At 38.2% G+C, this 41,228-nt stretch carries 35 protein-coding genes and 1 tRNA gene; all 36 read left to right on the top strand.

The window, feature by feature from the left end; all coding sequences use genetic code 11:
- The first annotated feature begins 316 nt into the window (after window positions 1-316).
- The 36 genes from ACO6HM_RS11135 to ACO6HM_RS10960 all read left to right on the top strand — a co-directional run bounded on the left by ACO6HM_RS11135 (window position 317) and on the right by ACO6HM_RS10960 (window position 41,120).
- The gene (locus tag ACO6HM_RS11135; RefSeq protein ID WP_485391115.1) at window positions 317-1,297 is read left to right on the top strand and encodes a hypothetical protein; all 981 of its coding nucleotides are present in this window, start codon (window positions 317-319) and stop codon (window positions 1,295-1,297) included.
- A gap of 642 nt (window positions 1,298-1,939) precedes the next feature.
- A complete protein-coding gene (locus tag ACO6HM_RS11130; protein WP_485391114.1) occupies window positions 1,940-2,086 on the top strand; it encodes a hypothetical protein in 147 nt (48 codons plus the stop codon).
- Between the two features lie 173 nt (window positions 2,087-2,259).
- The gene (locus tag ACO6HM_RS11125; protein WP_485391113.1) at window positions 2,260-3,411 is read left to right on the top strand and encodes a metal ABC transporter substrate-binding protein; all 1,152 of its coding nucleotides are present in this window, start codon (window positions 2,260-2,262) and stop codon (window positions 3,409-3,411) included.
- Window positions 3,412-3,522: 111 nt separating this feature from the next.
- Window positions 3,523-4,218, top strand: coding sequence for a metal ABC transporter ATP-binding protein (locus tag ACO6HM_RS11120; RefSeq protein WP_485380970.1), 696 nt, complete (start codon window positions 3,523-3,525; stop codon window positions 4,216-4,218).
- Window positions 4,219-4,230: 12 nt separating this feature from the next.
- Complete coding sequence (locus tag ACO6HM_RS11115; protein WP_485391112.1) at window positions 4,231-5,073, top strand: metal ABC transporter permease; 843 nt, start codon at window positions 4,231-4,233, stop codon at window positions 5,071-5,073.
- Window positions 5,074-5,130: 57 nt separating this feature from the next.
- The gene (locus tag ACO6HM_RS11110) at window positions 5,131-5,805 is read left to right on the top strand and encodes a hypothetical protein (RefSeq protein ID WP_485391111.1); all 675 of its coding nucleotides are present in this window, start codon (window positions 5,131-5,133) and stop codon (window positions 5,803-5,805) included.
- A gap of 310 nt (window positions 5,806-6,115) precedes the next feature.
- Window positions 6,116-7,333, top strand: a complete 1,218-nt coding sequence (locus ACO6HM_RS11105; protein ID WP_485391110.1) for an ATP-binding protein — start codon at window positions 6,116-6,118, stop codon at window positions 7,331-7,333.
- 210 nt (window positions 7,334-7,543) lie between these two features.
- Complete coding sequence (locus ACO6HM_RS11100) at window positions 7,544-7,924, top strand: BlaI/MecI/CopY family transcriptional regulator (RefSeq protein ID WP_485391109.1); 381 nt, start codon at window positions 7,544-7,546, stop codon at window positions 7,922-7,924.
- 1 nt (window position 7,925) lies between these two features.
- On the top strand, window positions 7,926-9,290 hold the full coding sequence (locus tag ACO6HM_RS11095; protein ID WP_485391108.1) for a M56 family metallopeptidase: 1,365 nt from the start codon (window positions 7,926-7,928) through the stop codon (window positions 9,288-9,290).
- A 301-nt stretch (window positions 9,291-9,591) separates the two neighbouring features.
- A complete protein-coding gene (locus ACO6HM_RS11090; RefSeq protein ID WP_485391107.1) occupies window positions 9,592-10,488 on the top strand; it encodes a hypothetical protein in 897 nt (298 codons plus the stop codon).
- Window positions 10,489-11,578: 1,090 nt separating this feature from the next.
- Entirely contained in the window at window positions 11,579-12,010 is a 432-nt protein-coding gene (locus ACO6HM_RS11085) for a hypothetical protein (protein ID WP_485391106.1), read from the top strand.
- A gap of 373 nt (window positions 12,011-12,383) precedes the next feature.
- A complete protein-coding gene (locus ACO6HM_RS11080; protein ID WP_485391105.1) occupies window positions 12,384-12,659 on the top strand; it encodes a BrnT family toxin in 276 nt (91 codons plus the stop codon).
- On the top strand, window positions 12,652-12,957 hold the full coding sequence (locus tag ACO6HM_RS11075) for an antitoxin (protein WP_236013737.1): 306 nt from the start codon (window positions 12,652-12,654) through the stop codon (window positions 12,955-12,957). The genes ACO6HM_RS11080 and ACO6HM_RS11075 overlap by 8 nt, the downstream gene beginning before the upstream one ends.
- A gap of 72 nt (window positions 12,958-13,029) precedes the next feature.
- Complete coding sequence (locus tag ACO6HM_RS11070) at window positions 13,030-13,662, top strand: DUF421 domain-containing protein (RefSeq protein ID WP_485391104.1); 633 nt, start codon at window positions 13,030-13,032, stop codon at window positions 13,660-13,662.
- A gap of 147 nt (window positions 13,663-13,809) precedes the next feature.
- Window positions 13,810-15,465 (top strand): DUF4091 domain-containing protein, encoded by a 1,656-nt coding sequence (locus tag ACO6HM_RS11065; protein WP_485391103.1) that lies wholly within the window; start codon window positions 13,810-13,812, stop codon window positions 15,463-15,465.
- Between the two features lie 167 nt (window positions 15,466-15,632).
- Window positions 15,633-16,565 carry a metallophosphoesterase family protein gene (locus ACO6HM_RS11060; protein ID WP_485391102.1) on the top strand — a complete coding sequence of 311 codons (933 nt, stop codon included), beginning with the start codon at window positions 15,633-15,635 and terminating at the stop codon, window positions 16,563-16,565.
- Window position 16,566: 1 nt separating this feature from the next.
- Window positions 16,567-17,346, top strand: a complete 780-nt coding sequence (locus ACO6HM_RS11055; RefSeq protein ID WP_485391101.1) for an endonuclease/exonuclease/phosphatase family protein — start codon at window positions 16,567-16,569, stop codon at window positions 17,344-17,346.
- Complete coding sequence (locus ACO6HM_RS11050) at window positions 17,339-18,274, top strand: ABC transporter permease (RefSeq protein WP_485391100.1); 936 nt, start codon at window positions 17,339-17,341, stop codon at window positions 18,272-18,274. Before ACO6HM_RS11055 ends, ACO6HM_RS11050 begins: the two co-directional genes overlap by 8 nt.
- Before the next feature lie 175 nt (window positions 18,275-18,449).
- Window positions 18,450-20,240 (top strand): extracellular solute-binding protein, encoded by a 1,791-nt coding sequence (locus ACO6HM_RS11045; protein WP_485391099.1) that lies wholly within the window; start codon window positions 18,450-18,452, stop codon window positions 20,238-20,240.
- A gap of 28 nt (window positions 20,241-20,268) precedes the next feature.
- Window positions 20,269-21,201: a carbohydrate ABC transporter permease gene (locus ACO6HM_RS11040; protein ID WP_485391098.1), complete on the top strand. Its 933-nt coding sequence runs from the start codon at window positions 20,269-20,271 to the stop codon at window positions 21,199-21,201.
- Between the two features lie 260 nt (window positions 21,202-21,461).
- The gene (locus ACO6HM_RS11035) at window positions 21,462-22,388 is read left to right on the top strand and encodes a carbohydrate kinase family protein (RefSeq protein WP_485391097.1); all 927 of its coding nucleotides are present in this window, start codon (window positions 21,462-21,464) and stop codon (window positions 22,386-22,388) included.
- A gap of 3 nt (window positions 22,389-22,391) precedes the next feature.
- A complete protein-coding gene (locus ACO6HM_RS11030) occupies window positions 22,392-23,753 on the top strand; it encodes a family 4 glycosyl hydrolase (protein ID WP_485391096.1) in 1,362 nt (453 codons plus the stop codon).
- Between the two features lie 11 nt (window positions 23,754-23,764).
- Window positions 23,765-26,857 carry an alpha-mannosidase gene (locus ACO6HM_RS11025; RefSeq protein WP_485391095.1) on the top strand — a complete coding sequence of 1,031 codons (3,093 nt, stop codon included), beginning with the start codon at window positions 23,765-23,767 and terminating at the stop codon, window positions 26,855-26,857.
- Between the two features lies 1 nt (window position 26,858).
- Window positions 26,859-28,625: a cache domain-containing sensor histidine kinase gene (locus ACO6HM_RS11020; protein ID WP_485391094.1), complete on the top strand. Its 1,767-nt coding sequence runs from the start codon at window positions 26,859-26,861 to the stop codon at window positions 28,623-28,625.
- A gap of 1 nt (window position 28,626) precedes the next feature.
- The gene (locus ACO6HM_RS11015) at window positions 28,627-30,249 is read left to right on the top strand and encodes a response regulator transcription factor (RefSeq protein WP_485391093.1); all 1,623 of its coding nucleotides are present in this window, start codon (window positions 28,627-28,629) and stop codon (window positions 30,247-30,249) included.
- Between the two features lie 77 nt (window positions 30,250-30,326).
- Window positions 30,327-30,803, top strand: coding sequence for a DUF6669 family protein (locus ACO6HM_RS11010; protein ID WP_485391092.1), 477 nt, complete (start codon window positions 30,327-30,329; stop codon window positions 30,801-30,803).
- Window positions 30,796-31,722, top strand: coding sequence for a CehA/McbA family metallohydrolase (locus ACO6HM_RS11005; protein WP_485391091.1), 927 nt, complete (start codon window positions 30,796-30,798; stop codon window positions 31,720-31,722). Before ACO6HM_RS11010 ends, ACO6HM_RS11005 begins: the two co-directional genes overlap by 8 nt.
- A gap of 835 nt (window positions 31,723-32,557) precedes the next feature.
- Window positions 32,558-33,814 (top strand): ATP-binding protein, encoded by a 1,257-nt coding sequence (locus tag ACO6HM_RS11000; RefSeq protein WP_485391090.1) that lies wholly within the window; start codon window positions 32,558-32,560, stop codon window positions 33,812-33,814.
- Between the two features lie 237 nt (window positions 33,815-34,051).
- Window positions 34,052-35,413 carry a trigger factor gene (gene tig, locus ACO6HM_RS10995; RefSeq protein WP_485391089.1) on the top strand — a complete coding sequence of 454 codons (1,362 nt, stop codon included), beginning with the start codon at window positions 34,052-34,054 and terminating at the stop codon, window positions 35,411-35,413.
- Between the two features lie 24 nt (window positions 35,414-35,437).
- Window positions 35,438-36,022, top strand: a complete 585-nt coding sequence (clpP, locus tag ACO6HM_RS10990; RefSeq protein WP_485381531.1) for an ATP-dependent Clp endopeptidase proteolytic subunit ClpP — start codon at window positions 35,438-35,440, stop codon at window positions 36,020-36,022.
- An 18-nt stretch (window positions 36,023-36,040) separates the two neighbouring features.
- The gene (gene clpX, locus ACO6HM_RS10985) at window positions 36,041-37,330 is read left to right on the top strand and encodes an ATP-dependent Clp protease ATP-binding subunit ClpX (protein WP_485391088.1); all 1,290 of its coding nucleotides are present in this window, start codon (window positions 36,041-36,043) and stop codon (window positions 37,328-37,330) included.
- Window positions 37,330-38,643: a replication-associated recombination protein A gene (locus tag ACO6HM_RS10980; RefSeq protein ID WP_485391087.1), complete on the top strand. Its 1,314-nt coding sequence runs from the start codon at window positions 37,330-37,332 to the stop codon at window positions 38,641-38,643. Before clpX ends, ACO6HM_RS10980 begins: the two co-directional genes overlap by 1 nt.
- 1 nt (window position 38,644) lies before the next feature.
- Window positions 38,645-39,781, top strand: coding sequence for an aminotransferase class V-fold PLP-dependent enzyme (locus tag ACO6HM_RS10975; protein WP_485391086.1), 1,137 nt, complete (start codon window positions 38,645-38,647; stop codon window positions 39,779-39,781).
- 353 nt (window positions 39,782-40,134) lie between these two features.
- On the top strand, window positions 40,135-40,731 hold the full coding sequence (gene yedF / locus ACO6HM_RS10970) for a sulfurtransferase-like selenium metabolism protein YedF (protein ID WP_485391085.1): 597 nt from the start codon (window positions 40,135-40,137) through the stop codon (window positions 40,729-40,731).
- 9 nt (window positions 40,732-40,740) lie between these two features.
- Entirely contained in the window at window positions 40,741-40,977 is a 237-nt protein-coding gene (locus ACO6HM_RS10965; protein WP_485391084.1) for a putative Se/S carrier protein, read from the top strand.
- Window positions 40,978-41,023: 46 nt separating this feature from the next.
- Window positions 41,024-41,120: transfer RNA gene (locus ACO6HM_RS10960), tRNA-Sec, on the top strand.
- Window positions 41,121-41,228: the final 108 nt, after the last annotated feature.

Below are 41,228 nucleotides of genomic sequence, written 5' to 3'. Positions count from 1 at the left end.
AATGCAACAGAGGCACCTGTCAAAGTAGGTGCAACACCATGTTGCATTTAAGTTGAAAAACTACATTCAAATAACAAAGAGCATTTTAGTAATATTTTTGGCTTGACATATATAAGTAAAAATTATAAAATTTAAAGTTTAAAGTATAATTAAATTTTTATGCTTATATGCACACAATTTGATTGCATATAAGTGTAAATAATTAAAATCGGGGTAAATGAGAGGAGGCTAAGGCATGTGTTAAACAAAACAAGAAATTTAAAAGAAAATGAATTATTAAATATCCTCACCGTGAGGACAAGGAAAGGAAAGTAAAATGAAAAAATTATTATCATTTTTATTGATTTTTACTATGCTGATAACATTTACAGCACCGGTTTATGCAGATGAAGCTCAAATAAATAAAATAGCTGAAGCTTTAACTGCTGATAACAGTAGCGAAAAAAATGAACAGGTAAACAAGGTTGCAGCAGGTAACAATGACATATCTTTGTCTAATGAAGATGCAAAGAAGGTGTATGATGAGTTTTATAATGATGTAAAGTATACAGAGAATAACGAAGAATGGGATAATGCTGTTTTTATACAATATAAATTGTTTGAATCGGATTATATTGAGTGGTTTGAAAAATATGTAAAAGGCGGTACAAAAGAAATTTTTCATCCTATGAGCCTATTTGACAAGTTTATATGGTCTGAATCATACCTCAGATTTGCTTGGGCTGTAAATGTAGGTAAATTTGACACCTACTATGGTAATGAAAAGAATTTTGAAACTCATATAACAAGTAATGTTGTAAATATAATGAAAAATGCAAAAGATTCAGAGAAAGCGGTGAAAGCATATCTTAAGCTTGCAAAGTGGCAGTATGAGTATGTAAGACAGAACGGTGGACCATTTAACTTTATTAATAACAGGACTTATTTTGAAGAGATAAGTACGGATGAAGATTCAAATACTGATAATGCTGTTTCATCATCTAAAACCTCTGAAGTGCCTGAAGTAAACGAGAAATCTGAAGTGCTTGACAGTAACGGCTTAAGTGAAAAGGATAAAAAAGAAATGGAAGAAGCTGCTAATGAACTGCTTAAAAGTGCTGATGATAAAACAAAGGAAGAGGTAAAGAAAAAGGGGATATGGGATGATTTCCTTACCGCACTCTCAGGGAATATAATTACAATTGTCATTATAATTGTACTGGCTGTTGCGCTTGCTATTGTTGTATGGAAGAGAAAGGCACTTGGTGTAGAAGATGATTCTAGTGACAGCGGCGTTGAGGACACACACAATAAATAAACATATAAGGAGGATTAACTCTTTGTACAATGGATGTTTTATAGTATTGAAAATTATAGGCTTGACAGATAAATGCCACATTTAAGTAGTACAATATAGCTGAGAAATAAGCTCGGGGGTAACACTTACCTCTTCCCTGAAACAGGGGGGTTAGAAATTGACTGTGTCAGCGAAAGGTGTTGCCGTTAGGGTTGCGGCAGGCCAAAGCGTGGGAGGTGTCAGAATTGACGAAAACACGTTAAGAACCCGATTTAAAGGGATGTTGATTAGTGAAAAAAATTATATGCCTTAGCTTATTGTAAATTACAATTTTATTGGCATTTCCAGTAAAGTCTGTATCTGTAGCAGGTAATCATTACATTTATGGTGATGGAAAGAAATCAGAATATAGTATAGGATTAGATTCTCCACACTTTGTTGGAGATGTTGAATATAAAAAAAGCTGGAAGGAGATGTTACTATAAGTAGTAACAAAGGACTTTGATGAAGCAAATATTATCACGGTGTGAGAGAGAAAACAAGTATGAGGTGTGGTATAGCTATATTTCTGAAAATAGTACTATCCGAGTAAATATAATATTTCTTTTTTTTTTTGGGGAAAAAGAAATACAGTTTATTCTACTTACTAACAGGGAAGGAGATTTGAGGGACACAGAATATTTAAATGAAGTAATTCAATTAGTGCATGATTTACCGATGGATTTTGAGGTAAAAACAGAATTTATTGCAGGGAATATAGATGACCTTGAGAATAAAATTGATGAATATAAAAAACAATATTTACGATAGGGGAGACTGGCTAAAACTACTATTACTTTCTCTAAAGAAATATCGAAAAAAGATATTTTGCAACCAATTTGCAAAAGTCTCTTGACAAATCTCTTAAAGAGTAGTATTTTATCCTTTGTAATATTGCGACTGAGTTGCAAAATCTTTATGTAAACTTATAAAAAGGAGAAGATATGAAGAAAAGAGTTATTATGCTTACAGCTTTGGCTGTGGCAGTATGCGGAATATTTGCAGGCTGCTCTAAGACTGGAACTGAGACTAAATCAAGTACAAAGTCAGTAACATCTGCTACAAGCAGTGTGGCTTCAAGTACAGCAAGTACCAAAAGTGAGGCCAAGACTGATGATGCCAAAAAGAAGTTCAGTGTAGTGTGTACCATTTTCCCGGAGTATGACTGGATTAGACAGCTGGTTGGAGATAAGAAGGACAATTACGAGATTACATACCTCTTAGATAAGGGTGTTGACCTTCATAGCTACCAGCCTACTGCTGAAGACATTGCAAAGATTGCTAACTGTGACCTCTTTGTATATGTAGGTGGTGAGTCTGACGGCTGGGTTAATGATGCGCTTAAAGAGAGCAAAAATGATAAGATGCAGGTGGTAAATCTTCTTGAAACCCTAGGTAAAAATGTAAAGCCTGAAGAAGTAGTGGAAGGTATGCAGGAAGAGGATGAGCATGACCACGACCATGATGACAAAGACCACGACCATGATGATAAAGACCATGATGACAAAGACCACGACCACGAAGATGCGGACCACGATCATGACCACGAAGAAGAGACAGAGTATGACGAGCATGTATGGCTTTCACTGAGAAACGCTACAGCTCTTGTAAATACTCTTGCAGAGAAGCTTCAGACTATAGATCCTGAGAACAAGGATTATTATGCGACGACAGCTGCTGATTATACAGCCAAGCTTGGAGATCTTGATTCAAGATATCTTGCAACCATTAAAAAGGCTAAGGTAAAGACAGTACTTTTTGGTGACAGATTCCCATTCCGTTATCTTGTGGATGATTATGGACTCAAGTACTACGCAGCCTTTGTAGGCTGTAGTGCAGAGACTGAGGCAAGCTTTGAGACAGTAGCCTTCCTTGCAAAAAAGACAGACGATCTTAAGCTAAAAAGTGTTCTTGTTATAGAGAATTCTGACCAGAAGATAGCAAAGAAGATAGTTGAGACTACTAAGGATAAAAGCCAGAATATAGTTGTACTTAACTCAATGCAGTCTATTACCAATGAAGATATAGCAAATGGTGCGACCTATCTTTCCATTATGGAGAGTAACTTAAAGGCTCTTGCGTCAGCACTTAAGTAGTAAGAAGACGCTGCTTAGGCTTGCGGTTATTACAAAGTATAGTGTATAGTTTTTAGGTGGGTGTCAAAATTGTTTGACACCCACATCATATTATAGATTTGGAGAAATAAAATGGCATTTATCACTTGTAAAAATCTTGAACTGGGCTATAAGGATCAGCTCGTAGCTACAGGCATCAATTTTACGGTTGAGAAGGGTGATTATTTATATGTAATAGGGGAAAACGGAGCAGGCAAATCCACCCTTATGAAGACTCTTTTGAGGCTGATGAAGCCGGTATCGGGAGAAATTACCTACGGTGATGGTCTTCTTCCCTATGAAATTGGCTATCTTCCGCAGCAAAGTCTTGCACAAAAGGACTTCCCTGCATCTGTCTGGGAAATTGTATTGTCAGGCAATCTTTCAAGGATAGGCAGCAGAGTATTTTACAGAAAAGAAGACAAGCTAAGGGCTGAGGAAAATCTTGACAGGCTTCATATTATGGACCTTAAGAAAAAATGCTACCGCAATCTTTCGGGTGGGCAACAGCAGAGGGTGCTGCTTGCGAGGGCACTGTGTGCGACAGATAAGCTGCTTCTGCTTGATGAGCCTGTGAGCGGTCTTGACCCAAAGGTGACAGCGGAGTTTTACGGACTTATAAGTGATTTAAATAAATCAGGAGTGACCATAATTATGGTTTCACATGACTTGGCAGCAATAGAGAATGAGGCAGGAAACGTTCTTCACATAGGAAGCCGTGGACAGCTTTTCTTTGGAAGTAAGAAGGATTATCTAAAAAGCGATGCCAGAGAAAGTCTCGGAGTATAGAAGGGAGAAATTATGGCAGAAATTTTAGAAAAATTGCAGTATTATCTTCAATTTCCATTTGTAATCTACGCATTTATAGTAGGAGTGCTTATAGCACTGTGTTCCTCGCTGCTAGGCGTAACCTTGGTTCTTAAAAGGTTTTCATACATAGGGGATGGACTTTCACACGTAGCCTTTGGTGCTATGGCAGTAGCAAGTGTCATAGGGCTTACGGATAAAATGATTATCATCCTTCCTGTCACAGTAATTACAGCTATCTTCCTCCTAAAGACAGGGCAGAACAGCTCCATAAAGGGAGATGCGGTTATAGCTATGCTTAGTGTAGGAGCCCTTGCAATAGGATACATGCTTATGAACATATTTAACACTAAGGGTAATGTGTCAGGAGATGTCTGTACTACCCTGTTTGGCTCAACCTCTATACTTACACTCAGTAAGGAAGAAGTTCTTATCTGTATAGTATTTTCCATACTTGTAATGGTCTTCTTCGTGTTATTTTACAACAGACTCTTTGCTGTGACCTTTGATGAGAATTTCTCAAAGGCAACAGGAGTGAAGACAGACAGGTATAATCTCCTTATAGCGATGATCATAGCTGTGATTATAGTGCTTGGGATGAATCTTGTAGGCTCACTTCTTATATCCGCACTTATTATCTTCCCTGCACTCTCTGCGATGAGACTTATAAAGAACTTCAAGGGAGTAGTTATTTTTTCAGCATCCTTATCTGTGGTTTGTGCGGTTATAGGAATGCTTATTTCGATATTGGCATCTACACCCGTAGGCTCAACCATAGTGGCCGCTGATATGGTGGCGTTTTTTATCTGTGTTATAATAGGGAAGATAAAAGGTTGATTTGCACACTTTTTAAACACAAAGTTATGCTTTAATTAGCTGAGGAGGTTTTTATTTATGAGAAAGAGAATATTAACACTGCTTGCCCTTAGCACAGTTATTACGGTGACAGCCTGTGGCAGCAATCAGGCCTCTACCAAGATGCAGCAGCAAAATACTGTGGAGAAGGCTATAAGCAATCAGATAAATAAGGAAATAGATGACCAGGTTAAGAAGCTTGAGGATGAAGAAAAGTCTGGAACAGGAGGCTCTGGTTCTTCCGGTTCGAGTACAGGAAGTCAGATAGTAACTCAAAATGGTCAGGTCTTAGGGGCGACCTCTGATTTTGAGGCAAAACTAAAAGAAGCCAGAGAGCAGAAGCCTGTTGACGGCATAGACTATGACCTTACGACAATGGGAAGTGATATGATATATGCTACGGTTTATCTTATGATGACTGACCCTGACCAGTTTGAAGGAAAGATGATTAAGATGAAGGGGCAGTACCTGTCTGCTTACTATGAGCCTAGAAAAGAGTATTACAACTATTGTTTTATCTCTGATGCTGCGGGGTGCTGTAGTCAAGGTATAGAGTTTGCTACAAAGGATAAGCTAAAGCAGAGGAACCTTCGTCCCGAGGACAATACAGATATAGAAGTCGTAGGCAAGTTTGAAACCTATATGGAAGACGGCAAGATGTACTGCCATCTGAAGGACTCTAAAATGACAATATTAAAAGATGATGGAAACTAAGAATGTGATGTGAGATACCTCTAGGGGTATCTCTTTTTTTATCGAGTAAAGTTGAAATAATTACTAGATATACTGGTTTTATCGACTATAGTCGAAATGATTACTGGTTTTTATGTTTTTATTTAGTATAGTCGAAACAATTGCAGGTTTTTTTGTTTTTATCGAGTATATTCGAAATAATTACTGATTTATATTTTTATCGAGTATAGTCGAAATAGATGTTGATTTTTATATTTTTATCGACTATAATCGAAATTGATGCTGAATTTATATTTTTATCGATTATAGTCGATAGAGGAGGTTGAGCGAGATGGAAAATAAGAACTATATCAGTCGAAAAAGGTATATAGATAAACTAAAGTTATTTATAGATAAGCCTGTAATCAAGGTGCTGACAGGGATGAGAAGAGTGGGAAAGTCTACTCTATTAACTATGATTAGGGACGAAATATTAAAAAATATACCAGATGAAAATAAGATTTATTTGAACTTTGAAAGTATTGAGCTTTTTAAGATTAACGAAGCAGGAAAACTAATAGAGTATTTAAAACCTTTGCTTAAAAAAGATGAGAGGCAGTATATTTTCTTTGATGAAATACAGCTTGTGAAGAATTGGGAACAGGTTGTAAATGGCTTAAGGCTCAATGATAACTACGATATATATATAACCGGTTCCAACTCTACACTTATTTCCGGAGACTTGGCAACATTGCTTGCGGGGAGGTATGTAGAGTTTGAAATACAGCCATTTACATTTGGAGAATTTAGGAAAGTATTTGAGAGATTGGGTTTATCCGACGATGAGTTATTTGTACATTTTGTAACCCTTGGAGGTATGCCGTTTTTAAGGTATTTTGATCTGGATGAAGCACCCAGCTTAAAATATCTTGCAGACGTATATAATACAGTATTAATGAAAGATGTTTTGCGTTATAACAATGTAAGGGATGTTGACCTTTTTGAGAGAATACTTGCCTATGTATTAGAGAACATAGGTAATACCTTTTCTGCAAACAGTATTAAAAATTATTTTAAGAATGAAAACAGAAAGGTATCCGTTGACACCATACTCAATTATCTGGAATATTGTAGAAGTGCATTCATAATAAAAAGGGTATCCAGGTATGATACAGTCGGGAAAAAGATACTTAGCGTTGACGAAAAGTATTATTTAACAGACCATGGTTTCAGGGCTGCAAAAGGCTTTTCTAACACAAGGAATATTGAAAGAACGCTGGAGAATATAGTTTGTATAGAGCTTATTTCAAGGGGATATACTCTAAAGATAGGAAAGGCTGGTGACAAAGAAATTGATTTCATAGCTGAAAAAGATGGCGAATTGTGCTATTTCCAGGTTTCTTATCTTATGGGGGATGAAGCCGCCAGAGACAGAGAATTTGGAATATATAAGAATATAAAAGATAACTTCCCTAAATATGTGATTTCAATGGATAAGGTGGATTTTAGCAGGGATGGCGTGACTCACAAAAATATAATTGATTTTTTGTTGGAGGATACAAATAAGTAAAAATACAATATGTATTGTAAAATATAATAGGTAATTATCGAGTATCTTCTCGAGAAGACAGTAAAATTAGCAGAGCAGTGTAACAAATTTGCTATATTGCTAAAAAAATAAATAATTACTTGACAAAATTGTTTTAAAGTGTTATTCTCAAATTGAGAATAGTAATCGATGCGAGACTATTATATTCAAGGAAAATAGTGAGGTGATAAAATGGATTTTTCAAACGGAGAACTTACAGTAATGGAAATGCTGTGGAAGGGAGAATGTCTGGATGAAAACGGAGAGATTCAGGCATTAGAATTATCTAAGTTATTAAATGAACAATATGGCTTCGGTAAGACTTCCTGCTACACATTTTTTGGAAGGCTGCTTGAAAAGGGGGCAATAACAAGGAGGTATCCGAAGTACACCATAAAACCACTTATTTCAAGAGAGGACGCACTTAGAAAGCAGCAGCAGGAAGTGATAGAGAGATTATTTAAAGGTTCGATTATAAATGTTTGTCAGGCGTTTTTCAGTGAGAAAAAAGTAAGTAAAAAAGAGCTGGAAGAAATGAAAAAATTAATCGACAGTTTTGATGAAGAGGAATAATATGGTTAATTTGATTCTGTCTACGGCCTTAAACAGGAGTATAAAGAGCATTTTCATACTTGCAATTATACTTTTTATAAGGAAAATGCTTAACATAAAAAGCATTAGATGGGCAAATATTATCTTATGGATGGTATTTTTTGTGTACCTGCTGTTTCCGTGCTCAATTTTAATTACAGTTACAGATTTTGGAAAGTGTGAATGGCCGCAGGATTTATTACAGTCAATGTCTGTTATAAGCGGACACATAAAGAAAATTGAAAAAGAGGCAGGTTATATATTATCTCCAATTAACCAGATGTTTGTTACCGGACTGGTTCTTATATATGTAGTAGTACAGATAATAAAAAGAAACAGGACAATGAGAGACTCTGTAATAATCGAAAGAGGCAGCAAAGCGGATGAGTATTTAAGCTTATTTAATCTAAGAAGGAAAGTAGATATTTTCATAAATGATAAAATAGCAAGTCCGGTTACTTATGGGATAATTCACCCTAAGATAGTGCTGCAAAGTTATATATTTGAAGATGATGAACTGTTAAAGTATGTGCTTATCCACGAGCTGACACATATTAAGAAATTTGACATAGCTTTCAGCCATTTGAAAAATTTGATTATGTGTATAAATTGGTATAACCCATTTATATTAGGAGCTGCAAAATACATTGAAGATGATATTGAAATACTGTGTGACAAACTGGTTATAAAAAGGGCTGGTGATACCAGAGAACACAGAAAAGAGTATAGCATGGCAATGTTGAAGCTGACCGAACGAAATGAAAACAGCAGATTTGTATTAAAACTGCACCCTACAAAAGAAAGGATAATAGTTATGAAAAAATGGAGAAGAACAGTATTGGGAATAGTTGCTTTTGCAGTAGCTGTCGGAGCGTCGATGACATCATTTGTAAAAGTCAGGGCAATTGAAACAAATCAGGTAGTAGCAAACGTAGAGTCTTCCTACACTCCTATAAACAAAGATAATAGGGTAGAGGAAATCATTGAAAAAGAATATATAGAATTAGTGGAAAATCAGGAGGAAATAGTACCATATATTGCTGATATAAATGGAAAAGAGACTTTAGAAGAATTAAGCCACAAAAAATATAAATTTGACATGTCATCATGGACAAGTGCCAATCATGATGGGTTTACAGTAAAAATGAGTAATATGTCATCAAAAGGCAATATAGATTATGAAATAATTATAAAAGAAAATGGCAATTTAATTTATAAAAACAGATTTGAAAAAGAGGCTACATTAAATGTCAAAGCTCAGGATGGAAGCAGCTATGAGGTTATTATAGATAATAACTCAGTAAATACATTGAAGTATAATATCAAGATAAAAAGTTATATAAGGTAACTTTTGGGAAGGAGGCTATCTATGAAAAGTATAAATCCAATGAGGTATAAGAACGGAGATTGAAAATTAATCAAAATTCTCATACGCTATATGAAATGTTATTAAATTTATGCCTTAAAAAATACGTTTTAATGGCGTTAGCTTTCTATAGGGCTTATTGCTGTTACTGTTTATTACGGCAACAGCAAGCAGGTTTATATTTGCCATGGTATTAAGGGTTGTAAACGATGTATTAGTAGTAGTCAACATTTTTTTGTTATATTGATTTGCACATGACTATTTTGTAAAAAAGGAGGTTTCTATGAAAAGATTATTGATAAGTACTATTTTATCTATATTGATAATGCTTAATTCTGTAATGCCGACAATGGCCAATACAACTACTGTAAATGATAACACAATTGTTTCTTTATCAAGCTCAAATCATATGGAAATTTCTGTTATTTCAACTAATGGATATCGAGCAGCAAGGGGTGGAGAAATATTTCTTATTAAACACTATGATAATGGTAATGTCATTCAAACGGTACAGGGGACAATAGGTGGTGATCAAATTTTATCTACATCATATGAAAATGGTAGAGTAAAAAGCAAAAAAGTGATCAATGTATCAGACAGAATACAAAAAGTAAATAATGCAGATATTGTCCTTGGAAGTAGTGCAAGAGCTGTTACAAATTCTTGGGGTGTTTTGGGACATATAATATACAACAAGGAATATGGCAGCAATGTGGAACAAAAAGTTGCTGTGCATAGTAAACTTATAAAAGATGATAACGAAGGATATATAATTAATGGTGCTCTTAAAGATTCTATATCCGATATAACTGGATTAGTGTTGTCTGTTATGGGAATATTCCTTCCAGGTGCTTCTGTTGCCGCTCAAATTGCAAAGGCGATAGTATTACATTACGGTGGGAAAATTATTGGTGATGCAATAGGAGTGAACTTTACTGAAAATGTATCTGTAAGAGCAAAATATTATACTTTAAGAGGATATCATATAGCATCTAATTATTATACCGCTGGATTCGATGGAGTAGAAAGGCACGTGAAAACTGTTTCAAGTAAAGCCTATAACAAGTGGCTGTATGAAGGATTTACACCACATACTTGGAAAGATGGTGATCACCTGGCATCAAATATCTGGACAGCAATTTTTGGAAGAGCTTTTCCTTATGTAAAGGAATATCGTTAGTTTTAGAAAAATTAAAAAGGTGTGTGATATTATAATGAATATGAAAAAAAAGTCATTTATCAAATCTGTTCGGATCTCATGGATTTTATATATCATAGACATACTTTATTTTCTAATAGCAGCTGAATTTTTTTCGAAATATGGAACAGTAGGACTGTTACTAATGGCGGGAATTGGATTGTTTTTTATTATGGGAACATTAATATTTATGTTTAAAAACTGTAGATGCCCTCATTGTGGTAAGTATATAGTCTACTGGAGTGATGGTCGTTGTCCGTTCTGCCAAAGACCACTTGATTGAAATTTTTCTATATCATATGTCTGAGTATAGTGATAAAGACAAAAGAAAGACTGATAGCAATTATTTTTTTTAATACTTCAGTCTATTTTGAAATTTACTGTGACTACTGAATAGAGTAGATAAAGACTGCTGGTTTTAGTTCTATACTGGTTACAGGGGCAAGGCAGGTGGGCAAGACCGCAATGCTTAAGTGCCTTGCCGAGGGAACATACAGAATTTAAGTCAAAAAAGTGATGGAAATTTCCAAATAGAGATTTCCATCACTTTTTATAATTATACAACTCTCAACTTAAATTTCATTAGCTCTTTTTCATCATCTACAGGAATCTTCGCAATATCAGCACCAAGTTCCTGTAGTTTTTCTCCAAAGATGTGTATTTTCCGTAAGGAAGCAGAACACAAAAATTGAACATAAATGGTTCTAATAGGTTCAAAATAATGGTTTTTTACAAAAAAAGAGATATAGTCCCATTTTCAACACTTAGAAAAGAATAAAGTGGCGTTAAGCTTTGTATATACAGGGTTTGTGCCACTTTTTATATATAAAAAAACGTTGTATGGAAATGCTGCTTCAAATAAAATTTGATGTTTTTATTGTGTTTTCTACTGCAAAAAATATGCAATAATTATCAAGTATATTCTTAAGAAGACTGTAAAATTAGTAAAGTTGTATAACAAATTTGCTATATTATTAAAAAAATAAATAATTACTTGACAAAATTGATTTAAAGTGCTAATTTCGAGTTGAGAATAATAAGCAAAAGGTAACTTTTGGGAAGGAGGCTATTTATGAAAAGTATAATTCCAATGACGTATAAGAACACAGATGAATACAGTTTGAATAATGTTTCAAAAAATTTTAGAATAACTAAAAGAAAAGTATTCTATCTCCTGCTTATACTTTCTTTGCTAATGTTATTGATAGGAGTAATCCTTCCTGGCAAAATAGTAGATTCGGGTATTTTTTCCATTACATTAGGTGATTATACATTTGACCTTAGAGCTAGATTACTGACAGGGGCCTTTGGTTTATGGGCATGGATAATAATATATGGCTTTTTTATAAAAAAGAAGCCTTTGGAATGGGTAATCATGATTGTTTTGTTTATACCCCACTTAATATTAATTTTAGTTATGAAAGAGTATTCTCATGGTATAGGGTTTATGTTGAGGATGTACTTGGGGATTCTTAGCTTTTGGAGTATAGTAATAAGAGGTTAATGTCAATGGAGAGTTAAAAACGATCAGATAATTTTGTAAACGAATGGAGTAAAAATGAGAAATATCAATACAATTTGGTAGTAAAATGGGGATTGAAATAAATTCAAATAATTACAATTTTGTGAAGAAATATCATTATCGGATATAGCAAGATTGAACTGATAATAGTATCAAAAATGGAATAAAGATAAGGCTAATTGGCTCAAAGCCGGTTAGCCTTTTCTTTGTCATGAATTCGTGAAGTTAATATCTAACTTTTATGAAAATGCCTGCAATACTGCGACTTATTAAAGGCTTTGTATTTTATAAAAAAACAAAATGTATTGTAAAATGTAATACATTATTGTATAATTAAATAAGGGGGGGGTATACGATGATATTTGAGTGGGATGATAGAAAAGAACAGATAAATATATCTAAGCATGGAATTGATTTTAGTACAGCCGCTCTTGTTTTCGGTGATGATAATCGTATTGAAAAATATGATGATTTACATTCTATAAGTGAAGATAGATATATTACCATCGGAGAAATAAATGGAATAGCTGTCATAGTTGTTGTAGTTTATACAGAGAGAGAAGATTCTATTAGAATTATATCTGCAAGATTAGCTACAAAGATTGAAAAGGAGGCATATTATAATGGTTAAAAATATTGATGTTAAAAGTAAGCCGACTCCAGAGCAGATACAGATGCTTGAAAATGCAAAAAAAATTGCAATCTCAAAAGATGATGAGTATCCGGAATTTACCAAGGAAGAATTGTCAAAATTTAAGAAGATTTCTGAGGAAAAGAAAATTGACAGGCAAAAACAGATAGTGACCTTACGACTGTCAGGTAAGGCTTTGAAAAAGGCTAAATCTTTAGGGAAGGGATACACATCAATTCTTAGCAGAATTATTGAGGGAGCATTAGAAGATCCTGAAATAATTAAACATTACATTTAATTTCCATTTGATTAATTGATTTTTTGTGATAAGATGTAGAAGTAAAAATTAACCCAAAAGGAGAATGAGAAAATGAATGATTTTGTTCTGGTTTTTATCAAGCTTATGATAGGATTTCTATCTGCAATAGCCGTTATCAATTTTACAGGTAAGGGCAACCTTGCACCAAATTCTGCCAGTGACCAGATACAGAACTATGTCCTTGGTGGAATTGTCGGTGGTGTGATATATAACAAGAATATAGGTATATTTGAGTGTCTCCTTGTTATGTTTGCCTGGTTCCTGCTTGTGACAGGATTTAGGCTATTAAAAAAGCATAATGTTAGAGTTAAACAGATTATAGACGGTAAAGCACTTATTATTATAAATAATGGTAAGGTAGATATTGAGAATTGCAAGAAAGCAGGACTATCAGCACATGATGTGGCATTTAAGCTAAGAGCGCAGAATGTATATTCAGTTAAAAAGGTTAAAAGAGCTGTAGTCGAGCAAGACGGTAAGATTATTATAGTGCTTGATGGAGAAGAAAATCCTAAGTTCCCTATAATCACTGATGGACATCTTCAGACAGATATCCTTGAAGTAATCGGAAAAGACGAAGACTGGATCAAAGAAAAAATGAGAGAGAAGGGCTTTGAGGAATATAATCAGATTTTCCTTGGAGAATATGTGGACGGCAAGGCTATATTTGTGTCTTATGAATAGAACTGCTTGAACTCTACCTCCCAAGTACAGCTGTAGCAATCTTGTATTAATTGGTGTCAAATACTTTTGACACCCACATCATATCATATAAGCAGACTTATTTGAGAAGTCTGAAAGTTAAGAATAAGTAGAGGAGATATTGTGGGGATGGAAGCAATTACAAAGTTAATCTGGCTTAGCTCTATGGCTAAGGTGTTTCACGATGAAGAACCTGTGGAAAGCATAGAGGGCGAATGTCCCTCTTTTTTTGCAAATGAGGTCTTTAGTATTCAACTGGGCATAAAATCGACAGATGAGAGCGACAATGACCTGGCTGAAATCGAGATAGGCGGCTTACTTGCACCATTTACAAGACTTAGAGAGGTAGTGGCTGTTCCTGTAAGGTACGCAGGAAAGGCTAGGCATACAGGGGAATATCTAAGAAAGGCACCAGGGCTTTTCCCTGATTTACTAAAAGATATTAAAGACGGTAAGCTAAGGCTTGCAAGCGGCTACTGGCAGGCACTTCATTTTACCATTGATTTTAAAAATGCCGATAAAGCTATGCTTATGTTTGGTAAAAATAATCTCATCGTTACCATTAAAACAGAAGAAAATGAATATAAAAAAGAAATAGAGCTTGAGGTGTTAAGTGAGGAGCTTCCAAGGCTTAGCATTTATCATACTGAGTGGTTTCACACCGACTGTCTTGCAGATTACTACGGGGTAGAGAGCCTTTCAGAAAGACACTGGGAGATAATGGCTAATTTTATAAGACATTACGGAAAGTCAGGAATGAATACCATACTTGTACCGACTTTTACACCGCCACTTGATACCGAAGTAGGTGGAGAGCGGACTACGGTGCAGTTGGTTGAGGTTCATAAAAACGGCTCATCCTATAGCTTTAACTTTGATAAGGTAAAGAGATTTATTGATATCTGCCTTGAAAGTGGCATAGAATACTTTGAAATAGCCCATCTTTTTACCCAGTGGGGCGCAAATGCCGCACCTAAGATACTTGCAAATGTGGACGGAGAAGTAAAGAAAATATTTGGTTGGGAAACAGACTCGGAAGGAGAGGAGTATATGACCTTTCTTTCATCCTATCTTCCGGCCCTTACTAAAAAGCTTGATGAATGGGGACTAAAGGGAAGGGTGTTCTTTCATCTCTCAGATGAGCCTGATGATAACTGCATAGAAAAGTATAGCAGTCTAAGGAAAAAGATTGCTCCTTTTTTAAGTGACTATCCTATACTTGATGCTGTTTCAAGGTATAGCTTCGTTGAAAGAGGGATAGTTGACAGACCTGTGCCTGGCAATAATCATCTGGAACCATTCTTAGAAAATAAAGTTAAGGGGCTTTGGACTTACTATTGCTGTGCTCAGGGTGATAAGGTTCCGAACAGGTTTATGTCCATGCCGTCAGCCAGAAACAGGATAATGGGAATCCTCATTTACTATTTCGATATAAAGGGCTTCCTGCACTGGGGATATAATTTTTACAATTCTCAGTATTCCCTAGAACATATCAATCCCTATGCAGTTACAGATGCGGGTGGAGCTTTTCAGGCGGGTGACCCCTTCCTTGTATATCCGGGAAGAGGTGGAGAGCCTGAGGATTCATTAAGGATGATGGCCTTAAATGAGGGCTTTCAGGACTACAGGGCACTTGTAAAATATGAAGAAAAGGTCGGTAGAGCAGAAGTGATAGCCCTAATTGAGAGGCTTTATGGTGGGAAGCTGTCTATGGAAAACTATCCTACAAGCTTTAACTATATAGAAGATTTAAGAAAAACAATAAATCAAAATTTTCCACTTTAAATACTAAAAAAGTCCATTGTGTATAAATAAAAATCCATTTAAACTGTTACTGATACAGCTTGAGTGGATTTTTTATGTGATATACATATAAGGCAGGGCAGCCTGTCTTAGGGTACCACACATCTCAAAGTGTGTGGTAAGAAGGAATATAAGAGAGAGGTATGCACATGGCTCACGAACTTAGATTTAACGAAGATGGCAATATAAAGATAATGCAGCTAACTGACCTGCATTTTACCAATGATGATGAGGCAGACCATAAGACGGTAGAGCTCGTAAGGCAGGCGCTTAGAGATGAAAAGCCTGACTTTGTTATAGTTACGGGAGATATGGTATACGGCGAGCATAATCTAGAATTTCTGCCTAAGGTTTTCGCCCCTCTCACTGAGGGAGACTGCCCTTGGACCTTTGTATTTGGCAATCACGACTCTGAATGGGGACATAGTAGGAAGGAACTACTTGAAGCAGGAATGAAGCTTAAAGGCTGCGTAGTCTGTCATGACGAGGCTTCTGTAGATGGAGTAGGTAATCACGTAATAGAAATCAAGAATAAAAACAATGAAACCAAGTGGGCTATATTTGCTATTGATTCAGGCGATTATTTCCCTTGTGAAAAGATAGGCGGCTACGCCTGCATCACAAGAAATCAAATTGACTGGTATCAGGCAAAGATTCGTGAGCTTGAAAGTAGTCATAAGGACTTCTCAGCCCTTGCCTTTCAGCATATAGCTGTGCCTGAGCATCAGGAAGTATTCAAATATGAGAAATGCTATGGAGTAAAAAGAGAAGGAAGCGGGGCACCAAGGTTAAATTCAGGCTTCTTCTACGCCTTAATTGAGGCAGGACATACAAAGGGGCTTTTCGTAGGACATGACCATGCCAATGATTATTACGGCAATCTCTACGGCATTACCCTTGGTTACGGAAGAGCAGGAGGCTATGGCACCTACGGCGCACCTGACCACATGAAGGGAGCAAGGCTATTTGTATTAAATGAAAATAATACAGAGAGTTTTGAAACCTATGTCTACCTTGAAAATGGCACAGTGATTAAAGAACCTTGGTGTTACGAGCCATTGTGCAGAAGAGATGAGGCTTAATATGGAAGGTATAAAACTTGTTACATTTAATATCCGCTGTGATTATGAGCAGGATGGAATCAATAATTTCGCTTTCAGAAAGCCTATGATAGTAGAAAAGATAAGCTCTGAAAAGCCTGATATAATCTGCTTTCAGGAGGTTCTTCCACACGTTGCAGTATGGATTAAGGAAACCTTATCTGACTACTATGTAGTAGGTTGTGGGAGAAGTGAGGACTTTACGGATGAGCAGGAGAGTATTGCCTTTAAGAAAGATAGGTTCAATCTTGTAAGTATGGAGACTTATTGGATGTCGGAAACTCCTTATGTGCCTGCAAGCAGGTATAAAAAACAGAGTACCTGTCCTAGGGTTACTACAGAAGTAGTCTTGTATGACTTGACTGAAAAGAAGATGTTTAGACTGCTTAATACCCACCTTGACCACGAAGGAAGCGAAGCAAGACTCTTGGGGCTTAATCAGTTATTAGGAAAGATTGAGGCAGAAAAAGCCTTCTCCAACATACCTGTGATTATTACAGGAGACTTTAACGCGGAGCCTGACTCTGGTGAAATGAAGTCTATAATCACATCCGGTAAGTATCAGGATTTAACAAAGGATATTGACTTTACCTTCCACGACTACGGGAAAGAAAAGGAAAAGATAGACTATATATTTACTACCAAGGATATTTTTTGCAAGAGTATTGAAAAATGGGCAGAGGAAAGGGACGGAGTTTTTTTATCCGACCATTATCCTATACAGGCTGTAATATATCTAAGTGAAGGAGGTAACCATGGATAATAAGGCTGTAAAGCTAAACAAAAAAAGTCTGAAAAGCAAGCTCCTTCATTATTGGCCACTTTATGTAATGCTCTTACCTGCAATAATATATTATATATTAATCTGTTATGTGCCAATGGCAGGCAATGTACTGGCATTTAAGGAATATTCCTTTAAGAAGGGAATCTGGGGCAGCGATTTTGTAGGGCTTAGGTATTTTGAATCATTTTTTAAGAGCTATGATGCCTTGAGGCTGATTAAAAATACTCTGACTGTAGGATTTATCAAGTGTATTCTTGAGTTTCCATTTGCCATCATCCTTGCTCTTCTTCTAAATGAGCTTAGGAACTTGAAGTTTAAGAAGGCGAGTCAGACCATTACTTATTTGCCTCACTTCCTCTCAAGCGTAATCATAGTTACTATGATTCAGCGATTGCTCGCACCTAACAATGGTGTAATCAATCAGATTATAGCAGGACTTGGAGGAGATGGAAGTACCTTCTTCCTTATGGATGCAAAGTATTTCCTTGGAATTCTCTTCTCGATGGACCTGTGGAGAAATATAGGCTGGGATTCCATTATCTATCTGGCTGCGATAAGCAGTGTGGACACCTCACTTTATGAGGCGGCTCAGATGGATGGCTGTGGCAAGCTAAAGAGGATGTGGCATATAACACTTCCGGGCATTAGAGGAACCATAGGTCTTCTTTTCATTATGGGAGTGGGAGGTCTTCTCTCATCAGGCTTTGAACAGATATATCTGCTTAGAACACCCGGGAATATGCAGCTTGCGGACACCCTTGATACCTACGTGGTAAGAGTAGGTTTGCAGGGAGGTCAGTTTGGATATGCAACTGCTATAGGACTTATTCAAGGTCTTGTAGGTCTTGTCCTTGTGATAGGAACCAACAAGATATGTAAGAAGCTAACAGAGGTCAGTCTTTGGTAATGTATTCTCCCTGATTATTGCTATATAACAAAATGAAGGTGATACGAGTGTCAAAAGTATAAAATTCGATTAGGAACTGCCTGTAAGAGAAACTTTAGCAATTTTGTATCAGATAAGTTAGTTTTGGGAATGACAGGGAATAAAAACATACATAAAAAGAAAGGGGTAGTAGTTTATGAAAACAAAAAATCTCAAAAAGGTGCTTTCACTTGCACTGCTTGGCAGCATGATGGTGAGTATGCTCGGTGCCTGTGGTAATTCTTCAGGTAATAGTGGAAGCAGTGCAGGGAAGGCAAGTACTGCATCAACAGGAAAGTCATCCGCGGCGTCTACAGCAGATGGTAAGCCATCTACCTGGATAGCAGACAGAACAATCAACATCCAGGCATACGTAGATGACATCGGCTACAGTCTTCCAAAGGACTTTAACAACACACCTGTGATGCAGGAGCTTACAAAGCGTACGGGAATCAAGTTAAACATCCAGTATACACCTGGAGACAGTGATGCTAAGGTACTTGCGTCACAGCTTGCGGCAGGAACCATTCCTGATGTAATCATTTCCTATCTGGATGACTCCACAAGACCGGAGTTCCCACTCCTCTTAAAGGCAGCGAAAGAGGGAATGTTTGCTGATGTTTCAGCTATGATGAAGGACTCTCAGGTTTATAAGAAATACTATGAAGAGGGCTATCTTCCTAGGGACAGCTACAAGAACATAGTATTCAGAGAGGAGTTTGGAGATGCAGTTTACCTTCTTCCAATGAAGATTGAAGAAGTAGATCGTTCTGCCCAGTACATTCCTGAGGATGCCTATCTTGGAGGACCTTATATTCAGAAGTCAATTATAGACAAGTTAGGAATCGATCCTACTTCAATCAGAACTTCAGAGGATTTCTACAACCTTCTTGTGAAGATTAAGAAGGGCGGATTTAAGGATGACAACGGAAATGATGTATGGCCTTTAGGACCTAAATACTGGGGCGGCTCCTATGATTCACTTGCCTTTAATATAGGTGAGCTGAACTGGGGAGTAAGCGGTAAGGGCTCTCTTGGTGGATACAACATAGATAAAAAAGACGGCAAGATTAAGCATGAGGCGGAGACAGACTATGTATATGACAAGATTAACTATGTAAGAAAGCTTATCAAAGAAGGACTTATGAATCCTGAGTATTTTACAATGGATCAGACTCGTGCGGAAGAAGTAAGCAAGAGCCACAACTCTGCTATAATCGCAGATGTACACAACTATGAGAACATTATTTTCCAGACAAATGACTGGGTTCCTTTAGGACCTCTTAACAATGTATCAGGAGATAATAAGGGAGTGGTTTCAGGCAAGACACAGCGTGGCTGCTGGGCTATATCTTCACAGGCTGAGAAGCCTGAAGAAATCTTTAAGTTCTTTGATTATTTATCTACCTATGAAGGACAGCTTTTAGCTGAGTACGGAGTGGAAGGCTTATCATATAACTTAAAGGACGGAAAGCCTGTTATCACAGAGGAAGTTTCAAAGAAGCTTAATGATGGTGATGTAGATTGGCTTATCAACAGTGTTGGTGCTGCTTTTGGCGGTACTGCAAACTACTTCTTTGAGTTTATGCTTACCAATGTAAACCACATCGACAATTTCGGTGAGTCAAGACCGGGCTCAGGAAGCGGCTCAGCATTTAAGAGAAGTGTGGAGATAGCTAAGGAGTATCCTCGTGAATACAAGGTTGTACCGGGACTTAAGGCTACAGCATACTTAACTTCAACAGGACTTGAAGATGTAAAGGCTCAGATGGATTTACTTAACTATCAGGAAACTCTTATCCAGGCATTCTTTGCAAAGGATGACGCTGAGGTTAAGTCCATAATAGAAGCTTTTAGAAATCAGCTTCAGTCAGCAGGAAATGACCAGTTTAAGGCTAAACTTGAAGAACTTTACAAAGAAGATCCACAGTCAATTCAGTTCTATTAGATTATAGTTAAAAGGAGCAGGTATAGTTATGGAAGCAACTGACAGAATAATTACACCAAAGAAAAATAAAATAAAACAAAGCTTGGGAGACAGAATAATACAGGGCTTTATTATACTTGTAATACTCGCACTCTGCCTTGTGATTATTTTGCCTTGCATAAATGTACTTGCTCTTTCATTAAATGACGGTGCTGATGCGGCAAAGGGAGGGGTATATTTCTTCCCTAGAGTATTTACACTTGAGAACTTTAAGCAGGTATTTAGTGACGGAAGCATAATGAGGGCTTACAAATACACTATATTAAGAGTGGTTATAGGAACGCTTCTAACCCTCATAGTTACTTCACTTGCGGCATTTGCACTTAAGGAAAAAGACCTTCCCGGTGTAAAGGTTATAACCATCTTAATTACCTTTACCATGCTTTTTGGCGGAGGAATGATTCCTACCTATGTTCAGTACAAGAATCTTCATTTGATTAACAATTTTTGGGTTTATGTAGTACCAAGTCTTGTCAGCGTGACCTATCTGCTTATGATGAGAGCTTATTTTGAAGGAATTCCTGCCAGTCTTGAAGAGTCTGCAAAGCTTGACGGCTGTGGATATTTTGGGATATATGGAAGGATAATACTTCCTCTCTCCAAGCCTGTAATTGCGGTTATTGGCCTCTATACAGCAGTAAACCATTGGAATGACTGGTTTTCAGGTGCATTTTACATGACAAGCAATGAGAAATGGCCGGTACAGACGGTGCTTCAGCAGATGCTCGCAAGGGCTATGTCAGCATCACAAAAGGATATAACAAGTGTGGCACAGGCTCTGGTACAGGGGGCAAGTACAGTTACTTCCGACTCCCTTAAGATGGCTGCCGTAGTGATAACCACAGTACCTATTCTTCTCATTTATCCGTTTGTTCAAAAGTACTTTGCAAGCGGCATAATGATAGGAGCAGTTAAAGGTTGATAAGAAAGTGATATTTAGGATTGTGTAAATGATGATGCAATCTGTAATAGGTGGGTGTCAAATGTATTTGGCACCCTTATCATTTAGTAGAAACGCTGCAGAATAGTATAATGATACAATTGTCAAAAGCATAAAAATCTCTCCGAGGGATGCATAGCTCGCGGCAGAGAAATTTGCCTTAAGGCACCGCTCGCGCGCGAAGTGTGTGCGAGCACAAACTTTTTTATCTTTTGAATTGTTGTTAATTTAAGGAAAAATATATGAAAAAATGGGATGTATATGTTTACGGTGATGTGAACATCGATGAGATTATAAAAGAAGCGAGTGAAATCCCTCCTTATGGGCAGGAATGGGAAGTTGAGACTATTAAGACCTGCATAGGAGGAGGAGCAGCACTCTTTGCCCTGGGGCTTGGTAAACTTGGTCTTAAGGCTGCATTCAAGGGCAGTGTGGGTGATGATTTATACGGAGACTACATCAAAAATACATTCAAAAAACATGGTGTAGATATATCGTTGCTTTCAACGGAAACAGAGAAAAACACAGGTATATCACTTAGTTTTACAAATAAAAATGACAGATCTTTCCTCACTTACAGAGGAACTAATGATAATATAGATATTGGACATATTAAGACAAAAGAGGTGGAGCTTGCAAGACACATCCACATTACCGGCTATATGGGAAGTAAGAACCATGAAGCCTATCTAAGCCTTATAAGAAAGATAAAGGAGGAGACCTCTGCGACCATCTCCTTTGATGTGGGCTGGGATGACAGCGGAGAATGGAATAAGGAGATATACGATATCTTCCCGTATCTGGATGTGCTTTTTATGAATGAAACAGAGGCCATTCATTACAGCAGGAAGTCTACTGCAGTAGAAGCGGCTGAGGATTTTGCAAAGTTTTCCAAGGTTGCAGCTATAAAGCTTGGCTCAAAAGGCTCTATTGCCGTATCAGAGGGGCTAACCTATGAAGATAAGGGATTTAAGGTAGAGGCCATAGATACAACTGGGGCGGGCGACTCATTTAACGCCGGCTTTATCTATGGATACCTTGTAAAAGGAGATATAGGTCTGGCACTTAGATATGGAAATGGCTGTGGGGCCCTTTCTTGTACAGGGCTTGGAGGGAATACAGCATTTCCTGATTTGACGACATTAAATGAATTTATTGAAAAGAGGTAGAATATGAAGATAGCAGTAATTGGAGGAGCGGGAGTAAGAACGGTAATATTTATCAACGGACTATTAAAAAGATATAAAGATTTGCATATTGAGGAAGTTGTGTTATATGATATAGATTACAAGAAGCTTGGTATTATAGAAAAACTCTGTAATCAGGTCATAAGACGAGAGAATAAGGACTTAAAGCTATCTGTATGTGAAGATGTAAAGGAGGCCATAAAAGGAGCTGACTACATTGTTACTACTCTTAGGGTGGGAGGAGACCATTCAAGAGTAATAGATGAAACTGTAGCCCTAAAGGATGGTGTAATAGGTCAGGAGACTACAGGTGTAGGCGGATTTTCAATGGCGGTTAGGACAATCCCTGTCCTCCTTGACTACTGCAAGCTTATAAAGGAATATGCACCAAATGCCATTATCTTTAACTTTACCAACCCTTCAGGTCTTGTAACTCAGGCACTTAAAAAAGCAGGTTATAAGAATGTAATAGGTATCTGTGACGCACCTAGCAGTTGTAAGTTCAGGATGGCGGCAAAGCTTGGAGTAGATGAAAAAGACCTCTATGTGGAGTTTTACGGACTGAATCATTTATCATGGATTAGAAGCGTAAAGAATAAGGGAAAAGAAATCTTACCTGACTTACTTAAGGATGATGAGTTCCTAAGTGAAGTGGAAGAGTTTAAGATGTTTGACAAAGATTTACTTAGAGACTTAGGCCTCCTTCCAAATGAATATCTGTATTATTATTATCACAGGGAAAAGGCACTTGCCAATATGTTAAAGTCAGAGGCGGCAAGGGGAAAGAGCATTGAAAATATAAACCTTGCTATGATGAAAGAACTTGATATAATGGATGCAGATACTGAAGCTGAAGAAATGCTTCAGACCTTTCTTTACTATATGCAGCTTAGGGAAAATTCTTATATGTCTGCTGAAACAGGTGGGGAGAATAGGCCTATGCTCCCTAAGGGAGAGCTTGAAGTACCGGACGGCATGGGATATGCGGGAGTTATGCTTGACTGTATAGAGGGCCTGCAGTCCGAAGAGGGAAGGTACCTTGTACTGTCTGTGGAGAACAACGGCAGCATACCCGAACTAAGGGATGAGGATGTGGTAGAGGTCACCTGCAAGGTATCAAAGAATGGCATCGAGCCTGTGAAGGTAAGTGATGTGCCTGAGGACTGCATGATTTTAATAAGGCTTATAAAGAACTATGAGAATCTTGTAGTAAAGGCAATAGAGGAAGATTCAAGAGAAACTGCCATAAGAGCGCTTATGCAGCATCCTCTCATTAGTTCTTACTCACTTGCAAAGAAGCTATTAGAGGATTATGAAACAGCATACGATAAAAAAATGTTTAACTAAGGAGGAAGCTTATGCCTTTTGATTTTAAGCATCAGGAAAGAATACACAATCTGCTCGAGGAAATAGGAGAGAACAGATATAGAAACCTTGTGCCTATTGAAGAATTTGACTGGTACGAGGATGACGGAGTTGTAGGTGGCAGAACTCCTAAGGGTGATTCTGTAAAGGTAGGTCAGGGGTTCAGGTCAAAGGGTTATGATAAATACAACTGGCTTTGCACCAAGATAAGCATACCTGAGTCCTTTGGAGATGAAAATATACTTGGCATTTTTGACTTTGGCGTTCCTATGGGTACAGGCAATAACAGCAACTTTGAGAGCCTTTTATATGTAAATGGCAAGCCTTATCAGGGAGTTGACGGCAATCATAAAGAGGTTTTCTTTAATATAAAAGAAACAGGAAGAGAGCTTGAATTAAGCTTTAGAATCTGGTCAGGACTTAACGGTGGCGGCAGGCCTCGTGAGATGACCATGTCCATTGACAGGGCAGAGTTTTGTGTGCTTGATACGGCAGCAGATGATTTCTACTACCTTGCTATGGCGACACTTGAGACACACGAACTCCTTGATGAAAATAATGAGTATAAGTCTTATATCTTAAATCAGCTGGTAGAGGCCTTCAGACTTGTTGACTTTACCAATAATAAGAGTGAGGCCTATTATAAGAGTTTGCAGACTGCCCTTGACTACCTTAGGGATAAGTTTAAGGGACAGGGGAAACCGGGAGTAAATGTGACCATGCTTGGCCATACTCATATAGATGTGGCTTGGCTTTGGAGGCTTAGACATACAAGGGAGAAGACTGCAAGATCATTTTCTACAGTTAACAGGCTCATGGAGAAGTATCCTGAATACATATTTATACAGACACAGCCTCAGCTTTATGACTATCTGAAAGAGGACTATCCTGATATATATGAACATATCAAAAAGAGGGTGGCTGAGGGCAGATGGGAGCCTTCAGGTGCCATGTGGGTAGAATGTGACTGTAACCTGGCATCAGGTGAATCCATCATAAGGCAGATACTTGTAGGTAAAAATTTCTTCAAAAAAGAATTTGACTATGAGAGTGAGTTCTTATGGCTCCCTGATGTATTTGGCTATTCCTGGGCTCTGCCTCAGATTCTTAAAAAATCAGGCGTCAATACATTTATGACTACCAAGATAAGCTGGAATGATACCAACAGACTTCCTTATGATACCTTTATCTGGCGTGGAATGGATGGAAGTGAGGTAACCACACATTTTGTAACCACAACAGAATTAAATGATGTAACCTACACTTACAACGGCGAAAGCAGGCCTTATGCGATAAAGGGAGTATGGGATAATTACAGAAATAAAGACTTAAATAGAGACTTACTTATATCTTATGGATTTGGTGACGGCGGTGGTGGTCCTACCAGAGAAATGATTAAGTATATAGAGGCTGCAAAGCTTATGCCGGGCATTCCAAATGTAGAGACAGGAAGGGCTACTGAGTACTTTAGAAAGTTAAATGAGACAATCAAAGAAAATCCTTATAACGGCTATCTTCCTATCTGGGATGGAGAGCTCTACCTTGAGTTCCACAGGGGAACTTACACCTCTCAGGGCTACAACAAGAAGATGAACCGCTTTATGGAGTATAAGCTAAGGGAAGAGGAGATGCTCTCGGTCTTTGCTGAAAAACTTTTTGACAAGCCTTATAATAGAGAAGAATTCCTTAAAGCCTGGAAGATAGTCCTCTGTGAGCAGTTCCACGATATACTTCCGGGTTCAAGTATCCACGAGGTATATGAGGACAGCCATGAAGAGTATGAAAGAGCCTTAAAGTATATTGAAAATGCTACCAAGGCTTCAAAGGCCTCATTTGTAACTGAGAAAGAAAATGCCTTCACTCTATTTAATCAGGCAAACTGGGAAAGAGACAGCATTGTAAAGATTCCTGCAGGGACTGAGACTTATGAGTATACAGATAGTGAGGGAAATGTGCTTCCTAGCCATAGATGTGGTGAGAAAGACCTAGTATATGTGAAAGGACTTAAGCCGTTAGCCTTTACTACAATTACAAGAACTGCCAAGGTAGAGAATGTGGCAGAAGAATTTGAAGAGAATACAGTAGAAACACCTTATTATATAGTTTCCTGGGATGATAAAGGAAGACTAGTAAGACTCTATGATAAGGGTGCAGACAGAGAAGTTATACCGGAGGGTAAGTTTGCCAACGTCTTCCAGATATTTGAAGATAAGCCTCGCTGCTTTGATGCCTGGGAGCTTGAATCTACCATAGACCTTAAGAAAGAGGAGATTCCTTGTGACGGCAATATCATAAAGACTAAGAATGAACTTGGTTACTTCATTCATTTTACCTATAATTACAATAACTCTAAGATTATGCAGACCCTCTGCCTCTACAACGACAAGCGAAGAATAGACTTTAAGATAGTAGTAGATTGGAAGGAAAGCCAGAAGATTCTAAAAACTGCATTCTCTGTAGACATAAGAGGAGTATTTGCAAGATATGATGTGCAGGAAGGAAATATAGTAAGACCTATCACAAGAAACACTTCCTGGGAGGCTGCTAAGTTTGAAGTGGTAGCTCATAAGTGGGCAGACCTTTCTGAGACAGGCTATGGTGTGGCTCTTCTAAATGACTGCAAATACGGCTATGATATCAAGGAAGACACTATGAGACTCTCCCTCTTAAAGTCAGCAACAGACCCTGACTACAGCGCAGACTACGGCACACATGAGTTTACCTATAGCCTCTATCCTCATAGTGAAGAGTGGTATAACTCGGGTCTTGAAGAGGAAGCCTTTGACCTCAATTCACCTGTGGTTGTACTTGATGGTGCATCCGCTCTTGGTAATGAGAGTTTAATCAGCTTTGATGCAAAAAATATTGTGCTTGATGCCTTTAAGAAGGCTGAAAATGAAGAGGCTTATGTGCTTCGCTTCCACGAATATACAGGCAGAAGAGGCAGGCTGACTCTGACAACAGGGCTTAAGTTTGATAGCTGGTGTGAGGCTGACCTTATGGAAAACCCTCTGGGGGAGTGGAAGCATACAGCTATAGAAGTGGAAGTAAAGCCTTATGAAATTAAGACAATAATGCTAAAATAATATGATAAACACCGTAAAACATTCAAAAACAATATTTAGGCAGGTTCTTATATTTTCGCTCCTTATCAGTCTTGTACCGATTATTTTAGTCAGTATAATACTGTTTAGAAATCTTGAAAGTACAGCTGAGAAGGAGCTTACTGCCTCATATAAACAGATTGGACTGCAGTACATCAACAATATAAAAGACAGGCTTAACAGACTTGAAACAGGTGTACTTGTGGTATCCAAGAATACAACCATACAGGAGCAGCTCTTAAATCCTCTGGATTCCCCATATATAAAGGGGGAGTTAATTAGTGAGGAGATTTTTAAGAGTCTGCTCCTTGAAGGCAGAAATGAGATAAATAACTGTATGGTCTACACCAAGCTGCAAGGCAGGGATATATTTGGACGAAGTGCCTCTACCTGGGAGGTTGCGAGGAAAGAGAGCTGGTATAATTACTATAATGACAGAGAAGGGAAGTGGTTCACTTACCCTTATGCGAGTGGAAAAAATACTAAAACGAGCATAGCGTCTTTAGTGTATAATATCTACATACTGGATACCGGATCCCTTGCCCAAAAGGACATAGGAGCTGTTAAGCTGGATGTGAACTTAAACAGGATGTTTTCTTCTGTCTCAGGTGAGGGAGAAAACGGCAGCTTTGACATCATTCTTTCTGATAAAGAGGGGAAGGTACTTTTTGCTGAAACTGCTATGGGAGAAGAGGCAAGAAAAGAAATACTTGAGCACACAGCCTTAAATGATGAGGAAGGAATAAAGATTAATGGCTATGTGGTGTATAGATTTAACTTTGACAACCTTGGATTACAAGCAGACCTTGCCTTTGACAACAAAGAGCTTGTAAGTAAAAGGAATAATATAATTAATCTGTTCTTCCCTGTACTTTTTGCCCTTATAGGAGTTATCGTCTTGGCAGCGGGCTTATTTGCAAAGCGTTTCTCAAAAAGGGTGAATCTGCTTGTGGACAAGTTTAAGACGGCGGAAACAGGGGATTTGAGTGTGAAAGAGCCTATCACAGGCGGTGATGAGATAACGAGCCTTGATGAGCATTTCAGCCAGATGCTTATTAAGCTTGACAGGCTCATAAGGACCAACTATGTACAGGAGCTTGATAGAAAAAAACTGGAACTAAAGAACCTCCAGCTGCAGATTAATCCTCATTTTCTATACAATACACTCGAGACTATTAGCAGTATAGCTGCGGTAAATAAGGTATTTATTATAGGCGATATAGCGGGGAAACTGGGCGAAATATTCAGATACAGCCTCGGTAAAAACTATGGTGACTTTGTATCGCTAAAGGATGAGTTAACTCACATAGAGAACTATATTTTCATACAGAAAATGAGGTACGGAGATAAACTTGAGGTATTCTATGATGTGGAGACGGATACTAAGTCCTGCCTCGTTCCAAGGTTTATCCTGCAGCCTATAATTGAGAATTCCATCCTACACGGAATCGCTCCAAGGGCTAATGGAGGTATAATAGAAATACGTACTGAGATTTGTGAGGGCAACCTTGTTATAAGAATTGAAGATGACGGAGTAGGTATGGATGCAGAGAAGGTAGACCATATAAATCAGGTTATTAACTTAAGAAGAATGGAAAGTGATGAGAACTCAGGAGTTGGAGTTAAAAATGTAAACCAAAGAATCAAATTTGTGTACGGTGATGAATACGGCGTAAGGCTTTCAAGCTCACCTAATCAGGGCAGCAGCTGTATCATCACTATTCCTGCAAAGAATCCGGAATGGGACTGATATGTATAAAATTTTAGTTGTAGATGATGAAAACCTTATAAGACAGGGAATAATAGCACAGCTTGAATTCCTTAATTATGGGTTTGATGAAATACTTGAGGCAGATACTGGAAGGTCTGCACTTAAAATTGTAAATGAAGTAAAGCCTGACATTGTAATTACAGACATATCCATGCCTGAAATGGACGGGCTTAGCTTTGTGGAAGAGGCAAAGAAGGAAAGGGAAGGTACTAAGTTCATACTTCTAAGCGGATATGCAGAGTTTTCCTATGCCCAAAAGGCTATATCTCTTGGTATATCAGAATACTTGCTTAAGCCTGTATCTAAGGACAAGCTGAAGGAGTGCATTGACAAGGTTATCTATGAGCTTAAGAGCGAGAAAATGATTAAGGAGGCATCCATTCACAAGGGGATACTTACAAGGGAAAAGGCTGAATACCTTTTTGAGAAGGACTTTAATCTTCTTGTAAACAGTGTAGATAGTGGCAGCTATCCTTTTATTGAGGAAAACTATCCCTATCTTCTAGGCGAAAAGGAAGAAACCTGTCCATACTTTATGTTTGGCATAATAAGCATACATCAAAGCAGCTTTGAAAATGGGAGCTTCACTCAGGGAGAAATAGACCTTTTAAGATTTTCCATCAAAAATGTCTTTGCTGAGATTACTACCAAGTCGGACAAGCTGATTGCAAATAACTTGACCAATAAAAGTGAACTCTTTATTTTGCTTTATTCTCCGAATGAGAAGAGATTAAGAAAAGACTCTGAGAAAATATTTTTAGGTATCCAGGCTGTGCTTGAAAAATATATGAATATAATATTATCTTTCGGTATGAGTAAGCCTGCTAAAAAAATAAATGAAAAGAGTCTCAAACAGGCAGAAAAAGCCCTCAATCAGGTTATGCTTTTTGGTAAGGCAAATATTTACTTTTACGAAGATATGAAGGATGTGCCTATTGAGAACTTTCCTATATCGGAGCTTAACAATCTCGAAAACTATATCAAGAGAAAAGAGATACAAAAGGCTAAAAATGCTGCTCTTGATATATTTTCAAAAGATACCCTTAGAAGATACGGAATTAACTATCTGAGGGTTATGTGGGTGAGGGTGTTAAATCTCTTGTTACGAAATTCTGCTGATTATGAGGAAAATGATGTTGAGACCATACTTTCAGCCTTTTCAAGGTCGGGGAGGTTTGAAGACATAGAAGAGGTCAGGGAGGAACTGACTTCAATCATAGAGGTTTCTCTTAAGAAGAGTGGAGACAAGGAAAAGACTGCGGATGAAAAAATCCTCTCTGCAATAGAGTTTATGAAGAATAATTTTAACAAGGATATTAGTATAAATGACATTGCGGAAAGATATGACCTGAATATCAATTATTTTTCCGCCCTATTTAAGAAGAAGACGAACAGCTCGCCGATTAATTATCTTACGGAACTTAGGATAAAGGCTGCAAAGGATTATCTGAAAAATACTGAGGAAAGTGTTACCGACATATCTAAAAAGGTGGGTTATGAAGACAGCCAGTATTTTTTTAGAGTGTTTAAGAAGTCGGAGGGAATAACCCCTCTTATGTACAGAAAGCAGGACAGGGACTATGGAATTCATAGTCAATTATAGAGAACTTACTTTAAGTAAATGAAAAGAAGCTTATGTATATTAACACAGTAGAGAGATTTCACCTATTAGGAGGCTTTATGGAAGAATTGTACAGGGTAAAGGGAGAGCTTAATTCGGGCTTTGTAGGTCAGATAACCTATACTATCTGCCTGCCTTATAAGTGCAGTGAGTTAGACATTTGCCTGAAGTTTTCAAAGCAGCATTTTCCATCAGCGGATATGGTTCCCTTGGAGGAAATGAAAGAATTCTGCAAAAGAGAGTATGGCATCAGCCTTGGAGAAAATGATGAGGAAGCACTTGACAACTGCCTCCACAATATGAAAACCGAGATTCATCTTATGGCAACCCTTAATGATGAGTTCATCGGCTGTATTCATAAGCAGAGGCTTGAAAGGCATATGATTTTTTCTCCTTCTAAGCTTTCGGAGGGCTGTGTGATGCCCGAAAGCCTTGAGGGTGTGCTAAAGGTCACTGTACTTGTGTTTAATGTGCTGATGGATGAAACCCCTTATGAGGTAAGCGTTCATGCGCAGAGAGGAGAGAGCGATGTATAAGAGGCTTGAACTTCACAATCATACTACAGAATCCGACAGCTCTCTTAGCTGTAAGGAATTGCTTGAAATCATGGAGGCTGACAGGGCGGATGCCTTTGCAATCACAGACCACAACACCATATCGGGACATTCTATTATTAAAAAACTTTTAGATAATGGGGATTATAAGACAAAATGTATCTACGGTATGGAATATACGACTTATTACGGTCATATTCTCTGTCTGAACCTCCCTGTCTATGTGCCTTGGGACTCGATTGACTTTTTTAAGCCTGAGCTTTTGTTTAACGCCGCCAGGGCAAAGGGAGCCTTGGTTGGGATAGCTCATCCTTTCTCCTTTGGTGCGCCTTTTGCAAAGGGATGCAGGTTTGAAATGAAGGTGAAGGACTTTTCTGCTGTTGATTTTATTGAGGTATTTAACAACCCTGAACCTTTACACGAAGTAAATGAAAAGGGACTTCACTGGTGGGAGGAGCTAATCTTAGATGGCAAGAGGCTTGCAGCGACCTGTGGTATGGATTTGCACGGTCACTGGGACATGGGGAACCAGTATGCGACCTTCATAGAGGGAGAAGAAGACGGAGATGTTGAAGCAGAGCTATCCAGTGCTATAAAGGGTGGTAGGACCTGGGTGTCAAAGGGAATGCTTCTTATATGCGACTATTCCAAGGAAGAAAACTACATTAAATTAAGCCTTTTTGATGCTAAAAAGTCCGGCTTTATTTACTCCGAAACCGGCAGATATATAATTAGTTTAAGAGGCAAGAATGGGCTTATTACAAAGGAAATATCTGAGAATGAAGAAGTAGTTCTTTCCTTTGATGACCTAAAGGGTGAAGATATAATCATACCTAAGCTATATATTAAAGATACTGACATAGAGAACTTGGTTTGCATCTCGCCAGTGGTAAGGATTTAAGAGAATTTAGGGTTGAAAAAAGCGAACGCTGAGATTTACGTTCGCTTTTTCGGACTTTATGTGAACGTAAAAGTAGATGAAATAGAGTTAATAATATATCAATTAAAATTGCTGGATTTTCAAGCATTTGTCTTAATTAAAAAGAATTTTCATATTGTATTTTAAAATGATATCAATTATAATGACAAAATATTAAATTAATGAAATTTAGGAGGATACAAGCAAATGGTTGGATTGTTATATATTGTTTTCTTGCTATTATGTTATAAATTGCAAAAAAATATTTGTTCAGATAAATTTTTAATAAAAAAATTGATTATCCCATCTCTTTTTTTTGTTTTATCGATTGTTGGGTGCATATATATTAATAATAGCATTAATCATAGCAATAATCTTATAGGTTATTCAAATGATAAGAATGCAATAATAAGTCAAACGCATAATTCGGAGTCTTATAATAGTTATAGCATATCAAAAGATGCCACAGAAATTGCCGCCGTTACAATTTCAAGAAAAGTGCTGTCCTCAAGTGATTTTGCTTTGATAATGTTAATATTAAATATACCAACATTATCATTTATTATATTCATTTTTACAGGTAATAAATCGAAATCAATAACAACAACTTCATAATAAATGAGCACTACTTGTAAAAAGCGATTTCACCAAAAAATAAGATCAATTTAAAGCGAACGTAAATTTTACGTTCGCTTTTTCGTTCCTTTTGTGCTATAATGCGAGTGATTAATGGAGACAGATTGAAGACAATAGTGTTGGAAAAGTTAAGCAGTAAACCAATATATGAATTTCATAAATAACATATAGGGAGGAACTTATGAGGGAAACAAAAAACTTGGAATTTAAGGAAACAGTATCAAATACATTCCTAAAAACAGTGAGTGCTTTTGCTAATTATGGTACAGGAAAGATAGAATTTGGAAGAAAAGATGATGGGAGTGTCGTGGGGATAAAAGATGTAAAAAGTACCTGCCTTAATATTGAAAACATGATAAATGATTCTATTAAACCTGCTCCTGACTACAGTTTAACGATTTGTGATGAAAATATAATAACGCTAACAGTAAAAGAAGGAAGTTATAAACCATATTTTTATAAATCAAAGGCGTATAAAAGAAACGATAGCGCTACTATTGAGGTAGATGCTTTAGAGTTGACAAGACTCATACTTGAAGGACAAAACAAATCATATGACAGCCTGACTTCTTCAAAAAACAGACTGGAGTTTAAGGTTTTAGGGGAAAAATTAAAGAGTGTAATGGGGATAGAAAAACTCTCAAAGGATTTACTGATAACTCTTGAATTGTACAATAAGAAGGAAGGCTATACTATTGCGGGAGAGCTTCTGGCTGATAATAATGACTTTCCGGGGATAGACATGGTTAGATTTGGGAAAGATATTAATACTTTTTTGGATAGAGCAGAATTTGCGAGAATATCCATACTAAAACAGTATGATAAAGCTTTAGAGAAATATAGACAGTATTATCAATATGAGGTTATAGAAGGTTCTTTGAGAAAAAAAATAGAGAAAATACCTGAGAGAGCTTTTAGAGAGGCGGTAGCTAATGCTCTGGTACATAGAACCTGGGATATTAGGTCAAATATAAATATATCTATGTTTGATGATAAAATAGAAATTATTTCACCGGGAAGCCTTCCCAAAGGATTGACAAATGAAGAATACATAGACGGACAAATATCAGTTCTAAGAAATCCAATAATTGGAAATGTATTTTTTAGGCTGGGAATTATAGAACGTTTTGGAACAGGAATATATCGTATATTTGCATCATATAAGAAAAGCAAAATTAAACCGGTTATTACTGTATATGAAAATTCTATAAAACTGTCACTCCCTGTATTGGAGAGCGAACTGCCTAAACTAAATGATGATGAATACAGCATTTATAGTAATCTGGTACAAAGATCACTTACATCATCTGAAGTCATGGAGCTAACAGGATTTGGGAAAACAAAGACAGTAAGGATACTTAACAGCTTATTGAAAGGAGGCTACATAGAAAAGCTTGGTAATGGAAGAGGAACCAGGTACAGTGTAAATGGTTTCTAAGAATCATTTGGTAAATGTCAGCAAACAAGCCTGAATGCATATCTTTCAGGTTAAATGCAATAGGGGTATATGTCAAAGTAGGTGCAACACCATGTTGCATTTAATTTGAAAAACTACAAATTGTGACTTTTGTTTGACTTTGCTAGGGTTACTCTTGTAATTTCAAAGCCCCTATGCTATAATGATAAACTGTCATAGCATATATTTAGCTATAATTTAAGGAGGATATTATTTAATATGAGCGCAAAGATTGAGAACTTAGAGCAGAAGAATATGGTAAAGCTTACCATTGAAAGAGAAGCAAAAGAATTAGAAGCAGCAATCAACAAGGTATATCATAAGCAGAAGAACAGAATTGCTGTTCCGGGCTTCCGTAAGGGAAAAGCACCTCTTGCTATGATTGAGAAAATGTACGGTGCAGAAGTATTTTTCGAGGATGCTGCTAACGAAATCATCGGTGCAGCATATGAAGAAGCTGTTAAAGAGAGCGATTTGGAGATAGTTTCACAGCCTGAGATAGAAGTAACACAGATTGAAAAGGGTAAGCCTTTCATCTTTACTGCAACAGTAGCAGTTAAGCCTGAGGTTGAGCTTGGCGAGTATAAGGGAGTTTCAGTTCCTAAGGCTGATACAAGTGTTTCAGAAGAAGAGCTTAACAATGAGATCGACCAGGATAGAAATAAAAACGCCAGAACAATCAAGGTTGAAGACGGCGCAGCTGAAAATGGCGATGAGACCGTTATTGACTTTGACGGATACGTAGATGGAAAGCAGTTTGACGGTGGTAAGAGCGAGAATTATCCTCTTACTCTTGGTTCACATGCTTTCATTGAAGGCTTTGAAGAGCAGATCGTTGGCCACAAGGCAGGAGAAGAGTTCGATGTGAATGTAACCTTCCCTGAGGAGTATCACGCAAAGGCTCTTGCCGGAAAGCCTGCTACTTTCAAGGTAGTTCTTAAGGAGATTAAGCGTAAGGAGCTTCCTGAGCTTGATGATGAATTTGTACAGGATATCAGCGAGTATGATACTGTAGATCAGTACAAAGAAGCTCTTAAGAAGAGAATAGCTGAGCGCAAAGAGAATACTGCTAAGAGTGCAAAGGAAGAGGCTGTTATTGACAAGGTTATCGAGGCAGCTAAGATGGATATTCCTGAGGCTATGATTGAATCACAGACACGCCAGATGGCGCAGGATTTTGCAAATAGGATTCGTCAGCAGGGACTTAGCCCAGAGCAGTATTTCCAGTTCACAGGAATGACTCCTGATGCATTTATGGAGAACCTCAGACCACAGGCTCTTAAGAGGATCCAGAGCAGACTTGTGCTTGAGGCTATTGTTAAGGCTGAGAAGATTGAGGCTTCTGAGGAAGATTTCAACAAAGAGCTTGAAGAGATGTCAAAGTCATACAATATGGAGATAGAGAAGCTAAGAGAGGCTATCGGTGAAGAAGAGAAGAAGAGCATGATGGCTGACCTTGCAGTATCTAAGGCTGTCGACTTCATAAGAGATGCAGCGGTAGAAGCTGATGCTGAAGAGGCTCCAAAGAAGGCTACAAGAAAGCCAAGAAAGAAAAAAGAAGAAACAACAACAGAAGAATAATTAGAATAGTACCGGAGGGAAAATATGAGTTTAGTGCCTTATGTCATTGAACAGACCAGCCGAGGAGAAAGATCATACGATATTTACTCCAGACTTCTGGAAGACAGAATTATCTTCTTGGGCGAAGAGGTAACAGATGTATCGGCAAGTGTTATTATTGCTCAGTTACTCTTCCTTGAGGCAGAAGATCCTTCCAAAGACATACATCTTTACATAAACAGCCCGGGCGGTTCAGTAACTGCGGGAATGGCTATTTATGACACTATGAATTATATCAAGTGTGATGTATCTACCATTTGTATGGGACTTGCAGCGAGCATGGGAGCTTTCCTGCTGGCGGGTGGTGCAAAGGGCAAAAGACTTGCACTTCCTAACTCTGAGATAATGATACACCAGCCTTCAGGCGGTGCAAGAGGTCAGGCTTCTGATATCAAGATCGTTGCAGACAACATCATAAAGACTCGTAAGAGACTTAATGAGATGCTTGCGGCTAATACAGGCAGACCTTTAGAGGATATTGAAAGAGATACAGAGCGTGACAACTTCATGACTGCAGAAGAAGCCAAGGATTATGGTCTAATTGATGAAATAGTTACCAAGAGAGCATAGAATAGAGGAATGATATAGATGGCAAAAAGTAACGATCAGGGCAAATTGAAGTGTTCTTTTTGTGGCAAGCCACAGGATCAGGTTAGAAAGCTCATCGCAGGTCATGGTGTATACATCTGTGATGAGTGTGTAAGCCTTTGTTCTGAAATCATCGAAGAAGAGTTTGAACTTGATGAGGCTGTAGACGGCTTCAACCTCTACAAACCTGAGCAGATTAAGGATTTTCTTGACCAGTATGTAATAGGTCAGGATGATGCCAAGAAGGCTCTTGCTGTAGCGGTTTATAACCATTATAAGAGAGTGTCAATGGGAAAGAGCCTGGATGTTGAGCTGCAAAAGAGTAACATCGTTATGGTTGGTCCAACAGGTTCAGGTAAGACTTATCTTGCCCAGACCTTAGCCAAGCTTCTCAATGTGCCTTTTGCAATAGCTGACGCTACAACTCTTACCGAGGCAGGCTATGTGGGTGAGGATGTTGAAAATGTACTTCTTAAGCTCATTCAGTCAGCTGATTACGACATAGATAGAGCAGAACACGGCATTATCTACATCGATGAGATAGACAAGATAACTAGAAAGTCCGAGAATACCTCTATAACAAGAGATGTATCAGGTGAAGGTGTTCAGCAGGCGCTTCTCAAGATGCTAGAAGGAACGGTTGCTTCCGTACCGCCTCAGGGTGGAAGAAAGCACCCGCATCAGGAGTTTTTACAGATTGATACAAAGGACATCCTTTTCATCTGTGGTGGAGCTTTTGATGGAATAGAGAAGATCATCGGCGCAAGAATTGATAAGAAATCCATCGGTTTTGGTGGTGAGATAGAGGATAAATCTAAAACAGATGTATCTGAACTGCTTAAGCAGATTGCTCCACAGGATTTTGTTAAATTTGGTATGATACCTGAGTTTATCGGGCGAGTACCTATAGTAGTCACCCTTGATTTGCTCGATGAAGAAGCACTTATGCGTATAATCACAGAGCCTAAGAATGCTATGGTTAAGCAGTATAAGAAGCTTCTGGAGTTTGACGGCGTTGAACTGGTATTTGAAGAAGATGCCATAAGAGAAATAGCTAAGCAGTCAGCTGAGAGAAAGACCGGTGCAAGAGGTCTTAGAGCCATAATGGAAAAGACCATGCTTGACACCATGTTTACCCTTCCTTCTGAAGAGAAGGCGGTGAAGTGTATAGTGACTGTGGCAGCTGTAAAAGGGGAGGAAAAGCCTCAGATTATATATTCTGATGATAAGCCTCCTAAAAAAGGAATAACACTTAAGAAAAAAACAACTAATAAAGGTGAAATAGCATAATGGAACAGATGTCTTTTTTTGACACAGGCCGTAATGTTACTCCTCTGGCTGACAGGTTAAGGCCGGAGGAGTTTTCTGCATTTGCAGGACAGGAACATTTGATAGGCGAAGGTAAGATCCTTAGAAAACTGATAGAAAATGATAATATTACATCTATGATATTCTGGGGGCCCCCGGGTGTAGGCAAAACTACGCTTGCTGGAATAATAGCTGCAAAGACTCATTCGCAGTTTATCAACTTCAGTGCTGTCACCAGCGGAATAAAAGAGATTAAGGATGTGATGGCGAAGGCTGAGGAGACCAGAAAGCTGGGAATGAAGACTGTCTTGTTTGTAGATGAGATTCACCGCTTCAATAAGGCGCAGCAGGATGCTTTCCTTCCATTTGTGGAAAGAGGAAGTATAGTGCTTATTGGTGCGACCACTGAAAATCCCTCGTTTGAGATAAATGCCGCTTTGCTTTCAAGATGTAAGGTATTTGTATTAAAACAGCTTACAACTGATGATATATTTAAGCTACTTACAAGGGCGCTTAAGGATAAAAAAGGCTTTGGAATGTTAAATGTAGAGATAGAGGATGAACTCATTCGTGCCATAGCCTTATTCTCTAACGGTGATGCAAGAACTGCCCTCAACACTCTTGAAATGGCGATAAACAACGGAGAACTTACCAAAGATAAAACCATAGTTACAAGAGAAATAGTCGAGCAGTGTACCGGTAAGAAGGTTTTGCTCTACGATAAAAACGGAGAGGAGCATTATAACCTTATTTCGGCATTACATAAGTCAATGAGAAATTCAGATCCTGATGCGGCTATGTACTGGCTTGCCCGTATGCTTGAAGCAGGCGAAGAGCCGCTTTACATAGCAAGAAGGGTAATAAGGTTTGCAAGTGAAGATGTTGGACTCGCTGATATTCAGGCTCTTCCTCTGGCTGTTGCTGCTTATCAGGCCTGCCATTTTCTTGGAATGCCTGAGTGCAATGTAAACCTTGCTGAAGCTGTGACCTATATGGCATTAGCACCTAAGTCAAATGCCATGGAAGCAGGGTATTACAAGGCCAGGGATGATGCGGCAAAGACATTTTCAGAGCCTGTGCCTCTCCACATAAGAAATGCACCTACTTCACTTATGGCTGAGCTTGACTACGGTAAGGGTTATCAGTATGCGCATAATTATGAGGATAAGATTACTAAGATGAAATGCCTGCCGGATTCACTTTCTGACAGACATTATTATGAGCCTTACGGCATGGGAGCAGAGAAGGAATTTAAGAAGAAACTTGAAGAAATAAGAAGATATAGGGAGGAGTAGGATGATATACTTAGATAATGCAGCTACGACAAGAATAAAGCCTAAGGAGGTTGTAGAGGCTGTAACAGAAGCACTTACGACCTTAGGCAATGCAGACAGGGGAACTAACTCCGCTTCGCTTGGAGCTTCCAGAACTGTATTTTCCACCAGAATGAAGTTGGCTAAGTTTTTTAATGCTGAGGGTCCTTCTAACATAGTATTTACTATGAATGCGACAGAAGGGCTAAATATAGTGATTAAAGGCTTGTTTGAAAAGGGCGACTCTGTCATTTCTACCTGTCTTGAGCATAACTCCGTGCTTCGCCCCCTTTATCAGATAAGGGATGAGGGAGTAGAGCTGTACTTCGTATCCGCTGACAAGCTTGGAAGGCCAAACTATGAGGAGTTTGAGAGACTTATTAATCCTAATACCAAGGCTATTATAACTACCGCAGGCTCCAATCTCACAGGCAATCTTGTGGATATAAAAAGGGTTGGAGAAATTGCAAAGAAGCATGACCTTCTCTTTATAGTGGATGCATCTCAGACTGCGGGGGTATTTCCTATAGATGTAAAAGAGCTTGGAATAGATATTCTCTGCTTTACCGGACACAAGGGACTTCTTGGACCTCAGGGAACCGGTGGCTTCTATGTGAGGACAGGTGTGGATATCCGCCCTTATCTTTCAGGAGGTACAGGCGTTCAGACCTATAGTGAGCATCAGCCGCCTGAAATGCCAACCAGACTCGAAGCAGGTACATTAAACGGACATGGAATAGCAGGACTTGATGCTGCTATCGACTATATCAATGAATACGGGATGAGTACCATTCATGATAAGGAAATCGCCCTTATGCAGAGATTTTACAATGGTGTAAAGGATATCGAAGGAATCAAGATTTACGGAGATTTTGAAGCAAAAGACAGATGTCCTATTGTATCTCTTAATCTGGCAGATTATGAGTCTGGAGCGGTGAGTGATGAACTCTCAGAACGCTTTGAGATAGCAACCAGACCGGGAGGACATTGTGCGCCTCTTATGCATAAGGCTCTGGGAACTGTGGAGCAAGGGGCTGTGAGATTTAGCTTTTCTCATTTTAATACAGAAGAGGAGATTGATACAGCTATCAGTGCCGTAAGGACTCTTGCAGAGGAATAAATTTTACCTGCTAATGGATGTTTATCGTATTTAGAGTGACAAAAGATAATAGTCCTGTCAAAGCTTCAAGCGTATTTTAGTTTTTGGTGCGATAACAAAAATATTCATTAGCAGGATTTCATAGTCGTGATAGGAATAGAACTTTCTTATAGATTATTCATATAATAGACAACATTTATAGGCATTGTCTATTAGACTATTAGAAGTAAAAATGGTAGACTTTAATAGTTAAAAGAACTCTTGAACACATATCGTATGAAAGGGTATAGGCTATTTACCCATTTTTGGCACTTTTATCATATATTTGATAGATATGCGGGTTAAGAGAAACTATAATATATGTGGAGGTTAGTATGGAAAAGAAACTTGATTGTAAAGGAATGGCTTGTCCATTGCCTGTAGTTACAGCAAAAAAAGCTATGGAAGAGTTTACTGAGGAAGGTATTGTTGAAGTTGTGGTTGATAACGATACTGCAGTTCAGAATCTCTTAAAGCTCGCTGCAAAGAGCAATTTTGCGGCTGCCAGTGAAAAGAAATCAGATGAAGAGTTCGTTGTGCGTATAGAGGTTAAGCCTGAAGCTAGTGGAGAAAAGAGTGAAAATGAGAAGAAGGCGGGACCTACAACTGTAGTTATTTCAAGCGCAACTATGGGAAACGGAGACGATGAACTCGGTAAGAATCTTATGAAGGCATTTATCTTTGCGCTTACCAATGTAACTCCAACCCCGGATAATATCATTTTCTACAACGGTGGGGCGCATCTGACTGTAGAAGGCTCTGCATCACTTGAGGACCTTAAGAACCTTGAGAAAGCAGGAGTGAATATTATGACCTGTGGAACCTGTCTCAATTTCTACGGCATAGCAGAGAAGCTTCAGGTAGGACAGGTATCAAATATGTATGATATTGCGCAGACTATGGCTGACTCAGGTCTTGTAATCCGTCCATAAGAGGTATAAATGAGAGCAAAAGAAGCAAAAATTGTAGTGACCTTTAGCAATACCACAGATGCCATGAAGATGGAGAACCTCTGTGAAGAAAAAAATGTGCCGGGAAGGATGATTCCTGTACCTAAGGTTATCTCGGCCGGTTGTGGACTTGCCTGGTGTTCTGCTCCTGAAAATGAGGATAGAATAAGAGAAGTAATGAAAGAAGCAGGACTTAAAGAACAGGCTATACATAGTTGCCTAATCTGATTGACAGACCGTAAAAAATGCGATATAATATTCCCGTTGTCTTTTTGGGGGCGGTTAGGTAACTGGTGTGCCTCCTGGTCTTCAAAACCAGTGTAGGGCGCGTTTGCGTCCCGGGTGAGTTCGATTCTCACACGCCTTCGCCAGAATATATCGGAATATATCCGTTTTGGGTGCTGTTTATGCAGCACCCATTTTTTGTAGTGTGCCTTGCGGCGCACGTTTCTAAAGGGTGAAAGTCCCTAATCCGCCCT

The organism is Catonella sp., from assembly GCF_057250765.1.
Note: the sequence above shows the minus strand (reverse complement) of the source record. Positions and strands in the feature narration are given on the sequence as shown.

Excerpts from the sequence above, each read along its gene's own strand:
- ACO6HM_RS11135 (WP_485391115.1), top strand. The coding sequence starts at position 317 with ATGAAAAAATTATTATCATTTTTATTGATTTTTACTATGCTGATAACA.
- ACO6HM_RS11125 (WP_485391113.1), top strand. The coding sequence starts at position 2,260 with ATGAAGAAAAGAGTTATTATGCTTACAGCTTTGGCTGTGGCAGTATGC.
- ACO6HM_RS11120 (WP_485380970.1), top strand. The coding sequence starts at position 3,523 with ATGGCATTTATCACTTGTAAAAATCTTGAACTGGGCTATAAGGATCAG.
- ACO6HM_RS11115 (WP_485391112.1), top strand. The coding sequence starts at position 4,231 with ATGGCAGAAATTTTAGAAAAATTGCAGTATTATCTTCAATTTCCATTT.
- ACO6HM_RS11110 (WP_485391111.1), top strand. The coding sequence starts at position 5,131 with ATGAGAAAGAGAATATTAACACTGCTTGCCCTTAGCACAGTTATTACG.
- ACO6HM_RS11105 (WP_485391110.1), top strand. The coding sequence starts at position 6,116 with ATGGAAAATAAGAACTATATCAGTCGAAAAAGGTATATAGATAAACTA.
- ACO6HM_RS11100 (WP_485391109.1), top strand. The coding sequence starts at position 7,544 with ATGGATTTTTCAAACGGAGAACTTACAGTAATGGAAATGCTGTGGAAG.
- ACO6HM_RS11095 (WP_485391108.1), top strand. The coding sequence starts at position 7,926 with ATGGTTAATTTGATTCTGTCTACGGCCTTAAACAGGAGTATAAAGAGC.
- ACO6HM_RS11090 (WP_485391107.1), top strand. The coding sequence starts at position 9,592 with ATGAAAAGATTATTGATAAGTACTATTTTATCTATATTGATAATGCTT.
- ACO6HM_RS11085 (WP_485391106.1), top strand. The coding sequence starts at position 11,579 with ATGAAAAGTATAATTCCAATGACGTATAAGAACACAGATGAATACAGT.
- ACO6HM_RS11080 (WP_485391105.1), top strand. The coding sequence starts at position 12,384 with ATGATATTTGAGTGGGATGATAGAAAAGAACAGATAAATATATCTAAG.
- ACO6HM_RS11075 (WP_236013737.1), top strand. The coding sequence starts at position 12,652 with ATGGTTAAAAATATTGATGTTAAAAGTAAGCCGACTCCAGAGCAGATA.
- ACO6HM_RS11070 (WP_485391104.1), top strand. The coding sequence starts at position 13,030 with ATGAATGATTTTGTTCTGGTTTTTATCAAGCTTATGATAGGATTTCTA.
- ACO6HM_RS11065 (WP_485391103.1), top strand. The coding sequence starts at position 13,810 with ATGGAAGCAATTACAAAGTTAATCTGGCTTAGCTCTATGGCTAAGGTG.
- ACO6HM_RS11060 (WP_485391102.1), top strand. The coding sequence starts at position 15,633 with ATGGCTCACGAACTTAGATTTAACGAAGATGGCAATATAAAGATAATG.
- ACO6HM_RS11055 (WP_485391101.1), top strand. The coding sequence starts at position 16,567 with ATGGAAGGTATAAAACTTGTTACATTTAATATCCGCTGTGATTATGAG.
- ACO6HM_RS11050 (WP_485391100.1), top strand. The coding sequence starts at position 17,339 with ATGGATAATAAGGCTGTAAAGCTAAACAAAAAAAGTCTGAAAAGCAAG.
- ACO6HM_RS11045 (WP_485391099.1), top strand. The coding sequence starts at position 18,450 with ATGAAAACAAAAAATCTCAAAAAGGTGCTTTCACTTGCACTGCTTGGC.
- ACO6HM_RS11040 (WP_485391098.1), top strand. The coding sequence starts at position 20,269 with ATGGAAGCAACTGACAGAATAATTACACCAAAGAAAAATAAAATAAAA.
- ACO6HM_RS11035 (WP_485391097.1), top strand. The coding sequence starts at position 21,462 with ATGAAAAAATGGGATGTATATGTTTACGGTGATGTGAACATCGATGAG.
- ACO6HM_RS11030 (WP_485391096.1), top strand. The coding sequence starts at position 22,392 with ATGAAGATAGCAGTAATTGGAGGAGCGGGAGTAAGAACGGTAATATTT.
- ACO6HM_RS11025 (WP_485391095.1), top strand. The coding sequence starts at position 23,765 with ATGCCTTTTGATTTTAAGCATCAGGAAAGAATACACAATCTGCTCGAG.
- ACO6HM_RS11020 (WP_485391094.1), top strand. The coding sequence starts at position 26,859 with ATGATAAACACCGTAAAACATTCAAAAACAATATTTAGGCAGGTTCTT.
- ACO6HM_RS11015 (WP_485391093.1), top strand. The coding sequence starts at position 28,627 with ATGTATAAAATTTTAGTTGTAGATGATGAAAACCTTATAAGACAGGGA.
- ACO6HM_RS11010 (WP_485391092.1), top strand. The coding sequence starts at position 30,327 with ATGGAAGAATTGTACAGGGTAAAGGGAGAGCTTAATTCGGGCTTTGTA.
- ACO6HM_RS11005 (WP_485391091.1), top strand. The coding sequence starts at position 30,796 with ATGTATAAGAGGCTTGAACTTCACAATCATACTACAGAATCCGACAGC.
- ACO6HM_RS11000 (WP_485391090.1), top strand. The coding sequence starts at position 32,558 with ATGAGGGAAACAAAAAACTTGGAATTTAAGGAAACAGTATCAAATACA.
- tig (WP_485391089.1), top strand. The coding sequence starts at position 34,052 with ATGAGCGCAAAGATTGAGAACTTAGAGCAGAAGAATATGGTAAAGCTT.
- clpP (WP_485381531.1), top strand. The coding sequence starts at position 35,438 with ATGAGTTTAGTGCCTTATGTCATTGAACAGACCAGCCGAGGAGAAAGA.
- clpX (WP_485391088.1), top strand. The coding sequence starts at position 36,041 with ATGGCAAAAAGTAACGATCAGGGCAAATTGAAGTGTTCTTTTTGTGGC.
- ACO6HM_RS10980 (WP_485391087.1), top strand. The coding sequence starts at position 37,330 with ATGGAACAGATGTCTTTTTTTGACACAGGCCGTAATGTTACTCCTCTG.
- ACO6HM_RS10975 (WP_485391086.1), top strand. The coding sequence starts at position 38,645 with ATGATATACTTAGATAATGCAGCTACGACAAGAATAAAGCCTAAGGAG.
- yedF (WP_485391085.1), top strand. The coding sequence starts at position 40,135 with ATGGAAAAGAAACTTGATTGTAAAGGAATGGCTTGTCCATTGCCTGTA.
- ACO6HM_RS10965 (WP_485391084.1), top strand. The coding sequence starts at position 40,741 with ATGAGAGCAAAAGAAGCAAAAATTGTAGTGACCTTTAGCAATACCACA.